The sequence below is a fragment of the Streptomyces yamdrokensis genome (assembly GCF_053890455.1).
In genome coordinates this window covers 4,384,179-4,439,083 of the sequence record NZ_CM132679.1, presented here as the reverse complement: position 1 = coordinate 4,439,083, position 54,905 = coordinate 4,384,179, and the positions used below count along the sequence as shown (strand labels likewise).

Annotated in this window: 52 protein-coding genes and 4 pseudogenes (2 of these 56 cut by a window edge); 28 read left to right on the top strand and 28 right to left on the bottom strand. The window is 71.7% G+C overall.

The features are described from left to right. The 3 genes in view from mqnP to ACWZEH_RS19770 are tightly spaced (each overlapping or abutting the next) and all read right to left on the bottom strand, a layout consistent with a single transcriptional unit that may run on beyond the window. Positions 1 to 877: the 5' portion of a menaquinone biosynthesis prenyltransferase MqnP gene (gene mqnP, locus ACWZEH_RS19780; protein WP_456192490.1), read on the bottom strand. It extends 47 nt beyond the left edge of the window; 877 of the gene's 924 nt are visible here — the first part of the coding sequence; its start codon is at positions 875 to 877; its stop codon lies off the left edge, out of view. Beyond that, positions 874 to 1,398: a hypothetical protein gene (locus tag ACWZEH_RS19775; RefSeq protein ID WP_456192489.1), complete on the bottom strand. Its 525-nt coding sequence runs from the start codon at positions 1,396 to 1,398 to the stop codon at positions 874 to 876. Before ACWZEH_RS19775 ends, mqnP begins: the two co-directional genes overlap by 4 nt. Continuing rightward, positions 1,395 to 2,846 carry a menaquinone biosynthesis decarboxylase gene (locus ACWZEH_RS19770; RefSeq protein ID WP_456192488.1) on the bottom strand — a complete coding sequence of 484 codons (1,452 nt, stop codon included), beginning with the start codon at positions 2,844 to 2,846 and terminating at the stop codon, positions 1,395 to 1,397. The genes ACWZEH_RS19775 and ACWZEH_RS19770 overlap by 4 nt, the downstream gene beginning before the upstream one ends. Positions 2,847 to 2,939: 93 nt before the next feature. Here ACWZEH_RS19770 and ACWZEH_RS19765 point away from each other — a divergent pair, with 93 nt between their 5' ends. Beyond that, positions 2,940 to 3,344 carry a PLD nuclease N-terminal domain-containing protein gene (locus ACWZEH_RS19765; RefSeq protein ID WP_456192487.1) on the top strand — a complete coding sequence of 135 codons (405 nt, stop codon included), beginning with the start codon at positions 2,940 to 2,942 and terminating at the stop codon, positions 3,342 to 3,344. A gap of 147 nt (positions 3,345 to 3,491) precedes the next feature. On the opposite strand, the pseudogene ACWZEH_RS19760 reads toward ACWZEH_RS19765, so the two are convergent. Further along, positions 3,492 to 3,941, bottom strand: a pseudogene (locus tag ACWZEH_RS19760) (hypothetical protein); the annotation flags it as partial. A 76-nt stretch (positions 3,942 to 4,017) separates the two neighbouring features. Between ACWZEH_RS19760 and ACWZEH_RS19755 the strand changes: the two are divergent. Continuing rightward, complete coding sequence (locus ACWZEH_RS19755; protein ID WP_456192486.1) at positions 4,018 to 4,476, top strand: nucleoside deaminase; 459 nt, start codon at positions 4,018 to 4,020, stop codon at positions 4,474 to 4,476. 73 nt (positions 4,477 to 4,549) lie between these two features. On the opposite strand, the gene ccsB is transcribed toward ACWZEH_RS19755, so the two are convergent. The 7 genes from ccsB to hemL all read right to left on the bottom strand — a co-directional run bounded on the left by ccsB (position 4,550) and on the right by hemL (position 12,692). Further along, positions 4,550 to 5,701, bottom strand: coding sequence for a c-type cytochrome biogenesis protein CcsB (gene ccsB / locus ACWZEH_RS19750; protein WP_456192485.1), 1,152 nt, complete (start codon positions 5,699 to 5,701; stop codon positions 4,550 to 4,552). After that, a complete protein-coding gene (gene resB, locus ACWZEH_RS19745; protein ID WP_456192484.1) occupies positions 5,698 to 7,479 on the bottom strand; it encodes a cytochrome c biogenesis protein ResB in 1,782 nt (593 codons plus the stop codon). Before resB ends, ccsB begins: the two co-directional genes overlap by 4 nt. Positions 7,480 to 7,484: 5 nt before the next feature. Then, the gene (locus tag ACWZEH_RS19740; protein ID WP_456192483.1) at positions 7,485 to 8,279 is read right to left on the bottom strand and encodes a cytochrome c biogenesis CcdA family protein; all 795 of its coding nucleotides are present in this window, start codon (positions 8,277 to 8,279) and stop codon (positions 7,485 to 7,487) included. Between the two features lies 1 nt (position 8,280). Continuing rightward, the gene (locus ACWZEH_RS19735; protein ID WP_456192482.1) at positions 8,281 to 8,961 is read right to left on the bottom strand and encodes a TlpA family protein disulfide reductase; all 681 of its coding nucleotides are present in this window, start codon (positions 8,959 to 8,961) and stop codon (positions 8,281 to 8,283) included. A 66-nt stretch (positions 8,962 to 9,027) separates the two neighbouring features. After that, positions 9,028 to 10,404, bottom strand: a complete 1,377-nt coding sequence (locus ACWZEH_RS19730) for a polysaccharide deacetylase family protein (protein WP_456192481.1) — start codon at positions 10,402 to 10,404, stop codon at positions 9,028 to 9,030. A 219-nt stretch (positions 10,405 to 10,623) separates the two neighbouring features. Beyond that, positions 10,624 to 11,286 (bottom strand): histidine phosphatase family protein, encoded by a 663-nt coding sequence (locus ACWZEH_RS19725; protein WP_456199709.1) that lies wholly within the window; start codon positions 11,284 to 11,286, stop codon positions 10,624 to 10,626. Positions 11,287 to 11,375: 89 nt separating this feature from the next. Next, positions 11,376 to 12,692, bottom strand: coding sequence for a glutamate-1-semialdehyde 2,1-aminomutase (hemL, locus tag ACWZEH_RS19720; RefSeq protein ID WP_456192480.1), 1,317 nt, complete (start codon positions 12,690 to 12,692; stop codon positions 11,376 to 11,378). 449 nt (positions 12,693 to 13,141) lie between these two features. On the opposite strand from hemL, the gene ACWZEH_RS19715 reads away from it, so the two are divergent. Next, a complete protein-coding gene (locus ACWZEH_RS19715; RefSeq protein WP_456192479.1) occupies positions 13,142 to 13,756 on the top strand; it encodes a hypothetical protein in 615 nt (204 codons plus the stop codon). A 395-nt stretch (positions 13,757 to 14,151) separates the two neighbouring features. Here the strand turns inward: ACWZEH_RS19715 and map are convergent, their stop codons facing one another. Next, positions 14,152 to 14,922 carry a type I methionyl aminopeptidase gene (map, locus tag ACWZEH_RS19710; RefSeq protein WP_456192478.1) on the bottom strand — a complete coding sequence of 257 codons (771 nt, stop codon included), beginning with the start codon at positions 14,920 to 14,922 and terminating at the stop codon, positions 14,152 to 14,154. A gap of 64 nt (positions 14,923 to 14,986) precedes the next feature. Here map and ACWZEH_RS19705 point away from each other — a divergent pair, with 64 nt between their 5' ends. The 4 genes and pseudogenes from ACWZEH_RS19705 to ACWZEH_RS19690 all read left to right on the top strand — a co-directional run bounded on the left by ACWZEH_RS19705 (position 14,987) and on the right by ACWZEH_RS19690 (position 17,291). Beyond that, entirely contained in the window at positions 14,987 to 15,286 is a 300-nt protein-coding gene (locus ACWZEH_RS19705) for a helix-turn-helix domain-containing protein (RefSeq protein WP_456192477.1), read from the top strand. A gap of 44 nt (positions 15,287 to 15,330) precedes the next feature. Next, positions 15,331 to 15,561: pseudogene (locus ACWZEH_RS19700) on the top strand (response regulator transcription factor); the annotation flags it as partial. A gap of 226 nt (positions 15,562 to 15,787) precedes the next feature. After that, a complete protein-coding gene (locus tag ACWZEH_RS19695) occupies positions 15,788 to 16,765 on the top strand; it encodes a Rieske (2Fe-2S) protein (RefSeq protein WP_456192476.1) in 978 nt (325 codons plus the stop codon). Next, positions 16,749 to 17,291, top strand: coding sequence for a DUF1360 domain-containing protein (locus tag ACWZEH_RS19690; protein WP_456192475.1), 543 nt, complete (start codon positions 16,749 to 16,751; stop codon positions 17,289 to 17,291). The genes ACWZEH_RS19695 and ACWZEH_RS19690 overlap by 17 nt, the downstream gene beginning before the upstream one ends. A gap of 14 nt (positions 17,292 to 17,305) precedes the next feature. Here the strand turns inward: ACWZEH_RS19690 and ACWZEH_RS19685 are convergent, their stop codons facing one another. Continuing rightward, positions 17,306 to 17,827: a hypothetical protein gene (locus ACWZEH_RS19685; RefSeq protein WP_456199707.1), complete on the bottom strand. Its 522-nt coding sequence runs from the start codon at positions 17,825 to 17,827 to the stop codon at positions 17,306 to 17,308. A gap of 139 nt (positions 17,828 to 17,966) precedes the next feature. Here ACWZEH_RS19685 and ACWZEH_RS19680 point away from each other — a divergent pair, with 139 nt between their 5' ends. The 7 genes from ACWZEH_RS19680 (at position 17,967) to ACWZEH_RS19650 (ending at position 24,154) form a co-directional block, all read left to right on the top strand. Further along, a complete protein-coding gene (locus ACWZEH_RS19680; RefSeq protein WP_456192474.1) occupies positions 17,967 to 18,278 on the top strand; it encodes a hypothetical protein in 312 nt (103 codons plus the stop codon). After that, positions 18,275 to 19,036 (top strand): phosphodiesterase, encoded by a 762-nt coding sequence (locus ACWZEH_RS19675; RefSeq protein ID WP_456192473.1) that lies wholly within the window; start codon positions 18,275 to 18,277, stop codon positions 19,034 to 19,036. Before ACWZEH_RS19680 ends, ACWZEH_RS19675 begins: the two co-directional genes overlap by 4 nt. A 481-nt stretch (positions 19,037 to 19,517) precedes the next feature. Beyond that, the gene (locus tag ACWZEH_RS19670; protein WP_456192472.1) at positions 19,518 to 20,717 is read left to right on the top strand and encodes a hypothetical protein; all 1,200 of its coding nucleotides are present in this window, start codon (positions 19,518 to 19,520) and stop codon (positions 20,715 to 20,717) included. Positions 20,718 to 20,729: 12 nt separating this feature from the next. Then, complete coding sequence (locus ACWZEH_RS19665; protein WP_456192471.1) at positions 20,730 to 21,320, top strand: hemerythrin domain-containing protein; 591 nt, start codon at positions 20,730 to 20,732, stop codon at positions 21,318 to 21,320. A 285-nt stretch (positions 21,321 to 21,605) separates the two neighbouring features. Then, a complete protein-coding gene (locus ACWZEH_RS19660) occupies positions 21,606 to 21,998 on the top strand; it encodes a DUF2243 domain-containing protein (protein ID WP_456199705.1) in 393 nt (130 codons plus the stop codon). Next, entirely contained in the window at positions 21,995 to 22,822 is an 828-nt protein-coding gene (locus ACWZEH_RS19655) for a cytochrome c oxidase assembly protein (RefSeq protein ID WP_456192470.1), read from the top strand. The genes ACWZEH_RS19660 and ACWZEH_RS19655 overlap by 4 nt, the downstream gene beginning before the upstream one ends. A gap of 234 nt (positions 22,823 to 23,056) precedes the next feature. Beyond that, positions 23,057 to 24,154: a carboxylate-amine ligase gene (locus ACWZEH_RS19650; protein ID WP_456192469.1), complete on the top strand. Its 1,098-nt coding sequence runs from the start codon at positions 23,057 to 23,059 to the stop codon at positions 24,152 to 24,154. 106 nt (positions 24,155 to 24,260) lie between these two features. Here ACWZEH_RS19650 and ACWZEH_RS19645 read toward each other — a convergent pair whose 3' ends face one another. Then, a complete protein-coding gene (locus ACWZEH_RS19645) occupies positions 24,261 to 24,947 on the bottom strand; it encodes a hemerythrin domain-containing protein (protein WP_456192468.1) in 687 nt (228 codons plus the stop codon). A 437-nt stretch (positions 24,948 to 25,384) separates the two neighbouring features. Between ACWZEH_RS19645 and ACWZEH_RS19640 the strand changes: the two genes are divergently transcribed. After that, positions 25,385 to 26,599, top strand: a complete 1,215-nt coding sequence (locus ACWZEH_RS19640; protein WP_456192467.1) for a PP2C family protein-serine/threonine phosphatase — start codon at positions 25,385 to 25,387, stop codon at positions 26,597 to 26,599. 11 nt (positions 26,600 to 26,610) lie between these two features. After that, positions 26,611 to 27,210 (top strand): helix-turn-helix domain-containing protein, encoded by a 600-nt coding sequence (locus ACWZEH_RS19635; RefSeq protein WP_456192466.1) that lies wholly within the window; start codon positions 26,611 to 26,613, stop codon positions 27,208 to 27,210. A gap of 24 nt (positions 27,211 to 27,234) precedes the next feature. Here ACWZEH_RS19635 and ACWZEH_RS19630 read toward each other — a convergent pair whose 3' ends face one another. From ACWZEH_RS19630 to ACWZEH_RS19610, 5 genes are all read right to left on the bottom strand, one after another. Next, positions 27,235 to 28,959: a sigma-70 family RNA polymerase sigma factor gene (locus ACWZEH_RS19630; RefSeq protein WP_456199703.1), complete on the bottom strand. Its 1,725-nt coding sequence runs from the start codon at positions 28,957 to 28,959 to the stop codon at positions 27,235 to 27,237. 300 nt (positions 28,960 to 29,259) lie between these two features. Next, positions 29,260 to 30,672, bottom strand: a complete 1,413-nt coding sequence (locus ACWZEH_RS19625) for a HAMP domain-containing sensor histidine kinase (RefSeq protein ID WP_456199701.1) — start codon at positions 30,670 to 30,672, stop codon at positions 29,260 to 29,262. Positions 30,673 to 30,768: 96 nt separating this feature from the next. Continuing rightward, entirely contained in the window at positions 30,769 to 31,533 is a 765-nt protein-coding gene (locus ACWZEH_RS19620; RefSeq protein ID WP_456199699.1) for a response regulator transcription factor, read from the bottom strand. A 194-nt stretch (positions 31,534 to 31,727) separates the two neighbouring features. Next, positions 31,728 to 32,414, bottom strand: coding sequence for a CE1759 family FMN reductase (locus tag ACWZEH_RS19615; protein WP_456192465.1), 687 nt, complete (start codon positions 32,412 to 32,414; stop codon positions 31,728 to 31,730). Continuing rightward, positions 32,411 to 33,496: an LLM class flavin-dependent oxidoreductase gene (locus tag ACWZEH_RS19610; protein WP_456192464.1), complete on the bottom strand. Its 1,086-nt coding sequence runs from the start codon at positions 33,494 to 33,496 to the stop codon at positions 32,411 to 32,413. Before ACWZEH_RS19610 ends, ACWZEH_RS19615 begins: the two co-directional genes overlap by 4 nt. Positions 33,497 to 33,591: 95 nt before the next feature. On the opposite strand from ACWZEH_RS19610, the gene ACWZEH_RS19605 reads away from it, so the two are divergent. Both ACWZEH_RS19605 and ACWZEH_RS19600 read left to right on the top strand, forming a co-directional pair. Beyond that, positions 33,592 to 33,927 carry a YnfA family protein gene (locus ACWZEH_RS19605; RefSeq protein WP_055573912.1) on the top strand — a complete coding sequence of 112 codons (336 nt, stop codon included), beginning with the start codon at positions 33,592 to 33,594 and terminating at the stop codon, positions 33,925 to 33,927. Between the two features lie 128 nt (positions 33,928 to 34,055). Continuing rightward, the gene (locus ACWZEH_RS19600; protein WP_456192463.1) at positions 34,056 to 34,832 is read left to right on the top strand and encodes an SDR family NAD(P)-dependent oxidoreductase; all 777 of its coding nucleotides are present in this window, start codon (positions 34,056 to 34,058) and stop codon (positions 34,830 to 34,832) included. Between the two features lie 43 nt (positions 34,833 to 34,875). Here ACWZEH_RS19600 and ACWZEH_RS19595 read toward each other — a convergent pair whose 3' ends face one another. Further along, positions 34,876 to 36,069, bottom strand: a complete 1,194-nt coding sequence (locus ACWZEH_RS19595) for an RtcB family protein (protein ID WP_456192462.1) — start codon at positions 36,067 to 36,069, stop codon at positions 34,876 to 34,878. Positions 36,070 to 36,283: 214 nt separating this feature from the next. Between ACWZEH_RS19595 and ACWZEH_RS19590 the strand changes: the two genes are divergently transcribed. From ACWZEH_RS19590 to ACWZEH_RS19580, 3 genes are all read left to right on the top strand, one after another. Further along, positions 36,284 to 37,186: a DUF3558 domain-containing protein gene (locus ACWZEH_RS19590; protein WP_456192461.1), complete on the top strand. Its 903-nt coding sequence runs from the start codon at positions 36,284 to 36,286 to the stop codon at positions 37,184 to 37,186. A 119-nt stretch (positions 37,187 to 37,305) separates the two neighbouring features. Continuing rightward, positions 37,306 to 38,163: a DUF3558 family protein gene (locus tag ACWZEH_RS19585; protein WP_456192460.1), complete on the top strand. Its 858-nt coding sequence runs from the start codon at positions 37,306 to 37,308 to the stop codon at positions 38,161 to 38,163. A gap of 128 nt (positions 38,164 to 38,291) precedes the next feature. Then, entirely contained in the window at positions 38,292 to 39,755 is a 1,464-nt protein-coding gene (locus tag ACWZEH_RS19580; RefSeq protein WP_456192459.1) for a DUF2637 domain-containing protein, read from the top strand. A 108-nt stretch (positions 39,756 to 39,863) separates the two neighbouring features. Here ACWZEH_RS19580 and lysS read toward each other — a convergent pair whose 3' ends face one another. Beyond that, positions 39,864 to 41,606 (bottom strand): lysine--tRNA ligase, encoded by a 1,743-nt coding sequence (lysS, locus tag ACWZEH_RS19575; protein ID WP_456192458.1) that lies wholly within the window; start codon positions 41,604 to 41,606, stop codon positions 39,864 to 39,866. Between the two features lie 152 nt (positions 41,607 to 41,758). Here lysS and argS point away from each other — a divergent pair, with 152 nt between their 5' ends. Then, a complete protein-coding gene (gene argS / locus ACWZEH_RS19570; RefSeq protein WP_456192457.1) occupies positions 41,759 to 43,534 on the top strand; it encodes an arginine--tRNA ligase in 1,776 nt (591 codons plus the stop codon). 91 nt (positions 43,535 to 43,625) lie between these two features. Here argS and ACWZEH_RS19565 read toward each other — a convergent pair whose 3' ends face one another. Continuing rightward, complete coding sequence (locus tag ACWZEH_RS19565; RefSeq protein WP_456192456.1) at positions 43,626 to 44,087, bottom strand: peptidoglycan-binding domain-containing protein; 462 nt, start codon at positions 44,085 to 44,087, stop codon at positions 43,626 to 43,628. Positions 44,088 to 44,367: 280 nt separating this feature from the next. Between ACWZEH_RS19565 and ACWZEH_RS19560 the strand changes: the two genes are divergently transcribed. Together ACWZEH_RS19560 and ACWZEH_RS19555 are read left to right on the top strand one after the other, a co-directional pair. Further along, complete coding sequence (locus ACWZEH_RS19560) at positions 44,368 to 45,198, top strand: peptidoglycan-binding protein (protein ID WP_456192455.1); 831 nt, start codon at positions 44,368 to 44,370, stop codon at positions 45,196 to 45,198. Beyond that, positions 45,195 to 46,085 carry a helix-turn-helix domain-containing protein gene (locus ACWZEH_RS19555; RefSeq protein ID WP_456192454.1) on the top strand — a complete coding sequence of 297 codons (891 nt, stop codon included), beginning with the start codon at positions 45,195 to 45,197 and terminating at the stop codon, positions 46,083 to 46,085. The genes ACWZEH_RS19560 and ACWZEH_RS19555 overlap by 4 nt, the downstream gene beginning before the upstream one ends. 24 nt (positions 46,086 to 46,109) lie before the next feature. Here the strand turns inward: ACWZEH_RS19555 and ACWZEH_RS19550 are convergent, their stop codons facing one another. Then, on the bottom strand, positions 46,110 to 47,249 hold the full coding sequence (locus ACWZEH_RS19550) for a glutathione-independent formaldehyde dehydrogenase (RefSeq protein ID WP_456192453.1): 1,140 nt from the start codon (positions 47,247 to 47,249) through the stop codon (positions 46,110 to 46,112). A gap of 188 nt (positions 47,250 to 47,437) precedes the next feature. Here ACWZEH_RS19550 and ACWZEH_RS19545 point away from each other — a divergent pair, with 188 nt between their 5' ends. After that, positions 47,438 to 47,629, top strand: coding sequence for a hypothetical protein (locus ACWZEH_RS19545; protein ID WP_168487486.1), 192 nt, complete (start codon positions 47,438 to 47,440; stop codon positions 47,627 to 47,629). Between the two features lie 67 nt (positions 47,630 to 47,696). On the opposite strand, the gene hemB is transcribed toward ACWZEH_RS19545, so the two are convergent. After that, entirely contained in the window at positions 47,697 to 48,689 is a 993-nt protein-coding gene (gene hemB / locus ACWZEH_RS19540; protein WP_456192452.1) for a porphobilinogen synthase, read from the bottom strand. Positions 48,690 to 48,802: 113 nt separating this feature from the next. Further along, complete coding sequence (locus tag ACWZEH_RS19535) at positions 48,803 to 49,327, bottom strand: lamin tail domain-containing protein (RefSeq protein WP_456192451.1); 525 nt, start codon at positions 49,325 to 49,327, stop codon at positions 48,803 to 48,805. Positions 49,328 to 49,983: 656 nt separating this feature from the next. Between ACWZEH_RS19535 and helR the strand changes: the two genes are divergently transcribed. Next, on the top strand, positions 49,984 to 52,170 hold the full coding sequence (gene helR, locus ACWZEH_RS19530) for an RNA polymerase recycling motor ATPase HelR (RefSeq protein ID WP_456192450.1): 2,187 nt from the start codon (positions 49,984 to 49,986) through the stop codon (positions 52,168 to 52,170). 22 nt (positions 52,171 to 52,192) lie between these two features. Here the strand turns inward: helR and ACWZEH_RS19525 are convergent, their stop codons facing one another. Further along, positions 52,193 to 53,095: a helix-turn-helix domain-containing protein gene (locus tag ACWZEH_RS19525; RefSeq protein ID WP_456192449.1), complete on the bottom strand. Its 903-nt coding sequence runs from the start codon at positions 53,093 to 53,095 to the stop codon at positions 52,193 to 52,195. A gap of 462 nt (positions 53,096 to 53,557) precedes the next feature. On the opposite strand from ACWZEH_RS19525, the pseudogene ACWZEH_RS19520 reads away from it, so the two are divergent. Further along, positions 53,558 to 53,758, top strand: a pseudogene (locus ACWZEH_RS19520) (SMI1/KNR4 family protein); the annotation flags it as partial. A 27-nt stretch (positions 53,759 to 53,785) separates the two neighbouring features. Here the strand turns inward: ACWZEH_RS19520 and ACWZEH_RS19515 are convergent. Both ACWZEH_RS19515 and ACWZEH_RS19510 read right to left on the bottom strand, forming a co-directional pair. After that, a complete protein-coding gene (locus ACWZEH_RS19515; protein ID WP_456192448.1) occupies positions 53,786 to 54,214 on the bottom strand; it encodes an ATP-binding protein in 429 nt (142 codons plus the stop codon). A gap of 160 nt (positions 54,215 to 54,374) precedes the next feature. Further along, entirely contained in the window at positions 54,375 to 54,659 is a 285-nt protein-coding gene (locus ACWZEH_RS19510) for a hypothetical protein (RefSeq protein WP_456192447.1), read from the bottom strand. A 147-nt stretch (positions 54,660 to 54,806) separates the two neighbouring features. Between ACWZEH_RS19510 and ACWZEH_RS19505 the strand changes: the two are divergent. After that, positions 54,807 to 54,905, top strand: a pseudogene (locus tag ACWZEH_RS19505) (helix-turn-helix domain-containing protein) (it continues 728 nt past the right edge of the window).

Sequence of the window (54,905 nt, the reverse complement as noted above, 5' to 3'; positions counted from 1 at the left end):
ACAGCGCGATGCCGATGAAGCCGTTGACGCTGAAGAAGGCACGGTTCAGACGGGTCAGGTCGTCCGGGCGGACGATGGTGTGCTCGTAGACGAAGGCCGCCGCGACGATCAGGAGACCGAGCCAGAAGAACGCGCCGGCGCCGGTGAGGAGCGCGTACCAGACGAACAGGGCCGTCGTCACGGCGTGGCAGGCGCGGGCACCCCATATGGCGGCCGGAATGCCGAAGCGGGCCGGGACCGACTTCACGCCGACCTCGCGGTCGGTCTCCACGTCCTGGCAGGCGTAGATGAGGTCGAAGCCGCCGATCCAGACGCCGACCGCGAGACCGAGGACGACCGCGTCCCAGGACCAGGAACCGGTGACGGCCAGCCATCCGCCGACCGGGCCCATGGCCTGGGCGAGTCCGAGGATGGCCTGCGGGAAGTCGGTGAACCGCTTGCCGTACGGATAGACCACCATCGGGATCACCGCGACCGGCGCGAGGGCCAGGCAGAGCGGGTTGAGCAGGGCGGCCGCGCCCAGGAACACCACCAGGGCGATGATCGCGCCGGTCCACGCGTGCCGGACCGACACCGCGCCGGTGACCAGTTCGCGGTGGGCGGTGCGCGGGTTGCGGGCGTCGATCTCGCGGTCGATGATCCGGTTGGCGGCCATCGCGAAGGTGCGCAGGCCGACCATGGCGACCGTGACCAGGAGCAGCCGGCCCCAGTGGATGTTCCGGTCCCACTCGTACATCGCGGTGAGGGCGGCGATGTAGGCGAAGGGCAGCGCGAACACGGAGTGCTCGATCATCACCAGGCGCAGGAAGGCCTTCACCCTGCCGGCCGGCCGCGGTGCCGCGCCCGGGTTCACGATCCCGTCGGCGGTGGTCATCATGCGAGGCTCCCGAGGAACGCGTCGAGGTCGGCCAGCAGTGCGGCGACGGGCAGCGGGCCCGTCTCCACGGTCAGCGGCGTTCCGGCGTCGTCGCCGGACGGGTCCTCGGGCGGGGTGACGCGCGCGAGGAAGACATACGCGTCCGTGCCTGCGTCCCCTCCCGCACCCGTACCCGCGCCCGGGTCCGCCGGGCGGGCGTCCAGCCGCAGCAGCGAGCCGCCGTCGACCGTGAACGGCCCGCCCGCCGCGGCGGTGAGCTCGGCGCGCAGCCGTTCGGCGAAGTCGACGGGTTCCGCATCGCGCACCCCGGGCAGCTCGAAGCCGCCGCCCTCGCCGTCGTGCTCGACCAGGACCGCCCAGGTGTCACCGGCGCCCGCGAACTCCTGAGGCGTGACGCCCGCCTGCTCTGCGGCCTGCCGGACTCCGGGGTCGGCCGGGTCCAGCTCGGGGCGTACGAGGGCCACGTAGTCGGTGTCGGTGCCGATGAAGAGGGCCGGGCCGCCCACGGGGACGGGGCTCACAGTCCGTACTCCTTCCAGCGGCGGTCGACCAGCGCGGCCGTGTCCGGGTCGGACTCGACCATGTCGGGCCAGCCGCCGTCGCGCGTGTACCCCTCCTCGGGCCACTTCTTCGTCGCGTCGATGCCCGCCTTGCCACCCCAGAACTGCTGGTAGGACGAGTGGTCGAGATGGTCGACCGGACCTTCGACGACGCTGAGGTCACGGGCGTAGTCGGTGTTGCCGAGGGCCCGCCAGGCGACCTCGTGCAGGTCGTGGACGTCGCAGTCGGAGTCGACGACCACGATCAGCTTGGTCAGCGACATCATGTGGGCGCCCCAGACGGCGTGCATCACCTTCTGCGCGTGCTTGGGGTACTTCTTGTCGATCGAGATGATCGCGCAGTTGTGGAAGCCGCCGGCCTCGGGGAGGTGGTAGTCCACGATGTCCGGGACGATGATCTTGAGGAGGGGGAGGAAGAAACGCTCGGTGGCGCGGCCCAGCGGCCCGTCCTCGGTCGGCGGGCGGCCGACGACGATCGACTGGAGCAGCGGGCGCCTGCGCATCGTGACGCAGTCGATCGTCAGAGCGGGGAACGGCTCCTGCGGGGTGTAGAACCCGGTGTGGTCGCCGAACGGGCCCTCGGGAAGCGTCTCGCCCGGCTCCAGCCAGCCCTCGACGACGACCTCGGCGTGCGCCGGGACCTGGAGCGGGACCGTCTTGCAGTCGACCATCTCGATCCGCTTGCCCTGCAGGAACCCGGCGAAGAGGTACTCGTCGATGTCGCCGGGGAGCGGCGCGGTGGAGGCGTACGTCACGGCGGGCGGACAGCCGAAGGCGATGGCGACCGGGAGCCGCTCACCGCGGCGGGCGGCCACCTGGTAGTGGTTCCGGCTGTCCTTGTGGATCTGCCAGTGCATGCCGATGGTGCGCTTGTCGTGGCGCTGGAGCCGGTACAGGCCGAGGTTGCGGATGCCCGTTTCGGGGTCCTTGGTGTGGGTGAGGCCCAGGTTGAAGAAGGAGCCGCCGTCCTTGGGCCAGGTGAACAGGGCGGGAAGCCGGTCGAGGTCCACGTCGTCGCCCCGCAGGACGACCTCCTGCACCGGGGCGTCCTTCACCTTCCTCGGCGGTACGTGGGTCATCGAGCCGAGCTTGCCGAACGCCTCGCGCACGCCCACGAAACCGTTGGGCAGTTCGGGCTTGAGGAGGCCGCCGATCTTCTCGCTGATCTCGGCGTACGACTTCAGGCCGAGCGCCTTCAGCAGGCGGCGGTCGGTGCCGTACACGTTCATCGCGAGGGGCATGCTCGAACCGCGCACGTTCTCGAAGAGCAGGGCGGGACCGCCGGCCTTCTGCACCCGGTCGACGATCTCACCGACCTCGAGGTGCGGGTCGACCTCGGCCTTGACGCGCTTGAGGTCTCCCTCGCGGTCCAGGGCCCTCAGCAGGGAGCGAAGATCGTCGTAAGCCATGGGGCCAAGTATCCCCGAGCGGCTACCCTTGCCAGGTACCTGGGGGCTGTGGCTGTGCCGACGTCCCCGACGACCCCTTCTCTGGAGAGGCCCATGCTCCGGGTGCTGATGTTCCTCGTCCCCCTCGCACTGAGCGTCTACGCGTTCATCGACTGCATCAGCACGAAGGACGAGGACATTCGTCACATGCCCAAGCCGCTGTGGGCGATCCTCGTGCTGGTGTTCCCGCTCGTCGGCTCGATCTCGTGGATCATCGCCGGCAAGAAGCGGCACCCCGCGGGCGCGGGCGGCGGCGCCCTCGGTTCCGCGTGGGGCCGGGGCGGCAGCCGGCAGCGGTGGGTGGCGCCGGACGACAACCCCGACTTCCTGAAGTCCCTCGGCGAGGAGCGGGACGGGCCCGGGGAGAAGGACACCGACCCGGACCCGGGCGAGGAAAAGGGCAGGGACAAGGGCACGGGCAAGGACAGGGAACGCGACGAGAAGCCCGAGACGGACTGAGGGACTGTGCGGGGCCGGCCTCCGCCCGGTCGGGTCACCCGCGTCCGGCCGCATGGCCGCTACACCGGCGGTGGCCCGCCCGGTCCCCTGTCGAAGGGGCGGGCCCACGGCGCAGGGGCGGGCCGGTCCGAACCCGAAGGGCCGGGATCACTCGCCCCCGAAAATCTCCTCCGCCTCGGACACGGTGACGGCCCGGGTGAGCCATGCGCGGAGAACCTCGTGGTCGAGGCAGCTTGTGACGCGCGTGCGCACGGCGTCGGCCACCTCGAGACCGCGCTGCTCGAGAACGAGCAGGACATCCTCGGCCCGGCCTTGTAGACGGCCTTCCTCAAAACCTTGTGCACGCCCTTCGTCCCGGATTTCTTCGGAGACGTAGGACTTGCAGAAGGAGAGGTCCACGGCCACCGGATTCCTCCAGAGGTGCTTGGCCGGGCGGTTGTCCAGCCCCTGTGCGGTGAATTCGACGAGGGGATCCGCGATGTCTTCGGGGGTCTCCCGCAACGCTGTGGAGAGCGCCTTCAGTACCTCGTTCACGGCCGTATCGGCGGCGTGTGTGAAGGGGTGGGGGGCGGAGAGTGAGGTGCGGTTTCGGTCCGCCGATCCGGCTCCGGCCCGTCGCCCGGTCGGCGGTCACCGGCCAGGAGGACCGAGCGTGTCCGGGGAGACTGGGGGGATGGAGCCGATCGATACGGAAACGGCCCGGGCCTGGCTCGCGACCGCCGTCGCGGAGGCCCGGGCCGGTCTCGCCGAGGGCGGGGTCCCCGTGGGCGCCGCGCTGTACGGCGCCGACGGGACCCTGCTCGGCCGGGGCCGCAACCGCCGCGTGCAGGACGACGACCCCTCGGTGCACGCGGAGACGGCCGCCTTCCGGGCGGCGGGGCGGCAGCGCTCGTACCGCGGGACGACGATGGTGACGACCTTGTCGCCGTGCTGGTACTGCTCCGGCCTGGTCCGGCAGTTCGGCATCTCCCGGGTGGTGGTCGGCGAGGCGGCCACGTTCCACGGCGGGCACGACTGGCCGGCCGGACACGGCGTACGGATCGTGCTGCTGGACGATCCCGAGTGCGCCGCGATGATGCGGGACTTCGTCGCACGGTGCCCCGAGGTGTGGAACGAGGACATCGGGACGTGACGAAGGCCGGTTCCCGTGCCCGGTGACCGGGTGACGGGAACCGGCCTTCGCGGGCGGTTCCTCGGGGTGCCGCTCAGAAGCCGACGGCGGTGAGGGCGCCCAGGCCGACGTCGGCGTAGGAGTGCTTGCCGGAGACGAAGATGTTCACGCCGTAGTAGTTGAACAGCCAGCAGCCGAAGGCGAGCAGGGCCAGGTAGGCGGCCTTGCGGCCCTTCCAGCCGGCGGTGGCGCGGGCGTGCAGGTAGCAGGCGTAGGCGACCCAGGTGATGAAGGACCAGGTCTCCTTGGGGTCCCAGCCCCAGTAGCGGCCCCAGGCGTCGCCGGCCCAGATGGCGCCCGCGATGATCGTGAACGTCCACAGCGGGAAGACGGCCGCGTTGACGCGGTAGGAGAACTTGTCGAGCGAGGCGGAGGCGGGCAGCCGCTCCATGACGGAGGTGGCGAAGCTGCCGGGCTTGCCGCCGCGCGCGAGCTTGCTCTCGTAGGAGTCCTTGAAGAGGTACAGGACCGTGCCGACCGCACCGACGTAGAAGACCGCGCCGCACAGGATCGCGGTGGAGACGTGGATGTAGAGCCAGTACGAGTCGAGCGCGGGGACCAGCTGGTCGCTCTCGGTGTACAGGACGGTGACGGCCAGGCCGAGGTCGAGGAGGACCGTCGTGGTCAGGAACAGGCCGAGCCAGCGCACGTTCTTCCTCAGCGCCAGCAGCAGGACGTACACGCCGACGGCGACCGTGGTGAAGGTGATGTTGAACTCGTACATGTTGCCCCACGGCGCCCGCTGCACGGACAGCGCCCGGGTGAGCACACCACCGAACTCGACCAGGAAGGCGAGCACCGTGAGGGAGACGGCGATCCGCCCGTAGAGGTCGCCCTGCGCGTCCCCGCCGTGCGCCCCCGGCCCGTCGGGCACGTCCCGCGCGCCGGCCGCCGCCCGTACGACGACCTTGGGCCGCTCCAGTACGGCGGTGCCGCCCCCCTGCTTCACGGTGACGGCGGGGGCGGCCTTCTTCGCCGCCTGCGCGCGGGGGGTGAGCGCGGCGGCGGTGCGGGCGACCCTGCTGCGGCTGCCGAAGATCCATTCGGCGATGTACGCGAAGAAGGCCAGGGTGTAGACCGCCATCGCGGAGTAGATCAGGACGTTGCTGATCTCCGCGAGGTTCTCGTTCTGCGCGGCGGCCAGGCTCGTGGCGGTGACCAGATCGGTTGCGGCGTCGAGAGTCACGGCTTCTCAGCCCCTTCGGCAGGTACGGCTTGAGGATCGGGAGTGTCGGGCGAGTGCGGTGCATCGGGTGCACCAGGTGATTCGGCGGACGGCTCCGGGTCCGGGGCGCCCGGGGCCCGGTCGTAGAGGATTCCGGCGAGGTCGCCGAGTTCCTCGGGCACGGTGGCGGACTCGCTGCGGCCGAGCCCGGCCATCTCGACGACGGTGACGCCGTCGGGGCCCTCGACCGCGCGCACCCACACCCGGCGCCGCTGGATGAACAGGGAGCCGGTCAGGCCGGCGATCGCGACGAGGGCACCGCCGAGGGCCCAGCCGCCGCCCGGCTCCTGGACCATCTGGAAGCCGGCCCATTCCCTGATCTCGTTCTCGAAGGTGACCGTGCCCGCACCGTCCGGGAGGGTCATGGTCTCGCCGGGCGTCAGCATCTTCTTGAACAGCTCGCCGTCGGAGTCCTTGAACTCCTTCATCTTGGTCTTGTCCATCTGGTACACGCTCTGCGGAATGCCGGAATCGGCCTTCAGATCGCCGTGGTAGGCGGACAGCGCGAGCACCGGATAGTCCAGGGCCGGGAACTGGGAGAGCATCGTGCCGCTTTGGGAACCGCCGAAGGTGGGCACGAAGAAGGCGTTGAAGCCGAGCTGTTCCTTCTCGCCCTCGGCGTTGCGGTAGCCGTCGAGGACCTTGACCACTCCGGAGGAGGTGACGTTGGAGTCGAGCGGCAGCAGGGGCACCGCGTCCTTGAAGACGACCTTCCCGTCACCGTCGCGGACGGTGACCACGGGCGCGTAGCCGTGGCTGACGAGGTAGACCTTGGAGTCGCCGATCCGCAGCGGCTCGTTGACCTTGACGGTGGTCGTCCTCTCCTCGCCGTAGGCGCCCTCGCTGTAGACGAGCTCGGTCTCGTAGGTGCGCGGCGTCCCCTTGTTGGGGCCGCTGCGCTCGTAGGTACCGGTGAAGGACTTCACGTCGAAGCTGAACGGCTCCAGGTCGGCGACGTCGAAGAGGTTGCCGGACTTGAAGTCGTCGTACTGGGAGAGCGTGTTGGCGAAGCCGTTGCCCTCGACGATCAGCTTGTTGCCCTCGGACTTGAACAACTGGCCCCAGGCGAAGGCGGTCAGCATCACGATCAGGGCGAGGTGGAAGGCGAGGTTGCCGGCCTCGCGCAGATAGCCCTTCTCGGCGGCGACGGCGTCACCGGCGAGGTGGGCGCGGAAGCGGCGCTTCCGCAGCAGGGCGAGCGCGGCCTCGCGGACCTGCCCGGGGTCGGCCCCGGTCCGCCAGGTGGTGTACGCGGGCAGCCGGGTCAGGCGCTTGGGGGCGCCCGGCGGGCGGCCGCGCAGCTGGCCCACGAACTGCCAGGTGCGGGGCACGATGCAGCCGATGAGGGAGACGAACAGCAGGATGTAGATCGCCGAGAACCACACCGAGCTGTAGACGTTGAACAGGCCGACCTTGTCGTAGACCGGCGCGAGGAACTCGTGCTGCTCGCGGAAGTCGGCGACCCGGGTCTCGTCGACGCCGGTCTGCGGGATCAGCGAGCCGGGGATCGCGGCGAGCGACAGCAGCAGGAGCAGCAGCAGCGCGACCCGCATGGAGGTGAGCTGCCGCCAGAACCAGCGGGCCCAGCCGATGACGCCCAGGGCGGGCAGGTTCGGCAGGTCCTCCCTGGGCGCGGTGGACAGCTGGGAGCCGGCCGCGCCGAGGTCCTGGTCCTGGTCGCGGGCGTCCTGGTCCCGCTGGTGGGCCTGGTCCCGTCCGGTCTTGGAAGTCGTGCTCATCGCCGTCAGATCCCCACAGTGAAGCCGTTGGACCAGGTCTGCATCTCCACCACGAGGCTGTCCCACACGCCGGTGAGCAGCAGCACTCCGGTCAGGATCATCATCGTGCCGCCGGCCCGCATGACCCAGACGTAGTGCCGCTTGACCCACCCGAAGGCACCGAGCGCCTTGCGGAAGGCCACGGCCGCGAGGACGAAGGGCAGGCCCAGTCCCAGACAGTACGCGACGGTCAGTACGGCGCCGCGTCCGGCGCTCTCCTGCTGTGCGGAGAGCGTCAGTACGGAGGCGAGGGTGGGGCCGATGCAGGGCGTCCAGCCGATGCCGAACAGGGCACCGAGGACGGGCGCGCCGGCCAGCCCGGCCGCCGGCCGCTTGTGGAAGCGGAACTCGCGCTGGGTCAGCCAGGGCATCATCCCCATGAAGAAGACGCCCATCAGGATCATGAGGACGCCGAGCACCTTGGTGAGGACGTCCGACTGTTCCTGCAGCGTCTGCCCGAAGAAGCCGAAGAAGGCTCCGCCCGAGACGAACACGACGGTGAAGCCGAGGACGAACAGCGAGGCGCCGGCGACCATCCGGCCGCGCCGGGCCTCGGCCAGGTCGGTGCCGGACACTCCGGTGACGTAGGAGAGGTAGCCGGGGACCAGCGGCAGGACGCAGGGCGAGAAGAAGGAGACGAGGCCGCCGAGCAGGGCGATGGGCAGCGCCACCAGCAGGGCGCCGTTGAGCACCGTGCCGTTGTAGCCCGTCCCGGCGGCGAGGGAGCCCGCGTCGGCCGCGAGCGTGGTGAGGACGGTCACGTCACTTCTCCGCGACGACCGGCTCGAGCATCTTCAGCAGCCGTTCCTCGCTGAGCGCGGTGAGCGATCGGGCGGCGACCTTCCCGTCCCGGTCCAGGATCAGGGTGGAGGGGATCGCCTGCGGGTTGAGGGTGCCCTTCTCGAAGCGGAGCATCAGCTTGCCCGTGGGGTCGTACAGGCTCGGGTAGGTGATGCCGAAGTCCTTCTCGAAGGCGCGCGCCGCCCCGGTGCTGGTGTCGCGGGTGTTGATGCCGACGAACTGCACGCCCTGGCCGGCGTAGTCCTCGGACACCTTGGCGAAGTACTTGGCCTCCGCGCGGCACGGGTTGCACCAGGAGCCCCACACGTTGAGGACGACGACCTCGCCCCGGAAGTCGGCGACGTCGAGGTGTTCGCCCTCGATCGTCCTGCCGGACAGGTCGGGCGCGGCGACGCGCTCGCCCCTGGCGACGGTGGAGATGCCGTCGGTGCCGGTGACGAAGTTGGTGTTGCCGCCCCCGCCGGAGGTTCCGCCGGAACCGCACGCGGAGAGCAGCAGGGCCGCCACCGCGGTTCCGGCTGCCAGGACGGCACGGCGGCGCGCGCGGGCGCGCGGGGCGTGCGCGCGGGCTGCGTGAACTCGGGTGGCACGGACACCGGTGGCGCGGTTCGAGCGCTGGGAGGCGCGGCTGGCGGCACTCATGTGAAAAGTTTCGCATGCCCGTTCCGGGGATCTTGGGCACCCCCCTTGCGGACGGAAACCCGCATATCAGGCGCCGCTCGCGACCCCCGCGCCCGCCCCGGCCCCCGCGCCCGTGGCGCCGCCCGAGCCACCGGAGCCCTCCGAGCCGCCGGAGCCGCCGGAACCGCCCGAGCCGCCCGAGCCGCCCGAGCCGCCCAGGAAACCCTTCCAGCCACCGGCCGGTTCCTGCCCGACCCCCAGCGTGCGCAGCCGCTCCAGCACCTCGGGCTTCTGCACGTCCAGCCAGTCGGTGAACTGCCGGAAGGAGACCATGCGCACGTCGCCGCCCTTCTCCTTCTCCCTGGCGATGTGCTTGACGACACCCTCGACGGCGTCCATGTAGATGCCGCCGTTCCACTCCTCGAAGTGGTTGCCCACGAAGAAGGGTGCCCGGTTGGTCTCGTACGCCCGCTTGAAGCCCGATATGTACGCCCGGGTCGCCTGTTCCCGCCAGGCGGGGTGGTTGCTCGCGGGCGCGTTGGTGGAGTTGACGGACTGGTTGGCGAGGATGTTGTAGTCCATCGACAGGACCTCGAAGGACCGGCCCGGGAACGGGATCTGCTGCAGGGGCAGGTCCCACATCCCCCGGCGCTTCGACGGCCAGACCTGGAGACCGCCGGGCGAGGAGGCGTCGTAGCGCCAGCCCAGGTCGCGGGCGGTGGTGAGCAGGTTGTCCTGGCCGAGCAGACAGGGCGTACGGCCGCCGACGAGTTCCTTGTCGTAGTCGAACGGCAGGGACGGCAGGTCCGTCCAGCCGGAGTTGGTGCGCCACTCCTTGACGAACGACTTCGCCTGGTCGATCTCGCTGCGCCACTGCTGCGGGGTCCAGGTGCCGACGCTGCCGGAGCCGGCGCAGAAGTGGCCGTTGAAGTGGGTGCCGATCTCGTGGCCCTCGAGCCAGGCGCGGTGGACGTTCCTCAGCGTGTCCTTGATGTGGCCGTCGGTCAGGTAGCCGATGTCGGAGGCACCGCGCGGGTTGTTGGGCGGGTCGTACAGCCGCTTCTTCGACTCGGGCAGCAGGTAGATGCCGGAGAGGAAGAACGTCATGTGGGCGTCGTGCCGCTCGGCGAGGTCCAGGAAGCGCGGGAAGAGCCCGTTGCCGACCTCGCCGGCCCCGTCCCAGGAGAAGACGACGAACTGCGGCGGCGCCTGACCCGGCTCCAGCGGCACCGGCCGGGAGGGCTGGTGGGGCTGCTTGCCGGTGAAGGCGGTGGAACCGTCGCCGATCGGCCGGACGGCCTTCGTCGGCTCGGACTCCCCGGGGCGGTCACCGTCCTTCGGTCCACCCGTACGCCTCGAATCGCCCGAGCCGCTGCCACTGCCGCTGCCGCAGCCGGCCAGCGAGACCGCCGCGACGGCTCCTGTCCCGAGCCCGAGCATTCCCCTGCGGGTGAGCGCGCGCATGACATCCCCGATCGTCGCGTCCTCTGGTGGTCACTCACTCAGAGGACGCGACGGGAACGGAAGTTCCCTGCCTCGTACGAAGGTTCGGCAACGAACGTCACGAGGGGGTGCCGGGCACCGGGTAAGCCGGGGCGAGCGGGGGCCGGCGCGTCCCGCCGCAGGGCGGAGGAGAGGGCGTCGACGCGGCGGGGCCCCGGGCGCGGGCCCCGCCGGTCAGGCCTACGCGCCGAAGGCCTTGCCCTGCGGGGTGCCGTCCTTCCCCTTCACCGGTTTGGCGCCGGCGAGGAGGTGGGCGGGGACGAGATCGCGGGCCGGCTCGCTGTAGCCGACGGAGACGATCCTGTCGCCCAGGTAGGTGAAGGTGGTCAGCGAGGCGAGCGTGCACTGCCGCTTGCGCGGGTCGTGCCACAGCCGCCGCTTCTCGATGTGGGAGCGCACGATCCAGATCGGCAGCTGGTGGCTGACCAGCACCGCCTCGTGGCCGCGCGCCGCGTCCTTGGCCGCGTCGAGCGCGCCCATCATGCGCACGACCTGCTCGGCGTACGGCTCACCCCAGGACGGCCTGAACGGGTTGACGAGGTGCTTCCAGTTCCCGGGGCGGCGCAGGGCGCCGTCGCCGACGCCGAAGGTCTTGCCCTGGAAGACGTTCCCGGCCTCGAGGAGCCGGTCGTCGGTGGCGATGTCCAGGCCGTGCGCCTTGGCGATCGGCTGTGCCGTCTCCTGGGCCCGCTCCAGCGGGGAGGCGCCGACGTGGACGATGTCGCGGGAGGCGAGGTGCTCGCCGACCCGGTCGGCCATGCGCCGGCCCAGTTCGGAGAGCTGGTAGCCGGGGAGCCGGCCGTAGAGGACGCCGTCCGGGTTGTGGACCTCGCCGTGCCGCATGAGATGGACGACGGTGACGTCCCCGTTCTTCTTCCCCGCGCCGGTGCCGTCGCTCCCGCCGCCGTTCGTGCTGTTGCCCGTGCCGTCGCTCATGCCGTCGCCTCCGCTGCCGCTCGGGCCGCCGCGGGGAGGGCGTCGGCGATCCGCTGGACGGCCCGGTCGTCGTGCGCGGTGGACACGAACCAGGACTCGAAGGACGAGGGCGGCAGATAGACGCCGTTCTCGAGGAGGGAGTGGAAGAAGGCGGTGAAGCGGAACGACTCCTGCGCCTTGGCGTCCTCGTAGTTCCCGACCGGCCGGTCGGTGAAGAAGACGGAGAACATGTTGGAGGCGTTCTGCAGCGTGTGCGCGACGCCCTCCTTGGCCAGCGCCTCGGTGACGAGGGACTGGATCCGCGCGGAGACGGCGTCCACCTTGTCGTACGCGGCGTCGTCGAGCAGCCGCAGCTGGGCGAGCCCGGCGGCGGTGGCGACGGGGTTCCCGGAGAGGGTGCCGGCCTGGTAGACGGGTCCGGCGGGGGCGAGGTGCGCCATGACGTCGGCCCGCCCGCCGAAGGCCGCGGCCGGGAAGCCGCCGCCCATCACCTTGCCGAAGGTCATCAGGTCGGGCCGTACGCCGTCGACGCCGAACCACCCGGCGCGGCTGGTACGGAAACCGGTCATCACCTCGTCGGAGATGTACAGCGCGCCGTTCGCGGCGCAGGCGTCCTTGAGTCCCTGGTTGAACCCGGGCAGCGGCGGTACGACGCCCATGTTGCCCGGGGACGCCTCGGTGATCACGCAGGCGATCTCACCGGGGTGCGCGGCGAAGGCGGCGCGCACGGCCTCGAGGTCGTTGTAGGGCAGGACGATCGTGTCGCCGGCCTGGGCGCCGGTGACACCGGGGGTGTCCGGCAGGGCGAAGGTGGCGACGCCCGACCCGGCGGCGGCGAGCAGCGCGTCGACGTGCCCGTGGTAGCAGCCGGCGAACTTGATCACCTTGGCGCGCCGAGTGAAACCGCGGGCGAGCCGGATGGCCGACATGGTGGCCTCGGTGCCGCTGGAGACGAGCCGGACCTGTTCCAGCGGCTCGATCCGGGCGACCATCTCCTCGGCGAGCGCGACCTCGCCCTCACCGGGCGTCCCGAAGGAGGTACCGCGCGCGACGGCGTCCTGCACCGCGGCGATCACCTCGGGGTGCGCGTGCCCGAGGATCATCGGCCCCCAGGAGCAGACGAGGTCGACGTACTCCCGCCCGTCGGCGTCGGTCAGGTACGGACCGGTGCCGGACACCATGAACCGGGGCGTGCCGCCGACCGCCCGGAAGGCACGCACCGGCGAATTCACGCCACCGGGTGTGACGGCCGCGGCACGATCGAACAGCGCCTGCGAGGCTTGGGCTTCGTATGGGTATGGCAGTTCGCTCATGACCTGCGACTTCTCCGACCTCTCCGACATCTCGGACTCGGGCTGCGAGTGACCTGTTCAGGGTAGGCCAGGCGCGGGCGGGGGGCCGGGGGCCGGGGCCCACCGGGACCCGCGGCGGTCCCGGTGAGTAATCCCGCCCCACCGGCCCGTACCACCTGTCCGTACGACCACTTCGCACGCCTGTTCAGCACGGTCGCCCCGCGCGGCCGTTCACGGGATCGGGTATCCGGCCACCCGCAGCGGCATCCGGTTCCGAATCGCCCGTGATCTGCGAAACTGGCGTGGGAGTGCACACAGCTCACCGGCCCGGGGCGGCCGGACGCTGGGAAGGACCCGCGGGCAGATGCGACACCGTACGTTTCGGCGGGCGGCCGTGGGGGAGGTCACTGACACGATGATCGGGTTGCGCGGCGGGGCCACGCGGCCTAGAAAAGCAGTCGGGTGGAGATATGCATCGCGGTGGCGGACTGGGCGAGGGGACTGACGACCTCGGCCCTCGGCGTTCCCGGCGGGGAAAGCACCGGCGCGAGGCGGAAGAGGTGGACGAGGCCCGTCGGGCACACGGTGCTCCCGGCGAGGCCGAGTCGATCGGCCCGTCGAGCGCGGGGAGCAGGAATGGTGGGCGAGTGGGGGTGACCTACAAGTATTTCGGCGCGCCGGACGGCGCCACCGCCGCCCGGGTCCCGATCTCGATGCGCCCCGAGGAACTCGGCGGTGACGAGCTCGGCATGAACGGCATGTTCACCAAGATCAAGCCGGAGACGATGGCCGCCATGGTCCTCACCGGCATCGAAGGTGTCCCCCTGCACAAGGTGCCGCCGCTGGAACTGGTCGTCCTGCACCCCGACTACGCGGTCGTGAAACTTCCGATGACCGTCGTCGACCCCCTCCGCGGCGTAGGCGAGGAAGCGGTGGGCGCGGCCGCCTTCATCTGGTCCACGGTCCCGGACCGCGGCGGCCCCCGCGACGCCTTCAACGTCTACCGGCTGCTGCACGAGTGGCAGGACTTCTCGCACCGGCTGCACGAGGCGGGGCACCAGGCGTACTGCCTGGTGTGGCCCTGAACCGGGGTTTTGCAGGATTCGGGCGGGACTTTCGGGTCCCGCCCTCGTCATGTGCCGGGAGGGGCCGTCAGGCGGCCGGGGCACGTTGGGGTTCGCTGGGGGCACTGATGTGCCCTGGGCGGTGGGCGGGTCGCCGTCGTCTTCCGCTTCGTCTTCCGCTTCCGTGCAGGCGTCGCCGCTCGCCTTGCGGGTCCGGGTCTCGGGGGCAGCCCGGTCGTCCACTGGCAGCCGGCCCGGACACCTCCGGCGCCTCGGCGGGCGGGGAGGCGGCAACGGGGCCGCACGTTCCCACAGGTCATCGGACACCGGATCGTCCGACACCCGCAGAACCCTGCCGTCCCCCCACCCGACCGCCAAGCCCCACGAGCCGACTCGTTCCGAAATGATCAAAATGATCAATTGGGTGACGTGAGGACTTCGGCTCCGGACTCGGTGATCGCGATCGTGTGCTCACTGTGTGCCGTCCGGCAGCCTGTCGCGCTGCGGAGCGTCCATCCGTCGGCATCCGTGACGAGTCGAGCGGTGTCCGCCATCACCCACGGTTCCAGGGCGAGTAGCAGTCCGCGACGCAGTTTGTACCCACGGCCGGGCCGTCCGGTGTTCGGAACATGTGGGTCCTGGTGCATCGTCGATCCGATGCCATGACCTCCGAACTCCGTGTTGATCAAGTAGCCCGCCTCGCCGAGGACCGTACCGATGGCATGGGAGAGGTCGCCGATGCGAGCCCCGGGCCCGGCGGCGGCGATCCCTGCGGCCAGCGCACGTTCGGTCGTTTCGATCATCGCGACGCTCTCCGGGGGCTTGGTGTCGCCGACGAGGAAACTGATGGCGGCGTCCGCGGCGACTCCGTCTTTGGAGACGGCGAGGTCGAGTGTCAGCAGATCTCCGTCGGCGAGCGTGTAGTCATGGGGCAGCCCGTGGAGCACGGCGTCGTTGACGGCCGTGCAGATGTAGTGGCCGAACGGGCCGCGTCCGAAGGAGGGCGCGTAGTCGACGTAGCAGGACTGCGCTCCCGCCTCGGCAATCATCTTCTCGGCCCACCGGTCGATGTCGAGCAGGTTCGTGCCGACGGTGGTGCGGCCCTTCAGCGTGTGCAGGATGTCCGCGACCAGGGCGCCTGAGTCCTTTGCTCGGGCCAGCAGGGTGGGGTTCAGGATTTCGATCATGCGACGCTCTTCTCATGCGGCCAATAACTATCCCGGTCAAACTATACCGGTCTAGAATCGGGGCATGGTCAGGTTGCCGCTCACCCCCGCAGAAGTCGCACGCGGTCAGCGCCTCGGCGCCCTCCTGCGTCGGGCCCGGGGAGAACGTTCGATGCTCGAGATCGCGCTCGACGCCCGCGTCTCACCAGAGACACTCAGGAAGATCGAGTCGGGCCGCGTGGCCACCCCCGCCTTCCCGACCATCGCGGCGATCGCCGATACCCTCGGCCTCTCCCTCGATGCGGTGTGGGCCGAGATCAGTCAGCCCGATTACGGCGTTGGACCGGCGACTGGTCACAGCGCACACGAACAGCTGACCGCCTAATCGGCGGTGCACCCATGGACAGAGGACGGTTCTGCGTCACCCAGCAGCCGCCCGCCCACCCCGGCAGCGGGCTGGAGGAGCTGACCAGCCGCGAACGCGGGGCGGTCGCCCCGGCCGCACAGGGCCTGTCCAACGACAAGATCGCCGATCGCCCGGTCATCAGCCCGTCGACCGCCGAGACCCGCATCAACCGGGCCATGGCCGAGCTCCATGCCCGCGACCAGCTCGTGGTCCTCGCCTACGAATCCGGCCTGGTAACCCCGCGCGCTTCCTGACCCCCGCGCGCCGTCGACCGGACCAGTGCGCTACGGAGCCTCATCGCCCAGGACCTCACGGCCTCTTGCGGAAGCTACGGGACCGCCGAGGCCGTGGGCAAGGACCGACTCTGCGTCCTCCCGGGCGGCCGGGGCGCCGAGGCGGCCGTCCGCCCGCCCGGCTCCGTGGCCGGCAAAGGGGCCGGAGCGGCTGTTTGTTCCTCGTCCGTGGGGGGACCCTGCGCCCATGGACAAGAAGCCAGGTCGCCGCCGTATGGGGCAGAACCGGATGCTGTGGCTGCTGGACGCCCTGGAGCGTGATCCCAGGGCGGACGCGGTGATCGACGAGCTGACCAGGAGAGTGCGGGCCCTGCCGCTCGGCCGCGCGCGGGACGGGCTGCACGGCAGGTGGCTCGGCCATCCCGTGCACCCCTTGATGGTCCAGGTGCCGATCGGCACCTGGACGTCCGCCGCGGTACTCGACCTGTGGCCCGGCCGTTCCCGGGAGGCCGGACTCCTGGTGGGTGTCGGACTGGCGGCGGCCGGCCCCGCCGCGCTGACGGGCGCGGTCGACTGGTCCGAGCTGCGTCGTCAGCAGACGCGGGTGGGGCTGGTGCACGCCGTGGCCAACGCGGCGGCCGTGGGTCTGTACGGCGCCTCCCTCCTCTGCCGCCTCACCGGGCGGGCCGGAGCGGGCCGGGCGTACGGCTTCCTCGGGCTGACCGCGGTCGGTGTGGGAGGCATGCTGGGCGGCCACATGGCCTACCGGCAGGCTTCCGGTGCCAACCACGCCGAGGAGGTGCCGCACGTCGTCAGGGAGGGCTGGCACCGGATCGGTACCGTCGACGAGTTCCCCGCCGGCCGGCCCGTGCGGCGCACCGTGGACGACGTGCCGGTCCTGGTGGTGCGCGAACCCGGCGGAACCCTCCACGCGCTGGCCGAGCGGTGCAGTCATCTGGCGGGGCCGCTGTCCGAGGGCACGGTCGCCGACGGGTGTGTCCGGTGTCCCTGGCACGGCAGCGTCTTCCGGCTCTCGGACGGCTGGAACGTCCGCGGCCCCGCGACCGCGCCCCAGCCCGCCTTCGACACCCGGATCGTCGACGGGCACGTGGAGGTCGGCCTGCGCCGGGAGGACGGGACGGAGAGGCCGGCCGGCCGCGGAGCGGACGAGGCGTCGACGGGGACGGGGACGGAAGAGGACAGGGGCCATGGGCACAGCGACTGACGGCCGCTTCGCAGCCCGTCTGGGGCGGCGGCTGCGACGCACCGAACGCGCCTACGCCGCGGGGGAAGAGCGTCCGCTGCGCGGCTATCTGGCTGCCATGGCGGCTTTCGGCGCGTACACGGCAGCCTGGGGGACGGTGGTGAGGATGCGGGGGCGTCCGCTGCCGGACCGGCCCGTGCCCTGGGACGTGGCGCTGACCGCGGTGGCGACGTTCCGGCTGAGCCGGCTGCTGAGCAAGGCGTCGGTGACCAGTCCGCTGAGAGCTCCCTTCACCACCTTCCACGGCCCACAGGGGCCGGCAGAACTGCACGAGGAAGCGCGGTCCGAGGGTGGCAGGGCCACGGTCGGCGAGCTGGTGACCTGCCCGTTCTGCATGAGCGTCTGGGTGTCCTCGACCCTCACCGCCGGGCAGCTGCTCTGGCCGCGCGCCACCCGCACCACCATGGGGGCACTCACCGCGCTGGCCGGTGCGGACGCGTTGCAGTTGGTGTACAGCGCGTTGGTGGAGAAGACGACCGGTGAGTGATCAGCCTTTCGCGGTCACCGTCCCCGGGGCAGTGGGCCCACGCCGGCGTGGCGGCCGGGGCGCATCGCGGCGTGGCGCTGCCCGGGGCCGGGACCCGACCGGGCAGCCAGGGCGTCGGCGCCGGCGCCGGTGGCGAAGGCGTACACCGTCTTGTGGAGCAGGTCGACGACGAGTTCGCGGCGCGGCCAGGTCTGGGGCGGGGCGCCGACGCCGGTGGCGTTCTCCAGGATCTGGTCGGTGGTGATCCGGACGACGGCGAACTTCGCCGACGACCAGGGCCCGCGGAGCCCGGCGTGCGACATCACCGACCGCAGGACGCCGAGGAGGGCACCCTGCCCCACGTGCATGGCCAGGTTCACCGGCACGGGTTGACGGCCGGGGTGCTCCCGCATGCCGGTCAGGCGTTCCAGGGTCCGGGCGGGCACATGGGAGTCACGACGGCCGGTCAGCCGTTGCTCGGCCTTCTCGCCCAGCGTCATCACCAGCACCCCGGCCGTGCCGGCGACCAGTCCCTGCCACAGCGCGCGCTTCATCATGCCGCGGCGGGTACCCACGCCTCCCCGGCTCACCTGCCCCGGTTCCTCCGGGCCGCCCGGGCCGTCACCGTTTCGTTTCGGCGGCCACGGAAACCCGGCGCCGGACGGTGGCGATCGGACACCGGAGCGGAGGGCGTCCATGAAGAAGCTGTGGTGGACAATTCCGGTCGTCGCGGCCGGGGCGGTGGCCGTGCGACGGTCCCGGCCGGCGCACCGGGCCGACGACCGGGCGGGTGATCGCCGGCTCACCGTGCGCGGCGCCCGGACGCACGGGCAGCGCTACCTTCCGATGCTCCTGGAGCGGATGGCCGCGGGCGAGATCGAGACGGCCCGCCTCGCGACCCACCCGCTCCCGCTCGACCGGGCGCCCACGGTGTACGACCTGTTCAAGCACAGGACCGACGGCCGCGTCCGTGCCGTCATCCGTCCGGAGTCCCGAGGGGCCGCATGACCGTCGTCCGGACCGCTTACCTGGTGACCGACCGTCTGGCCCGGTGGCGCTCGGCACCGGCCTTCCACCCTCACGGGGTGCTGTGCTCGGGAACGCTGGCCGTGACCGGCCGCGCGGACGCCGGATGGGGTGTGCCGTGGCTGGACCGGCCCGGCTCCTACCGGGCGACGGTGCGCTGGTCCCGTGCGCTCGGCCTGCCCCGACGGCTGCCGGACGGCCTGGGCCTGGCCGTCCGGGTCGAGGATGCCGACGGTCCGGGCAACACACTCGACGTGCTGTTCGCCTCCAGCCGTTCCGGCCGGTTCGGCCGCCATCTGCCCCTTCTGCGGCCCGACGCCCTGACCGGGCCGTACTCCACCCTGCTGTCCTACCGGGTGGGTGAGCGGGAACGGGTGCTGGCGGCCTTCCCCGTCCCCGGCCCGGGCGGCCGTCCGGACGACACCATGCCGGCACTGTGGCAGGAGGTCGCCCGCCGGCCCGTCCGCTTCGACCTGCGCGCGGCCGCCCCCGACGAGCCCTGGTGCACGTTCGCCTCACTGTCCCTGGAAGCGGTACACACCGCTCCGGCCACCCGCACCGTGTCCTACGACCCCTACGCCCACAGCCTGCCCGGACTGCGTCCCACCGGACGACTGCGCCGGCTCCGCGACGCCGCGTACGCCGGCTCCCGCCACGGACGAACCGCCGGTGAGCGCGACGGCCGGCCGGCGGGTCCCCCGGTGGCGGATGCGGGCCGGTCCCGGCCCGGCTCGACGTAGGTGTGCCCGGGGGCCACGCCCCGGGCTCGCGCCCCCGGCTGCACCACTGGCCGCCATCAGAGCACCATCAGGGCGCCATGGGCTCGGGAGCCCGCGGCGGACACCTGTCCCGAGGGCGCGTTCAGGACACATGAGGCCGGGAAGCGGCGTGGACCAGTGAGTACCACGGAGGAAAATCCTCCCTGGTCAGCACAGGTTCCTCCGAGAAACCCCAGGTCAGTGGGATGCCGCCGTCAGCCGCTCCACGACACGAGTGGCGGGACTTCGGCCACCGCCTGTACGGGGCGGGGACACGCTACGCCGACGAGTACGGCATCCGCCTGCCTGGTTGACCCGTCAGGAGGAACCACCCTGCCTGCGGGTGTGAGCGGTGGCCCGAAAGCGCCCATGGTGAACAGACTGGGGAGCAGGTCTGCACCCGTCGCCCGAAGCGGGATACCCCGGCGACGCGCGCCCCCCCTCGCCCCCAGGAGGCACCCCCATGACGTTCAATCCGCTGGAGCAGCGGGGTATCCCGCTCGACCGCCAACTGCGCAGTTGGCGTGAGCTGGACGTGGAGCCGATCGATCCGGACCACTGCGACCCGTACACCCGCTGCCGGATCATCACGATGAACGGCATCGAGGTGGAGGCGATCATGTTCAGCCACCACCTCGCCCGCCACACGGTCGACCCGGAGATCAAGCGGCAGCTGGCGCGGGTGCGCTACATCGAGGCGCAGCAGCAGAGGGTGGTCAACTGGCTCCTTCCGGGCGTGTCGTCGGTGCTGGAGACGACGATCGCCTACGAGCAGGTCGCGGTGGACCTGACGGCGTGGGTGGCGCGGATGGAGCCGGATCCGTACCTGAAGCAGGCCTACCAGTTCGGTGTGCTGGAGGACTTCGACCACCTGTACCGGTACGCGAACCTGTACGAGATGATCGAGCACCGCAAGGCGGAGTCGATCGTCGACGGCCTGACCGAGGTCATGCCCGGCCGGCCCACCAGGTTCCAGCACCGCGACCCGGTCGACAACGTCCGCGACCCGTACGCCAAGGACGAGACAAACCCGCTGTCGAAGCTGCACGCGCTGACGATCATGTCGACGGAGCAGCAGACCATGAACTTCTACATGAACACCGGCCCCACCTACATGGAGCCGATCGCCCGCCAGCTGTACCAGGAGATCGGGCTGATCGAGGAGGAGCACGTCACGCACTACGAGTCCCTCGTGGACCCCGGTGAGACGTGGTGGGAGCAGCTCGTCAACCACGAGTACAACGAGTGCTACCTGTACTACTCCTTCATGGAGCAGGAGAGCGACCCGAAGGTGAAGGCCATCTGGGAGCTGCACCTGAACATGGAGCTGGAGCACCTGCACGCCGCCTGTGACCTGATGCGCCGGCACGACGGCCGTGATCCCGCCTCGGTGCTGGCCCCGGAGCTGCCCAACGTGCTGACCTTCGAGCCGAACAAGGACTACGTCCGGGAGCTGCTGGACACCCAGATCGACCTGACCACGCTCGGGGCCGGCTACGTGCGCGAGGCGCACGAGCGGTTCGAGCAGATGCAGGAGCGGATCCACGGCGGGGAGGCGCCGCCGAGCGACCGGGTCATCACGGAGCACGACGAGATGTTCGGCCGCGAGTACCGGCTCCAGTCCGAGGGCGAGCACCCCGACCCCGCTCAGCGCGAGAAGTAGGGGGGAGCCGAGATGTCCGAGCTGCACACCCCGCACGCGGGGGACGACAGGGCCGAGGACGACGACGTGGTCGCGTTGCTGATGCGTCAGCACGGCGACATCCGCAACCTCTTCGACGAGGTCGAGGCCACCACCGGCGAAGAACGCCGCGACGCCTTCCGCCGCCTGGTGCGCCTGCTGGCCGTGCACGAGACCGCCGAGGAGGAGGTCGTCCACCCCTTCGCCCGGCACGGCTTCCCCGGCGGCGAGCAGGTCGTCGAGGACCGCCTCGCCGAGGAGAGGGCGGCCAAGGAGACCCTCGCGGCCCTCGACGGGATGGACACCGACGACCCCACGTTCATGCCCCGGCTCCTGGCACTGCGCCAGGACGTCCAGGAGCACGCGCGGGCCGAGGAGCGCTACGAGTTCACCCACATCCGCCGCAGCACCGACACCACCGGCCTCGCCTCGATGGCCAAGGCCATCAAGGCCGCCGAGGCCATGGCACCCACCCGGCCCCACCCGGGCGTCGAATCGGGCGCTGCCAACATGGCCCTCGGGCCCGTCGCCGCCCTCATGGACCGCACCAAGGACGCCGTGCGCAAAGCCATGGGCAGGAACTGAACCCACGAAGGCGCCCTCGTCCCGTGCCCGGGCCGGCCGGAGTCGGCCCGGGCACGGGACGAGGGCGCCGGGTCACGACGTCCGGTCCCCGGGGGCAGGCTGCCGGCCCTCGCGCGGGCCGTCGCCCGGCGCTCCGCGGGGGTGGACGGCGAGCGGCAGCCGCCCCGTTCGGAAAGGCGGACGCACACCGTGAGGACCCGTGAACACCGGGCGGACCCAGGAAGCACGGGACGGCCCGAGCCCCGGCGCTCGCTGCTCGTGTGCGCCTTGATCGGCGCGGCCGTCATGGCGGCCGTGGACGAGATCGTCTTCCACCAGATCCTGCACTGGCACCACTTCTACGACCGCTCCACCTCCGGCGTGGGACTGGTCTCCGACGGTCTGCTGCACACCGCGGAGCTGCTGGCGCTGGTCGCCGGCTTCTTCCTCCTCGCGGACCTGCGGCGCCGCCGGGCCCTGGCGCCCGCACACGCCTGGGGCGGGTTCTTCCTGGGACTCGGTGCCTTCCAGGTCTTCGACGGCGTCGTCGACCACAAACTGCTGCGCCTGCACCAGATCCGCTACGGCGTCGACCTCACCCCGTACGACTGGGCGTGGAACCTGGCGGGCCTCGCCCTGCTCCTGGCCGGCCTGGGCGTCCTCGTCCGTGCCGGGCGACGGGGACGTCGGTCGTCGTGACGGCCGGCCCGCTTCCGGCCGTCACGACGACGGCCGTCCTCGTGTGCGGCCCGCTCTGCGTGGGGTACGTCCTGGCCGCCGCCGCGCTGAGGCGTCGTGGCGACGCCTGGCCGTGGCGACGGGACTGCGCCTTCGTCGCCGGGGGCGTGGCGCTGGTCTGGGGGCTGTGCGGGTGGCTGCCGGGCGGGCCGTTCACCGCCCACGCGGTCCGTCACCTGCTCGTGGCCATGGCGGGCCCCGTCCTGTTCGTGGTCGCACGTCCCCTCACCCTCGCCCTGCGCGTGCTGCCTCCGGGTGCCCTCCGCCGAGGGCTGTTGCGCGCGGCGCACTCGGTCCTCGCCACGTGGTCGCTGTTTCCTCCGGTGGCCGCGGCCGTCGACGTCGGCGGGCTGTGGGTGCTCCACCGCACCGGTCTGCTGTCCGCCGCGCACCACCGTCCCGTCCTGAGCGGTGTCCTCGATCTGCACGCGCTGGTCGCGGGCCTGCTCTTCTCCTTCGCCGTCTGCCAGCGCGACCCCGTCCGCCGTCGGTGGAGCCTGTCCCTGCGGGCGACGACGCTGCTCGCCGCGGGGACGGCCCACGCCGTCCTCGCCAAAAGTCTCCATGCCACCGGACCGCCGGGCACCTCCTTCGAGACGCACGACCTGCGCCTCGGCGCGCAGGTCATGTACTACGGCGGGGACGCGGTCGAAGTCGTCCTCGCGCTGGCCCTCGCCGCCGAGTGGTACGCGGCCACCGGCCGGCGCCGGGCCCGGCGTGCGGCCCGGTCCGAGCGCGGTCGCGTGCCGACCGGGAGCACCGGGCGGGCGGGGCCGGCTTCCTGACCCGCCGGCGCCCGCACACGGCGTTCACCGCTCCCGGACCCGGGGCCGGGCCGGGTCGCGGGGCGCCCATGGCGGACGCGGGCTGGCCGCACCAGGTTTGAACAGGCCCGCCAGTGGCATCTCACGAGCATCGCTGGGCAGACGGCGTTAGGTCCGGGTGCCCAGCGGTGGCGTCCGGTCCGGAACGCCTCCACGACCGTGGAGGCGCCGTGCGACAGCGACGAAAGGCCGGTCATGACCACCACCATCGGTGTGGAAGAGGAGTACATGCTGGTGGAACCGGTCACCGGCCGGTTGGCTCCACGTGCGGAGAAGGTGCGGGCCGCGGCCGGCGTGAAGCCGTTCGTCACCGCTCGGGAGATCCAGTCGGAGCTGTTGCAGGCGCAGATCGAAGTGGCCACCCCGGTGTGCGGCACGCTGGAGGAGGTCGGCGGACATCTGCTGCGTCTGCGGCACGCCGTGGCCGGGGCCGCGGAGGCACACGGCTGCCGGATCGTGGCGAGCGGCACGCCGCCGCTGCGCGAGGCACTGCCGGTGCCCGTCACCGACCAGGCCCGCTACCGGGCCCTCCAGCAGCAGGCCCCGCAGCTGGTGGCCGAGCAACTGGTCAACGGCATGCACGTCCACGTCTCCGTCCCCGGCCGGGACGTCGGCGTCCAGGTACTGAACCGGATCCGCGTCTGGCTGCCGCTCCTGACCGCCATGTCGGCGAACTCCCCCCTGTGGGAGGGCAACGACACCGGCTTCGCCAGCTGGCGCACCGTCGTCTTCGGCCGCTGGCCGGTCAGTGGCGTCCCGCCGCGCTTCGCCGACGACACGGATTACGACGCACGGGTACGCCGTCTGCTGACGGCCGGGGTGATCGGCGACACCGGCCAGCTGTACTGGCAGGCACGTCTGTCCGAGGACTACCCCACCGTCGAGATCCGCTGCCTCGACGTCCAGCTGCGCACGGACGACGCGGTGATGTTCGCCGGGCTGCTGCGCGCCCTGGTCGACACCGCCCTGCGCGAGACGGCCGACGGCGTCGAGGAACCGGATCCCGCTCCGGAACTGGTGGACGCGGCGATGTGGCAGGCCGCGCGCTACGGACTGAACGGTGAGCTGATCGATTCGCGCGGCCGGCGCCGGCGGGCGGGGGACGCCGTGTACGGACTTCTGGAGCATGTCGGCCCCGCCCTGGAGGAGACCGGCGACAGCCGCGAGGTGACCTCACTGGTCCACCGGCTGCTGCAGCAGGGCACGGGAGCGGACCGTCAGCGCCAGACGCTGGCCGAGAGCGGCCCCGACGCCCTCACGGCCATGATCATCGAGGCCAGCGGCATGCCCTGACCACCGGGAGCGGCGGCGACGGCGGTCGGTGGCACGGCGCCGGACAGCATGGGCGGGGTGACGGGACAGACCTCCGTCGGATGTCAGGCGTGCGCCGGACGACGTGTCAGGCGTGCGCCGGACGACGGGCGGCACGGACCGCCAGTGCGACGGCGCCCGCGGCCACCGCGGCTCCGGAGACCACCAGGGAGGCGCGGCGGGCGGCGGGGCCGCTGCCCGGCGTGAGGTCGCGCAGCCGGTCGAGGACGCTGAGGGGGACGCCTCGCAGGGCGTTGCCCGGCGGGCGCCGGGGGACTCCGGGATGGGGGCGGGTCGGGGCGGTTGCCCGTACCGCTTCCCACACGGCGCCGATGCGCCGCAACCGGCGATCGCCGAACGCGGCCCGCAGATGGGGCAGCAGCTCGTCCTCCTCATCACGGATGTCCTGGCGGATGAGCGTGAACGCCTGCTGGATCCACTGGGCTCGCCGGGGGTCGTCGGGCGACTTCTCGACCTGTGCGATCAGGTCGTTGATCGCCTGGTGCTCCTCTTCCACCCGGCCGGTGAGTTCCTCACCGTGGGGAGTCAGACGGCGCAGGACCGGCCACAGGACGGTCTCCTCCGCGAAGGCATGGCTGAACACCAGCTGGACGATGTCCTGCCACAGGTCGTCCGGCTCGTCATCCGCGGCGCCGCCGGCCGGCCAGCGGTTCATCATCGCGTCGAGCCGCGCGTGGTCCCGGCGCTGGCGCATCAGAATGCTGCCGCCGCCTCCGAGCGCGGCGGCATCCTGATGGGTGATCGAGACGGTCATGGTCGCTCCTGCCCCGCGGTGGTGTGCTCTGCGCCCGGACCGGTGCCGTCCACCAGCGGGGGTTCGACCCGTCCCCCGTCCCCGTGGGAACCGCTCATGTCGACTCCTGGTCGGTGCGTGGAGTCCGGGTCCCCACGAGGGGCGGTGTCCATCACCTCACTCCGTCCTTTCTGCCTCCTCTGCCCACGAGACTCCCCGCCGCCCCCGCCGGTGCGGCCCACGGGCGGCCCTCGCCGCGGTGCCGTTCGTCGGCCGCCGTCAGGGCACCTTGTCCGGGGACGGCGGGCTCGACCGGGCATCCACCCTCCGTGGCCGCCGAGGGTGCGTATGCCGTCCGATGGCGGGTAGCCGCCACCGAAGCGCCTGCTCGCGCTCCACTGGATCGCGCCGCAGCGTACGGACGGCTCCCCCCGACCGGCTCGGCGAGAGGAGTGGTGATGGCCGACAGATCCTCGGCAGCGCTGATGAGGCTGATGCAGGCGAGTCACACGGCCACCCTCGAACAGCTTCCGGAGATGATCGCCGAGCACGCGGACGGGGCCGGCCTGCGGGACACGGCCCTCTTCGTCGTGGATCTCCGCGAGACCCTGCTGCGCCAGATCACCGGCAAGGGGGTGGACGCCGGAGACGGCGGGCAGGAATTCACCGTCACCGGAAGCCTGCCCGGCCTGGCCTACCAGCGCGTGGACCTGCTCACCGAACAGGGCGGGGCGGATGACGGTTCACGGCACCGGTGGTGGGTGGCCGTCACCGACGGTGTGGAGCGCCTGGGGGTGCTGCGGGCCGACACCGACACCGACGACGAGCCCGTCCGTCGGACGCTGCGCGACTGGGCGTCGATGACTGCCCTGCTGCTGCTGAGCAAGCGTTCCTTCAGCGACTCCTACGCTCGTCTGGTGCGCACCGAGCCGATGAACGTGGCGGCCGAGATGCAGTGGAACCTCACCCCGCCGCCCGCCTACGCCGGTCATGACGTCACCGTGGGCGCGGTGATGGAACCCGCCTATCAGATGGGCGGTGACGCCTTCGACTACGCCGTGGCCGGCAGCACCCTCCATCTGGGCGTTTTCGACGCCATGGGCCACGACACCACCGCCGGGATCACCGCCAACGTCGCCGTGGCCGCCTGCCGCAACGCCCGGCGCCAGGGCGCATCGCTGACCGAGACCAGCCGGCGGGTGGAGGAGACCCTCCTCGAACAGTTCGGCGGCAGGCGCTACGTCACCGGCATCCTGGCCGACCTCGACATGGAGACCGGCGTGCTGACGTGGGTCAACCGTGGCCACCACCTGCCCATCCTGCTGCGCGGCAACCGGTGGACCACGGAGCTGGCCTGCCGGCCGGCCGGACCCATGGGTGCCGATCTGGGGCTGCCGGTGACCGAGTGCAGAGAGCAGCTGGAGCCCGGTGACCGCCTGCTGCTGTACACCGACGGCATCGTCGAAGCCCGTGACGCCCGGGGCAGGGAGTTCGGACGGGACCGGTTCATCGAGTTCATCCTCCGCCAGCACTCGGGCCGGCACACCCTGCACGAGACGCTGCGCCGGCTCATGGCGGCGGTGCTGGACCATCATCACGGCACGCTCGACGACGACGCCACCGTGCTTCTCACGGAGTGGCGTGGCGGTCACCAGCAGGAGCTGATCCCGTGAGGTGCCTGATCGTGAGGTACCTGCTGACGACGGCCACGAGCGGGCCGCACGCCGGTGTCGGCGGCCGGTGGAGCCGTCGATCCGCTCGCGGAGGATGCCGGCGTGGCCGGCGTGCCGGCCTGGCGACCGAGACCGGTCTCACGGCGAGCACGCTCTCGCGCCTCGAGAACGGAAGGCTCCGCCCCACTCTGGAGCAACTGCTGCCGTCGGCCCGGGCGCACGGCGTCCCGCTCGACGACCTGGTCGCGGCGCCGCTCACCGGCGACCCGCGCATCCACCTACGGCCCGTGCAGCGGAACGGGTTGACGGTGGTGCCGCTGACCAGGCGAGCCGGAGGCGTCCAGGCCTACAAGGTGGTCCACCCGCCCGCCGGCCGGTCGCCCACGACGAACCTGCAGACCCACGAGGGACACGAGTGGTTCTACGTCCTCAACGGGCACGTCCGGTTCGTGCTCGGCGAGCAGGATCTCCGGCTCGGCCCCGGCGAGGCCGCCGAGTTCGACACCCGCGTGCCGCACTGGATCGGCAGCGCCGACAGCAGGCCCGCGGAACTGCTCACCCTGTTCGGCCCTCAGGGCGAGCGCGCCCACCTGTCGCCGTCCGCGCACTGAGCACGCGGTCGTCGGGGAACCCGGTCAGCGGCCGAACACCTGGGTCCACGTCCAGTCGCTCGTGACCACGCCCACGCCCATCGTCGTGAGGGAGCAGTTGAGGATGTTCGCGCGGTGGCCCTCGGAGTTCATCCACGACTCCATGACGCTCTCGGCGGAGCTCTGGCCGCGGGCGATGTTCTCGGCCCCCGGGCTCGGGTGGCCCTGCGCGGTGACCCGGTCGACGAAACTGCTGCCGTTCTGACCGGTGTGGGAGAAGTAGTCGTTGGCGGACATGTCCTCGCTGTGCAGCTGGGCCGCCTTGTTCAGGCGGTCGTCGAGCGTCACCGGTGAGCAGCCCGCCCTGGACCGCTCGGTGTTGGTGAGGGACAGGACCTCGGCGGCGTTGCCGCCTCCCGGAGCGGCCGCGGGCGCGGACCCGGTGGTCGGTGCCGCCTGAGGGCGCGTCGTCGTCCTCTCGGGCTGCGCGGGGGCCGGGGCGGCGGACTTCGTACGGGACGTGCCGGCGCTCGGCGTGGGCGAGGACTTCGGCCCCCGCGACGCGTCCGGCGGGGCGGAGGCCGAGGACGAAGCGGAAGCGGAGGGCGGGGCCGGGGTGGAGGGTTTCGGCGACGAGGGATCCGATGCCGTGGCTTTCGGGGCGCCCGCCGAGGCCGACTGCACCTTGTCCGCTTCGCCGTCCGGCGTCAGGAGGGCCCACCCGGATATCGCACCGCCGGTGACCAGCAGCGCCGCGACCACGGCCGTGATGTTCCGGCTCCGCCGCCTTTGTGCGCGGCTCTGCGCGCGGCTGCCCGTGGGGCCGCCGGGCCGGCGGCCCGCACCGCGGTCCGTACGGCGCCGGCCCACCTCCACCGTCCCGAGGGCCCCGGCCTGGGAGCCGTCGGGCGCCGGGCCGCCCGTGCCCCCGTACGACTCCGTCGGCGCGTCCCCGTACGCCCCCGGTGCCTCTCCCGGCCCCGCCGCCGCGTGGCCCGCGAAGGACATCGGCGCCGCCTTCGCCGGCCCGGCGCCGAGAGCGGCGAGCAGGCCCGCCGCCACCGGCACCAGACCCAGCCCGACCAGCAGGCCCTCCGCCGGGACCAGCCCCGACTGGAAGCCCGCGCAGACCGTGCAGTCCCGGGCGTGGCGGGCGATGCGCTTGCGCCACAGGGCCGAGGGGACGCCGTCCCAGGCCGCGGTGATGTCGTCCAGCAGGACGCAGCGCGGCTGCGCGGACAACGCCCGTACCACCAGCCGGGCCGTCTCCAGCTGCGCCTTCATCCGCTGCACGCGCACCGCGGTGTGCTGCGGCGGCAGCTCCAGGGCGGCGGCGACCTCCGCCCGGGTCAGCTCGCCCGCCGCCTCCAGCCACCACAGCGACAGCAGCGCCTGGTCGTCGGGGTCCAGCCAGCGGGTGGCCTCTGCGGCCTCGCGCCGCTGGCCCTCCAGGCCGAGCCGCAGGATCGTCAGGTCCACGAAGTCGGCACCGGGATCGGCGACGTCGTGCGCGTCGTGCAGGCCCGAACAGACCTGCCCCGAAAGGCTGTTGTTCTCGCTGCGCCAGTGGTGGCGTATCTGGTTCATGGTGATGGCGACCAGCCAGGAGCGGAAGCGCCCGGGGTCCTTCAGCGAGCCGAGGGAGCCGAGGGCGCGGAGCATGGTCTCCTGCACCACGTCCTCGACGTCGGGGTGCCCGTTCACAGCACGGCCCACGATGTTGTAGACCAACGGGAGGTAGGCGGCGACGAGTTCGTCCTGGGCCCGCATGTCGCCGCGCCGTGCCGCCTCGACCGTCTCCCCGCCGGGTTCGCTGCTCGATGACACGCTCGTCCACGCTCCTTCTCGGTCCTGGCCCGTACTGCCCTGTCACAGGAGGAGAGCCGTCACCGGGGGCCGGATAACAAAAAGCGCGGGAGTCGTTCCGTACGCACGAGCCGTACGCACGAGTCCCCACGTACGTACGTGCGTTCGGTCACCGCGGGGCGAGTGTGGCACAGGGCTCCGCGCGTGGCTGTGAGCGCCGTCACCGTCCGCCGCGCGGGCACACAGGCGGAGGCGGGGACCCGGTCACCGGCCCGGTTCGCCGGCGTCGGGATGCGGCAGCGGGCCGCCGCCCACGGTGAAGCCGATCACCGTGCCGCCGCCGGGCCGGCGGACGGCGTACGGGGCGCCCCCGTGGGCCAGGGCCACCTCGCGGACGATGGAGAGGCCGAGACCCGAACCGGGGAGGGAGCGGGCGTCGGCGGCGCGGAAGAAGCGGTCGAAGACGCGGATCAGGTCGCCCGCGGCGATGCCGGGCCCCCGGTCGCGGACCTCCACCCGTACCGTGCCCGGCCGCGCGGGCCCCGCGACGGTGATGTCGATGGGCGCCGTGCCGTCCCGGTCGAACTTGACGGCGTTCTCGACCAGGTTGGACACCGCCCTCGTCAGCATCCCGGGCCGTCCGTCGGTCGTGGTGTCGCCGCTCGCGTGGACGGTGATCTCGCGGCCGCCCCGGCGCCGGGCCAGTTCGGCCACGTCCCGGGCGATGACGGCGAGGTCGACCCGGCACGGCGGTTCGGTGTCGGACTGGCCCGCGGCGAGCTCGACGAGTTCGTTGACCAGGTCGGTCAGCTCACGGGCCTCCTGCGTGAGGTCGGCGACGAGTTCCTCACGGGCGTCGGGCAGGAGCTCATCGATACGGCGCAGCAGGGAGATATTGGTCCGCAGCGAGGTGAGCGGCGTACGCAGTTCGTGGCCCGCGTCCTGGACGAGCCGGCGCTGGTCGTCCTCGGACTGGGCGAGCCGGCCGAGCATCCGGTCGAAGGCGCGGCCGAGCCGCCCCACCTCGTCGTGACCGGCGACGGGCACCTGGATGCCGAGCCTGCGGGTGCGGGCGACGTCCTCGGCGGCGGTGGTGAGGACGACCAGGCGGCGGGTGATCCGCCGGGCCAGCCACCAGCCGAACAGACCGGCCGCGACCACCACCGCCACCATCAGGACGAGCGTGCGCCGCTGGAGGGTCCGCAACAGGTCCTCGATGTCGCTGAACTCCTGCGCGACCTGCACCGCGCCCCGGCCGTCGCCCAGCGCGACGGTCGCGACGCGGTAGACGTCGTCGCCGACGTCGACGTCCGCGTGCACGGCCACCCGCCCGGCGACGGCGGCGCCCGCGACCGCGCGGTCCGCGGCGACCACCGGCAGCCCCGGGTCGCCCGGGTCGACGATCCGGCCGTCCGGCCCGAGGACCTGGACGTCCGTCCGGGCGGGCCGTACCAGGTCGTGGCCGGGGGCGGCGGAGGAGAAGTCGACCGGCGACATCCGGTTCGCCCGGACCGCGCCCCTCAGGTCCTCCACGACCTCGTCGAACACCATCTGCTGGTCCACCCGCAGCAGCCGGGCTGCGGCGCTGTACGACAGGAGGCCCACCAGGACGGTGATCGTGGCCGTCACCGCGGCGAACGCCACCGCGAACTTGGTGCCGAGCGACAGCAGCCGCAGCCGGCGCCGCCCGGCCGGAGTGCGCGAGGTGCGTGGGGTGCGCCAGGTGCGCGGGGTGCGCGAGGTACCCGGGGCATCGGAGGTGCCGCGTGCCACTCAGTCCTCCCGCAGCACGTAACCCACCCCGCGCACCGTGTGGATCAGCTGCGGCGCGCCGGGCTCGTCGAGTTTGCGGCGCAGGTAGCCGACGTAGACGGCGAGGTTCTTGGAACCGGGGCCGAAGTCGTAGCCCCAGATGCGGTCGTAGATGGTGGAGTGGTCGAGGACGACGCCCGCGTTGCGCAGCAGCAGTTCCAGCAGCTCGAACTCGGTGCGGGTCAGCTCCAGCTCCCGCCGGCCCCGCCAGGCCCGGCGCGCCCGCGGGTCCATGCGCAGCCCGGCCGCCTCGACGAAGCGCCCCGCCGCGGGGGCGTCCGGCCGCCCGCCCGGTACCTCGGGTGCCCCCGGCGGCGTACCGGGGGAGCGCGTCTCCTCGGCCGGCGGCCCGACGGGTACGGGCGCGACGGGCGGCACCCGGCGCAGCAGGGCGCGCAGCCGGGCGAAGACCTCCTCGACGTCGAACGGCTTGACGACGTAGTCGTCGGCGCCCGCGTCCAGCCCCTCGATCCGGTCGGCGGTCTCCACCAGCGCCGTCAGTATCAGTACGGGGGTGCGGTCGCCCTCGGCGCGCAGCACCCGGCACACCTGGAGCCCGTCGAGGCCGGGCATCATCACGTCGAGCACGAGGACGTCGGGCCGGCTGCGGTGGACCTGCGCCAGCGCCTCGACTCCGTCGGCGACCGCGGTGACCCGGTAACCCTCCAGGGTCAGGGCGCGCTCGAGGGCGTTGCGGATGGCACGGTCGTCCTCGGCGAGCAGCACGGTGGGGGTGTGGGGCGCGGTAGGGGGCACGGGGCCAGTCTGCCAAGCACCGCCGCGCCCCGGCGAACGGCCGGCGGCCCGCCGACCGCCTTCCCGCTTCTTGCCGCGGTCCGGCTTCCCGCCCCGGTCCGTGGAAGACCGCCGGGAGTTTCGTGCCGGGCGCGCCGGGCACGTTCGGTGCCCCCGCGCCGCGCTCAGCCCGCCGACCGCAGCGCGGCCAGCTGCTCCTCGAACGGCACCACGTTGCGCGCGTCGAACGTGTCACCGGCCGCGCCCCCGTGCGGGGCACCGATCGCGCCGTCGCCCGTACCACCGCCCGTACCGCTGTCCCCGCCACCGTCCGTACCGCCGGAGGCGGCCGACAGCGCGCCCGTCAGTGCGGCCAGCTCACCTCCCGCCCGCTCGATCCGGGCGTCCAGGCCCTTGTCGCCCCAGTCCTGGGACGCGGCGTACACCCCCGTGGGGACGACGACCGCGCGCAGGTGGGCGAAGAGGGGCCGCAGGGCGTGCTCCAGCACCAGCGAGTGCCGGGGCGTGCCCCCGGTCGCGGCGATCAGCACCGGCTTGCCGGCCAGCGCCCGGCGGTCCCGTACGCCGAGCACGTCGAAGAACGACTTGAACAGCCCGCTGTACGACGCCGAGAACACCGGCGTGACCACGATCAGCCCGTCCGCCCCGGTCACCGCGTCCATCGCGTCGGCGAGCGCCGGCGCGGGGAAGCCGCTGGTGAAGTTGTGGGCGATGTCGACCGCGAGGTCCCGCAGCTCGATCACCCGCGCGTCCTTCGGGGCCTGCCCGGTGGCCGCGGCGGCCAGCCGTTCCCCGAGCAGCCGGGTGGACGACGGCATGCTCAGCCCGGCCGACACGACGACGACGCTCATACCGTGCTCACCTTCCGGCCGGCCAGCAGCGCGGAGTGGGTCGGCGCGTCGGGCACGTCGGCCGGACGGCCCTTCGCGAACTCCTCGCGCAGCACCGGCACCACTTCCCCGCCGAGCAGGTCGAGCTGCTCGAGCACGGTCTTCAGCGGCAGCCCCGCGTGGTCCATGAGGAACAGCTGGCGCTGGTAGTCGCCCGCGTAGTCACGGAAGGACAGCGTCTTCTCGATGACCTCCTGCGGGGAGCCCACGGTCAGCGGGGTCTGCCGGGTGAACTCCTCCAGCGAGGGCCCGTGCCCGTAGACGGGGGCGACGTCGAAGTACGGACGGAACTCGCGCACCGCGTCCTGCGAGTTCTTCCGCATGAACACCTGGCCGCCGAGGCCGACGACGGCCTGCTCGGGCGTTCCGTGCCCGTAGTGCGCGTACCGGGCGCGGTACAGCTCGATCATCCGCTTGGTGTGGTCGGCGGGCCAGAAGATGTTGTTGTGGAAGAAGCCGTCGCCGTAGTAGGCCGCCTGCTCGGCGATCTCGGGCGAGCGGATCGACCCGTGCCAGACGAACGGCGGTACGTCGTCCAGCGGGCGGGGCGTGGAGGTGAAGCCCTGCAGCGGGGTGCGGAACCTGCCCTCCCAGTCGACGACGTCCTCGCGCCACAGGCGGCGCAGCAGGGCGTAGTTCTCGATGGCGAGGTTGATGCCCTCGCGGATGTCCTGGCCGAACCAGGGGTAGACCGGCCCGGTGTTGCCGCGCCCCATCATCACGTCCACCCGGCCGTCGGCCAGGTGCTGGAGCATGGCGAAGTCCTCGGCGATCTTCACCGGGTCGTTGGTGGTGATGAGGGTGGTCGAGGTGGAGAGGACCAGCCTCTCCGTGCGCGCGGCGATGTAGCCGAGCATGGTCGTCGGCGAGGACGGCACGAACGGCGGGTTGTGGTGCTCGCCGGTGGCGAACACGTCCAGGCCCACTTCTTCGGCCTTCAGCGCGATGGCGACCATGGCCTTGATCCGCTCGCGCTCGGTGGGGGTACGCCCCGTCGTGGGGTCGGGCGTGACGTCGCCGACGCTGAAGATCCCGAACTGCATGACCGCTCACCCTCCAGATTGTTCATGGTTCAACTACATCGGTGAACGGGTCCCCCGCCCCCGTTATTCCGAAATCCGCGTGCGAAGCTGCCCGCATGCTGATCGCCCGCTCCGCCGCGCTGTTCGTCCTCGCCGCGATCCTGGAGATCGGGGGCGCCTGGCTGGTCTGGCAGGGCGTACGGGACAACCGCGGCTGGATGTGGGCGGCCGGCGGTGTCCTCGCCCTCGGCGCCTACGGCTTCGTCGCGACCTTCCAGCCCGACGCGCACTTCGGCCGCGTCCTCGCCGCGTACGGGGGGATCTTCGTCGCCGGTTCGCTCCTGTGGGGCGCGGTCGCCGACGGTTACCGCCCGGACCGCTGGGACATCGCGGGCGCGCTGATCTGCCTGGCCGGGATGGCCGTGATCATGTGGGCCCCGCGCAACGGCTGACCGGCCGGGCGGACGAGAGGCCCGACCGCGGCCGGCCGGGGCCGGACCCCGGGCGGGCGAAAGGGCCCGGGCGCCCGCGCATATCCTGGCCGGGCCCGGTACCGCAGCCACCCGCACGGAGGAGCCCCATGGCCGCCGCAACACCGTCCGCAGCGTCGCGCATCGCCGTCGTCACCGGCGCGAGCAGCGGGATCGGGGCCGCCACGGCACGCGGCCTCGCCGAGGCCGGTTACCGCGTCGTCCTCACCGCCCGCCGCAAGGACCGGATCGAGGCGCTCGCCGAGGAGCTGAACGCGGCGGGCCACGCGGCGACCGCGTACCCGCTCGACGTCACCGACCGCGCGGCCGTCGACGAGTTCGCCACCGCGTTCAGGAGCGTCGGCGTCCTGGTCAACAACGCCGGCGGGGCGCTGGGCGCCGACCCGGTCGCGACCGGCGACCCCGAGGACTGGCGCCGGATGTACGAGACGAACGTCATCGGCACCCTGCACCTCACCCAGGCCCTGCTGCCCAAGCTGGAGGCGAGCGGTGACGGCACGGTCGTCGTCGTGTCCTCGACGGCCGGGCACGCCACCTACGAGGGCGGCGCCGGCTATGCCGCCGCCAAGCACGGCGCCCACGTCCTCACCGAGACCCTGCGCCTCGAGATCGTCGGCCGGCCCGTCCGCGTCATCGAGATCGCGCCCGGCATGGTGAGGACCGACGAGTTCGCCCTCACCCGCTTCGGCGGCGACGAGGCGAAGGCCGCCAAGGTGTACGAGGGCGTCGCCGAGCCCCTCACCGCGGCGGACGTCGCCGACACCATCACCTGGGCGGTGACCCGCCCGAGCCACGTCAACATCGACCTGCTGGTCGTCCGCCCCCGCGCCCAGGCGTCGAACAGCAAGGTCCACCGGGAGCACTGACGGTCGGGTCCGGCCGGACCCGACCGGACCCGACCGGACCCGCTCAGCCCTTCACGCAGACGACCTGCTTCAGCTTCGCGACGACCTCCACGAGGTCCCGCTGCTGGTCGATGACCTGCTCGATCGGCTTGTACGCGCCCGGGATCTCGTCCACGACACCGGAGTCCTTGCGGCACTCCACGCCCCGCGTCTGCTCCTCCAGGTCCTTGGTCGAGAAACGCCGCTTCGCCGCGTTGCGGCTCATGCGGCGGCCGGCCCCGTGGGACGCCGAGTTGAAGGAGGCGGCGTTCCCGAGGCCCTTGACGATGTACGAACCCGTGCCCATGGAGCCCGGGATGATCCCGAACTCGCCGGAGCCCGCGCGGATCGCCCCCTTGCGGGTGACGAGCAGGTCCATGCCGTCGTAGCGCTCCTCGGCCACGTAGTTGTGGTGCGCGCTGATCTCCGTCTCGAAGGTCGGCTTCGCCTTCTTGAACTCCTTGCGGACGACGTCCTTCAGCAACGCCATCATGATCGAACGGTTCCGCTTCGCGTACTCCTGCGCCCAGAACAGGTCGTTCCGGTACGCCGCCATCTGCGGGGTGTCCGCCACGAAGACGGCGAGGTCACGGTCGACCAGGCCCTGGTTGTGCGGAAGCTCCCGAGCCACGCCGATGTGGTGCTCGGCGAGTTCCTTGCCGATGTTCCGGGAACCGGAGTGCAGCATCAGCCAGACCGAACCGGTCGTGTCCGTGCAGATTTCGACGAAATGATTGCCGCCGCCGAGCGTTCCCATCTGCTTTCCGGCCCTCTCGTGGCGGAACTTGACCGCTTCCGCCACGCCGTCGAAGCGTCCCCAGAAGTCGTCCCAGCCGCCGGTCGCGAAACCGTGCAGGCGGCCCGGGTCCACGGGGGTGTCGTGCATCCCGCGCCCGACCGGGATCACCTGCTCGACCTTCGAGCGCAGCCGGGACAGGTCGCCCGGCAGGTCGTTCGCCGTCAGGGACGTCCTGACCGCCGACATTCCGCAGCCGATGTCGACCCCCACCGCCGCCGGGCACACCGCGCCCCGCATCGCGATGACCGACCCGACCGTCGCACCCTTGCCGTAGTGCACGTCCGGCATCACGGCGAGGCCCTTGATCCAGGGCAGGGTCGCCACGTTCCGCAACTGCTGGAGGGCGACCTCCTCCACCGACGCCGGGTCCGTCCACATGCGGATCGGCACCTTCGCGCCCGGCATTTCCACGTACGACATGTTTTCCTCATTCCCCCGAAAAGCAACAGAAGTGTGAAAGCGCAAAAACCGATGCCAGGGTCGACGAAAGGGACTTCGGACCGGCGTTCACGGCGGTACGTGCGATACACATTGTCTGCCGGGGGTGCCCCCGTGCGGCAAACGATTAACCAGCGGGGACACTGGTAGACCCGGCGGGCCGAGGCCCGCGCCCACCGTCGAGAGGAGCCCGGCCGTGCAGCGGAGGGCCTACGTACCCGGCGTCGCCGCGCTCCTCGCGGCCCTGCTGGCCGGATGCACCGGCAGTTCGGGCGACGGGAGCCAGTCGGACAACTCCAACCCGGGCAGCGCCGGTACGGCGTCGCAGGCGGCCCAGCCCGGCAGGTACGCCACGCTTCCGGAGCCCTGCGGCGCGGTCGGCGCCGAGACGCTCGGCCAACTCCTGCCCGGCATCGGGGAGATGGCCGACGAGGCCCAGCGGACGAAGGCGTACGAGGGCGAGCCGACGCTCACCTACGACACCGACCGCAAGGTGGGCTGCGGCTGGAAGGTGGAGTCGGCCGACGCGACCAACCGTCTGGTGATCGACTTCGAGCGGGTCGTCTCCTACGACAACGCCGTCAGCGACGACAGCCAGGCCGGGGAGCTCTTCGCGACGAAGCAGGAGGCGGCCGACCTTCCGGAGCCGACGGCCACCGGGTCCGGTTCCGCGGGCACGGACGACGACGGCGCCGTCGAGGAGGGCGGCGCGTCCGCCGGCCCGGACGCGTCCGGGTCCCCTTCGACCGACGCCTCCGACTCCCCCGATCCCTCCGGTTCTTCCGACTCCGGCTCCCCGTCGTCCACCGGGACGTCCGAGACCTCCGGCTCCCCGTCGCCGGCCGTCCCGCCCGCCGACCTCCAGCCCCGTCTCCTGAACGGGTTCGGCGACGAGGCCTTCATCGACGACGAGCTGAGCAGCTCCGGATCGACCGTCAAACAGCTCACGGTGACTGTGGCGTTCCGCACGTCCAACGTGATCGTGACGATCGAGTACACGGAGCAGCCGACGACCGCCGGCGCCGTCCCGGACAGCGAGGAAATGCAGGACAGGGCGCGGAAACTGGCGTCCCTGCTGGCCGATTCGCTGGGTGGCTGAGCCTCGCGCATACCTCCTTCACGGCCCTGCGCAGAGCATCCGAAGGAAGACCGCACGGATGACTCACCGCGTACCGTGACCCCTCGGCCCCCGTTTTGACCGCAGGGAACACCAGCGTCATGAGTGAAGGAACCATGCAACGACGAGCACAGCGAGCGAAGCGCCTCCACCGCGTCCTTGCCGGCGCGACGGCCGTCCCGGCGATGCTGATCGTCGCGGGCTGCTCCTCGGACTCCGGCTCCGACGACGGCAAGGACAAGGCCGCCGACAGCTCGGCGTCGGCGTCCGCGAGCCCGTCCCCGACGGTGCGGGCGGCGGTGTACAAGGACCTGCCGGACGCGTGCGACGTCCTGTCCGGGAAGACCCTGGACGACCTCGTCCCGAAGGCCAAGTCGGGCAAGGAGAGCCAGTCCGACGACATCTCGACGCGGGCCGGCTGCTCCTGGGACAGTCTCGCCAACAACGGTGTGGACGGTTCGCAGTTCCGCTGGCTGAGCGTGTCGATGCTGCGTTTCGAGTCGGACACCACGCGTGGCGCGGGCGACGAACTGGCCAAGGAGTACTACGACAAGCAGGTCGAGGACGTCCAGGCCGCCGAGGGGGCCAAGGGCACGAAGGCGGAGCCGGTCACGGGCACCGGCGACGAGGCGACGGCCGTGCGCTACGACCTGAAGAAGAAGGAAGGCACCTTCAAGCAGCAGACGGTCGTGACCCGCGTCGAGAACGTGGTCATCACCCTCGACTACAACGGGGCGGGTCTCGCCGGCGACAAGACGCCGAGCGCCGACGACCTGATGAAGGACGCGCAGAAGGCGGCGAAGGAAGCGGTGACGACCGTGACCGGATCCAAGGACGGCAAGGACGGCAAGGACGGCAAGGACGGCAAGGACGAGGGCGGGTCCGGCTCCGGCTCCGGGTCCGGCGGGAGCGCTTCGCCGTCGGAGCCGGCGTCCTCCCCGGCGCCGTCCGGGGACTGAGGCCGGGCGGCCACGGCGACGTGCGCGAAGACGCGTGGTGAAGCTCCGATACGGAACCGGCCACTCGTCCTCCGCACACATGTGCCACTCTGTTGCCCGCAACAACGCGCTTGAGGAGGGGAGTACGGGTGGCAGCGCCCATTCAGCTGACACGGACGCACCGGATTCTCATCGGCGTGGTCGTCGCCGGAGCCGTGGTCATCGCCGGCATCGGCTTCGCGGGGTCGTACGCGGCCGTCCGCGAACTGGCCCTGCAGAAGGGTTTCGGCAACTTCAGCTACGTGTTCCCGATCGGTATCGACGCGGGCATCTGCGTCCTGCTGGCCCTGGATCTGCTGCTGACCTGGATCCGCATCCCCTTCCCTCTGCTGCGTCAGACGGCGTGGCTGCTGACGGCGGCGACGATCGCCTTCAACGGCGCGGCGGCCTGGCCGGATCCGCTCGGCGTGGGTATGCACAGTGTGATCCCCATCCTGTTCGTGGTGTCCGTGGAGGCGGCCCGGCACGCGGTCGGCCGGATCGCCGACATCACCGCGGACAAGCACATGGAGGGCGTGCGCCTCACCCGGTGGCTGCTCTCGCCGATACCCACGTTCCTGCTGTGGCGGCGGATGAAGCTGTGGGAACTGCGTTCCTACGACCAGGTCATCAAGCTGGAGCAGGAACGTCTCGTCTACCAGGCCCGCATGCGCTCCCGCTTCGGCCGGGGCTGGCGCCGCAAGGCCCCGGTGGAGTCCCTGATGCCGCTGCGCCTGGCCAAGTTCGGCGTCCCCCTCGCGGAGACGGCACCGGCGGGTCTGGCGGCGGCCGGCATCGAACCGGCGCTGATCCCGCCGGCCCCCGAGCACCGGGCCGGCGTGGACGGTCCGGCCGCCGGGGCACCGGCGCTCTCCCTGCGGAAGGCGGCACCCTCCGCCGAGCAGCGCCCCGAGCTGACGGGCGGCCCCGGCGACCGCGGCCACCACGACGCCTTCGATGACGAGGGCGACGGCGGCGCGTACGACGAGGCCCACCGCGACGCACAGGCCCCCCAGGCCTTCCGCGACCCTCGCGATGCCCGCGCCGCCCGCCGTCCCCGGGACGTACCGGACGCGGAGGCCGTGCCCCCGTACGAGCAGCAGCAGCCCGACCCGGACCAGAACCTGTGGCTGCAGGCCCGGGACCCGCAGTCCGTCGAGTACCACGGCGGCTACGACCCCACCTACGATCCCGCCGACGACCCGCAGTACGCCGCGTGGGTGGCGGAGCAGGAGCGGGCCGACCAGTACCGCGGGCAGTTCGAGGAGGCACCCCCGGTGCGGGAGCCGTCCCCGGAGGACACCGGCACCTTTCCCATCCCGGTGGGCCCCGGCCGCACCCGTGAGCTGGGCGAGGGCGGCGGCACTCCGGAGCCCCCGGCCCCGGACGACGACGGCTACTACCAGGTCTTCAAGCAGTCGATAAGCGGCAGCGGCTACCCGACTCCGCGCGAGTTCGGCGACAACGTCCGGGCGACGTACGGCCACTCCCTGCTGGACGCCGAGGCCAAGCGGATGGTCCTCGACTTCCAGAACCGCCACTCCGCCGAGCTGGAGGAAGACCACATCGCGTGACCCGCACCGCGCGGAGGTACGCATGTGTATCGCATACGAGAAATCGCGTACGAGGAGGGGCGCCCGGTGTTCGCCGGGCGCCCCTCCTCGTACGCGTCGATAACTCGCTCAGTCCCCGAGCAGCCGCCGCACCCGCTCCTGCCCCACCGCGAGCAGCAGGGTGGGCAGGCGCGGGCCCGTGTCCCGCCCGACCAGCAGGTGGTAGAGCAGCGCGAAGAACGACCGCTGCGCGGTCTTGATCTCCGCGGGCAGTTCCTTGGGCGTGGCGTCGGCGGGGAAGCCCGCCTGGACCTTGGGGACGCCGTAGACGTGGTGGGTGAGCCCGTCCAGGGACCAGTGGTCGGCGAGTCCGTCGAGCAGCAGCCGCAGGGACTGGCGGCCCTGTTCGTCGAGGGACTTCAGCAGCGCCTCGTCCGGCTCCGTACGCACGATGGTGCGCTGGTCGGCCGGGACGTGGAGGGTGATCCACGCCTCGGCCTTGTCGTAGCGGGGCCGGGCCTCGTCGAGCGAGGCGAGCGGGTGGGCGGGGTCGAAGTCGCTGAGGATGCGCAGCGCCTGGTCCGTGTGCCCGCCGGTGATGTCGGCGACGGAGGCCAGGGTGCGGTACGGCAGCGGCCGGGGCGTGGTGGGCAGCGCGCCGCCCGCCGTGCCCACCGCGCGGGAGTGCGCGGCGATGTCGCCGGGCAGGGCGGTGCCCTCGGAGACCTTGGCGTCGAGCCGGTCCCACTCGTCGTAGAGGCGCTGGATCTCCTGGTCGAAGGCGACCTTGAAGGACTGGTTGGGGCGGCGGCGGGCGTACAGCCAGCGCAGCAGCTGGGGTTCCATGATCTTCAGCGCGTCGGCGGGCGTGGGCACGCCGCCGCGTGAGGACGACATCTTGGCCATGCCGCTGATGCCGACGAAGGCGTACATGGGGCCGATCGGCTGCTTGCCGCCGAAGATGCCGACGATCTGCCCGCCGACCTGGAACGACGACCCGGGCGAGGAGTGGTCGACCCCGCTCGGCTCGAAGATCACGCCCTCGTACGCCCAGCGCATCGGCCAGTCGACCTTCCAGACCAGCTTGCCGCGGTTGAACTCGCTCAGCCGGACCGTCTCGGAGAAGCCGCAGGCGGTGCAGGCGTAGGTCAGCTCGGTGCTGTCGTCGTCGTAGACGGTGACGGTGGTGAGGTCCTTCTCGCAGTTGCCGCAGTACGGCTTGTACGGGAAGTAGCCGGCGGAGCCGTCGGAGCCGTCGTCCTCGGCGGCGGCTCCGGAGCCCTCCGCCGCCTCCAGCTCGGCCTCGTCGACCGCCTTCTGCTGCTGCTTCTTCGCCGGGGCCTTCCTGGTGCGGTACTGGTCGAGGATCGCGTCGATGTCGCCGCGGTGCCGGATGGCGTGCAGGATCTGCTCGCGGTAGGCACCGGAGGTGTACTGCTCCGTCTGGCTGATGCCGTCGAACTCCACGCCCAGCTCGGCGAGCGAGGCGACCATGGCGGCCCTGAAGTGCTCGGCCCAGCTCGGGTGCGGGGAGCCCTTGGGGGCCGGGACCGAGGTGAGCGGCTTGCCGATGTGCTCGGCCCACGTCTCGTCGACGCCCTCGACACCGGCCGGGACCTTGCGGTACCGGTCGTAGTCGTCCCAGGAGATCAGGTGCCGGACCTGGTGGCCGCGGCGGCGGATCTCGTCGGCGACCAGGTGCGGGGTCATGACCTCGCGGAGGTTGCCCAGGTGGATGGGGCCCGACGGGGACAGCCCGGACGCGACGACCACAGGTTTGCCCGGGGCCCGACGCTCCGACTCCTCGATGACCTCGTCCGCGAAACGGGAGACCCAGTCGGTGGTCTCGGTGCTCTGAGCCACGATCGGCACGTCCTTCTTTCTGCTCGGGCAGCCGGTACGGTCGCACGGCTGACCTTTCCATTCTCCCAGCCCGGACCGCATCCGCGAAAACCGCTTTTCACCGCGTGGGATACTCGGTTTCCGTAGTACTCCCACAACCCGAGCAGAACGGCAGCCACTCCATGGCCTCGGTCACGTCCCTCAGCGACTCCGTCCAGCAGCATCTCGCGTCCGCGCTCTCGGCCACCCGGCCCGAGGCCGCCGGCGCGGACCCGCTGCTGCGCCGAAGCGACCGGGCGGACTACCAGGCCAACGGCATCCTGGCGCTGGCCAAGAAGGCGAAGGCGAACCCGCGGGAGCTGGCCGCCGAGGTCGTCGCGCACGTCGTCACCGGTGACGAGCTGATCAAGGACGTCGAGGTCTCCGGACCCGGCTTCCTCAACATCACGATCGCGGACCGGGCGATCACCGCGAACCTCGCCGCGCGGTACGCGGACCCCGAGCGCCTCGGCGTGCCGGTGGCCGCGGACCCCGGCACCACGGTGATCGACTACGCCCAGCCGAACGTGGCGAAGGAGATGCACGTCGGCCACCTGCGGTCCGCCGTGATCGGTGACTCCGTCGTCCAGCTCCTGGAGTTCACCGGGGAGAACGTGGTGCGCCGCCACCACATCGGCGACTGGGGAACCCAGTTCGGCATGCTCATCCAGTACCTGGACGAGCACCCGCACGAGTTGGACCACAAGGACGCCGAGAACCTCCGGGCGTCCGGTGAGGAGGCGATGTCCAACCTGGACCGCCTCTACAAGACCGCGCGGAAGCTGTTCGACTCCGACGAGGAGTTCAAGACGCGCTCCCGGCGCCGGGTGGTCGACCTCCAGGCGGGCGATCCGCGGACGCTCGCCATCTGGCAGAAGTTCGTCGACGAGTCGAAGATCTACTTCTTCTCCGTCTTCGACAAGCTGGACATGGAGATCCAGGACGCGGACATCGTCGGCGAGTCCGGTTACAACGACATGCTCGCCGAGACCTGCCGCCTGCTGGAGGAGTCGGGCGTCGCCGTCCGCTCCGAGGGCGCGCTGTGCGTGTTCTTCGAGGACGTCCTGGGCCCGGACGGCAAGCAGGTCCCGCTGATCGTGCAGAAGTCGGACGGCGGCTACGGCTACGCCGCGACCGACCTGTCGGCGATCCGCGACCGTGTCTTCCACCTGAAGGCCGACACCCTGCTGTACGTGGTGGACGCCCGGCAGGCGCTGCACTTCAGGATGGTCTTCGAGACCGCGCGCCGGGCCGGCTGGCTCGGCGACGAAGTGAAGGCGCTCCAGCTGGCGTTCGGCACGGTCCTCGGCAAGGACGGCAAGCCGTTCAAGACCCGTGAGGGCGAGACGGTGAAGCTGGTCGACCTGCTGGACGAGGCGATCGACCGCGCCTCGGCGGTGGTCCGGGAGAAGGCCCAGGACCTGTCCGAGGAGGAGATCGCCGAGCGGGGCACCCAGGTGGGTGTCGGCGCGGTGAAGTACGCGGACCTGTCGACGTCGGCGAACCGGGACTACAAGTTCGACCTCGACCAGATGGTCTCGCTGAACGGCGACACGTCGGTGTACCTCCAGTACGCCTACGCCCGTATCCAGTCGATCCTGCGCAAGGCCCCCGAAGGCGTACGTCCGTCCGCGCACCCGGAGTCGGCGCTGCACGAGGCCGAGCGGGCGCTGGGCCTGCACGTGGACGCGTTCGCGGAGACGGTGGCGGACGCGGCCCGCGAGTACGCCCCGCACAAGCTGGCCGCGTACCTGTACCAACTGGCGTCCCTGTACACGTCGTTCTACGACAAGTGCCCGGTGCTGAAGGCCGAGTCGCCCCACCAGGTGGCCAACCGCCTGTTCCTGTGCGACATCACGGCCCGCACGCTGCACCGGGGCATGGCCCTGCTGGGCATCCGGACGCCCGAGCGGCTCTGAGCGCCGCCGACCGCACGATCGCGCGCACGAGACCGCGGCCCGTCCTCTCCCCCGATGGGAGGACGGGCCGCGGCAGTCGGCGCCGTGGTGCTTAGTACGTGTTGACGCACCAGTTGGCGAAGGTCTTGAACGCCGCCTGGGTTCCAGAGCCGGCGATTCCGTCGATCGCGCCGGTGTAGCCCCAGCCGTTGTTCTTCAGGAAGCGTTGCAGCGCCGAGATCGTGCCGCTGCCGACGATCCCGTCGATCGCCCCGGTGTAGCCGTGGTTCGCCTTGAGGTGGCGCTGGAAGGCCTTCCAGCTGTTGGTGCCGAGCTGCCCGTCGACCGAGTCGGTGTAGCTCCAGTGCGCCCGCAGCCAGCGCTGGACGCCCTTGGCCTGGGTGGAGTTCAGACCGAGGTTGACCACCGCGAGCGGAGCGACCGCCTCGGCACTCGCCACGGCCTTGGTGTCCTGCGCCGGTGCCGCGAAGCTGGTGCCCGCGGTGGCCAGGCCACCGGCGGCGATCCCCACGGCCGTGGTGACGCTGACGAGCGCCTTCGTCATGGCTCGCATTCGTTTCCCCCTTCGAATGGGCGGCGCCGACCGGAGCGGCCGGCTCGACAACGAGACTGCCGGGCCGGTGCCGGGCCCGGCCATGGTTGCCTCAGAAGTGACGACGGCACGGGACGCTCCCTCCCGCGGCCTGCGGGGATGCGCTCAGCCGGGAAGGTGTCGCGGGACGGGCGGTGGCCGAATCGATGCGGGTGCGGGAACCGCGTCTCCGGGCACACCGTTGATGCTGTTGCACAATGCGACGGGGGACCTGAACCGAGCACACGCGTGTGGGGGGAACATGTCGCGCTGGAAGGCCCTGCCCACTGAACTCGACCCGAGCGTACGCAACTTGGTAGTGCGATTACGGTGGCTGAAGGACCACGGCGGGCTGAGTCTGCGACAGCTCGCGGCGAAGACCGGATACAGCGCTTCGTCGTGGGAGCGCTACCTCGGCGGCAGATCGCTGCCGCCGAGAGAGGCCGTGGAGGCACTCGCCTCGATCAACGGCGAGGAGCCGGCCCGGCTGCTCGCCGCGTGGGAGGTCGCCGCGGAGGCCTGGAGCGAACGCACGGCGACGGTGCCTCCGGCTTCGACCGCGGACACGGCTACGGCTACGGCTACGGCGGCGGAACCGATCAGGACCGTACCCGCGGAACCCGTCGGACCGGTCGCCGGCACCACGGCTGAGCCGGCGCGCGGGAGGGCCTTCCAGGTCGCGGTCGCCGCAGGTGTGACGGCCGTCCTGCTGGCCGCGTCGGCGTCGGCGGTCCTGGTCGGCCGGATGGGCTCGGACAGCGGCGCCGCGACGTCGCCCACGTCGTCGACCGCACCGGTGTCGATGTCGTCGCCGTCGGCCGCGCCCGCGTACACCTGCCGGGTGGAGCGGACCGACGGCCTCTGGTACGCGGGGCAGAGCGACACGAGGGACGAGCTCCTGGCGAACGGCTACGCCGGACCGGAGGTGGCCGAGGCGCAGTGCCTGCTGGAACACGCGGGTTACGCACCGGGAGACATCGACGGCATCTACGGCCCGTTGACCGAGCGCGCCGTCAAACGCCTGCAACGGGACGCCGATCTGGTCGTGGACGGCATCGTCGGCCCGCACACCTGGGGAGCCTTACGAGGATGAGGTCACCGGAGCGCGCCCGGCTGACCGCCGCTCTGCGGGGCCTCAAGGAACGCGCGGGCCTGAGCCTGACCGGGCTGGAGGAACGTACGCCGTTCAGCAAGTCCTCCTGGGGCCGCTATCTCAAGGGCGAGACGCTGCCGCCCCGGGAGGCCGTGCGGGAGCTGTGCCGGCTGGCGGGGGAGCCGGCCGCGCGCTGCCTGGCCCTGTGGGAGCTCGCGGAGTCGGAGAGCAGCGGCCGGGCGGTCCAGACCCGTGCCGCGGCGCCGGCCGCACCACCGGGACCCGGCCCGGCACCGCCCGCACCCCCGGCGCCCGTTCCGGCCGCCCCGCCGCGCCCGGCGGACGGACCGGAGCCCCGCAGAAGTCCCTGGCACATCGCGTCCGTCATGGCGGCCGTGCTGGCGGTGGCCGCCGGAGGCGTGACCGCCACCGTCCTCCTCCTGCCGTCGGACCGGGCACCCGACGAAGCCCGGGCACCGCTCACGGCCGGAACAGGAACCGGCACGGGAACCGCGCCCGGGACCGCCCCTCCCCCGCCCCGCTGCCAGGGGGCCGCCTGTGAGGGCAGGGACCCGGTGAACATGCTCTGCGGCTTCCCCCCGGACACCCTCCTCGAGCACCGCACCGCCTCCGGCGCCCACCTGCAGGTGCGGTACAGCTCCGAGTGCGGGACGAGCTGGGGCCGTATCTGGGGGACCCGGGTGGGCGACCGCATCGAGCTGACCGCGGCCGGCCCGACCCGCTCCGCCGAGATCACGGACGCCCTGGACGCGAAGGCGTACGTCTACACGCCCATGACGAGAACCCGCCCGGGCACCGTCGTACGAGCCTGCTTCCGCACCGCGGCGAACCCGGAACGGGAGTGCTTCGAGGCCACGGTCGACTGATCGCGAGTCCGAAGGCCCGAAGGGTCAGGGGTGCAGCACGACCTTCGTGTAGCCCTCGATCCGCTTGTCGAACTTGTCGTAGGCCGACGGCGCCTGGTCGATGCCCAGTTCGTGGGAGACGACGAAGCTGGGCTTCGCCCTGCCCTCGATGATCATGTCGCGCAGTTGCCGGTTGTAGCGTTTCACGTTGCACTGGCCGGTCCCCACCCGCAGGCCCTTCTCGAAGAGCTTGCCGATCGCGACGAGGAGCATGCCCTGCTTGGCCTGCTCGTCCGGTGCTCCCGGGTCGGCCGGGACGTAGAGTCCGGGCACGCCGAGCGCTCCGGTCGGCCTGACCGTGCCGACGAGCGAGTTGAGCACGGTCGCCGGTTCCTCGTGCGTCTCCCCCTGGGACGTCGCCGTCGCCTGGTAGCCGACGGCGTCCACGCCCTTGTCCGTGCCGACGCCCCCGGTCTGGTCCTTGATCTGCTCGACCGGGTCGCCCTCGGAGAAGTCGACCGGCACCGCGCCGATCTCCTCGGCCTTCTGCAGCCGCTCGGGTACCCGGTCCACGACGAACACCTTCTTCGCGCCGCGCAGCAGCGCCGAGTAGGCGGCCATCAGCCCGACCGGGCCCGCCCCGTACACCGCGACGCTCTCACCGGGACTGACCTGGGCGAGTTCACAGCCGTGGTAGCCGGTGGGAAAGATGTCGGCGAGCAGGATGAAATCGCTCTCGTACTCCTTTCCCTGAGGCAGTTTCAGGCAATTGAAGTCTGCGTAGGGAACGCGCAGGTATTCGGCCTGACCGCCCTGCCAGGGCCCCATGGAGACATAACCGTAGGCGCCGCCGGCGAAGCCGGGATTGACGGTCGTGCAGTATCCGGTGAACCCCGCGGCGCAGTTGGTGCAGAACCCGCAGGCGACGTTGAAGGGCATGACCACGCGGTCGCCCTCCTCGATCGCGGTGACGCCCTGGCCGACCTCCTCGACGATTCCCATGTTCTCGTGACCGAAGACGATGCCGGGCTCGGCACCGGTCCGGCCCTCGTACATGTGCAGGTCGGAGCCGCATATCGCGGTGGAGGTGATCCGTACGATCACGTCGTTCGGGTGCTGGATGCGGGGCTTCTCCACATCTTCGACCTCGACACTGAACGGCCCCTTGTAAACGACGGCTTTCATGATCGCGCCCTTCGTTCGACAATGCACGTCCGATCACGCGCTCGCCCCGATTCATTCGCGTGACCTATTCCTCATGGTTCTTCGGTCCGCACCATCAGGCAAGTCGGTAATCTCGCCATGAACGCAGTGCGGTGCGTTGTGGTGCAATGCTCCGTGCCGCATCGGCACATCATGAGGGTGAGCGAGAAGTGTCAGCACAACGACTGGGGACCCTGCTGGTCTCCGTTCCGGGCCTGTCCGGCACCACCTATCCGCCGGGGACGACCGTGACCGTCCGTGGCCGGGGCGCGACCGTCGACGCATTCGTCAACGGCGACTGGCTCCCTCTGTCCTGGTGGGAGTTCTCCGACGGCCTCCGCGAGGACATCGCCGACCGCTGACACCACCGGCCGGTCGCCCCCGCCCCGCCCGGCGGGGGCGGGGCGGGGCGCTGAAGCGTTGGCGGGGTCAGCGCAGGGTGCGGGCCACCTCGACCGCCCAGTAGGTGAGGATGTTCTGCGCGCCGGCCCGCTTGATACCGGTGAGCGACTCGAGGACGGCCCGGTCGCGGTCGATCCAGCCCTTCTCGGCGGCGGCCTCGATCATCGCGTACTCGCCGGAGATCTGGTACGCGGCGACGGGCACGTCCACGGCGTCGGCGACCCTGGCGAGGATGTCGAGGTAGGGGCCGGCCGGCTTGACCATCACCATGTCGGCGCCCTCGGCGAGGTCGAGGGCCAGCTCGCGCAGGGACTCACGGGCGTTGGCCGGGTCCTGCTGATACGTCTTGCGGTCGCCCTTGAGCGACGAGCCGACGGCCTCGCGGAAGGGACCGTAGAAGGCGGAGGCGTACTTCGCGGTGTAGGCGAGGATCGCGACGTCCTCGCGGCCGATCTGGTCGAGGGCGTCACGGATGACGCCGATCTGCCCGTCCATCATCCCGCTGGGCCCGACGACGTGGGCGCCCGCGTCGGCCTGGACCTGCGCCATCTCGGCGTACCGCTCGAGGGTGGCGTCGTTGTCGACGCGGCCCCGGTCGTCCAGGACTCCGCAGTGCCCGTGGTCCGTCGTCTCGTCGAGGCACAGGTCGGACATGACGAGCAGGTCGTCCCCGACCTCGGCCCGTACGTCCCGCAGGGCGACCTGGAGAATCCCGTCCGGATCGGTGCCGGGGGTGCCGAGGGCGTCCTTCTTGGACTCCTCGGGCACGCCGAACAGCATGATCCCGGAGATCCCGGCCGCCACGGCCTCAGCGGCCGCCTTCTTGAGGCTGTCGCGGGTGTGCTGCACCACACCCGGCATCGCCTCGATCGGCACCGGTTCACCGACCCCCTCGCGCACGAAGGCGGGCAGGATGAGGTCGGCGGGGTGCAGCCGGGTCTCGGCGACCATCCGGCGCATGGCGGGGGTGGTCCGCAGACGCCGGGGCCGGGTGCCGGGAAAAGATCCGTACGTCGTCATACCACCCACGCTACGCCCGCCGGCCGCCTGCCTTTACCGACGGCCGGTCGGCCCGGGGAACGCCGGAGGGCGTGTCACGGCCGGCCGCCGTGACACGCCCTCGGGACGGTGAATCAGCGCTGGCGGTGGCCGCGGTCGTTGCCACGCTCGTTACCGCGGTCATTGCCGCGGTCATTGCCGCGGAAACGACCCCAGCTCTCGGTGTCGACGACCGCGCCACGGCGGTTCGACAGGGTGGCCCGGTCGGAGCGGTTGTCCCAGATGTGCTCGCGGCGGTCCTGGTAGACGTCACGGCGGGTGTCACGGCCGAGTCCCGTGTGCACCTTGACCGTCGAGCGGCCGTTCAACCGCAGGTGGCGGAAGGTGTACCTGTCCCCCTCGCTGTTGCGCAGGGTCCAGCCCTTCAGGTCGACGCTCTGGCGGGACCGGTTGGTGATGTTCACCCACTCGCCGTTCAGCGAACGGTTGCTGCGGGTGTCCGGGCCGGGAGCGTTGTACTGGACGGCGCTGATGACGACCTGCCGACGGTCGGGGGCCCTGTCCTGGTCGGCGGACGCCGGCAGGGCGGCGGCCGCCACGACGGAACCGGTCACCAGGGCGACAGCGGTCAGACGGCGAGCTGCGGAAGAAGCAGACACGTGGTCCCCTTCGCGTTCGTGCGCCGGCCCACCCCGCGTACGGACGGGCGGCGCTCTCCGAGTGGTACGTCCCGGCTGGTGCCGAGGTCCCACACTCTGCCGCCGTAACGGTTTCTTTCGTAGGAAGTTCCCCCACTACGGACGTAATGCGGACATGTCCGCAACACTCGGTTGCCAGATGCACACATATCATTCGAATACGGAGTTCGAATCGATGCATCATGCATCGACCCCTGGCCCGTCCGGGTCCGTCGTGGTTCGGCCGAGGTCGCGCCCTGGTGCGCCACCACGCACGCCACCCTGGCGTTCGCCCGAAAGTGGGTAACAGGCCCGGCGGGGCACGGGGGCACGGGGGGCGGAGGCCTTCCCTTCACCGGGTTCCGGGCTGCGGCCCGGTGCCGAAGAACGCACCTCGTCCGGCGACGTCGAGTGAGCGCTGAAGGACGTGAGCACAGGAGGCACGCCCGGGGCGCCACGCCATGGCGAGGAGGGCTTGCCCGCCCACGGTGGCGACCGGGGCGGCGGCGAGGGCCGGCGAGGAAGCGCTGGGGGAATACGAAAAGGCAAGGAGGCGAACCCACTCCCTGCCACTCTCAACGTATAGCGCACCGGGGGGCTTGCGGCAAGGCCCCCGCCATGGCGCAGAATCGCTCCTCGTGAAGCCGACTAACCACCCGCCCATCAGCCCTGCCGGCGTGTTCGACCTCCCCGGGCGTCTTGCGGCCAAGGCCGACCCGAAGCTGATCGCCGGCGACGAGGCGCACTTCGCGGCCATCGCGGAGAGCCTCGAGGAGGCGATCGCCGAGCTGTCCGACCGCCGCGCCGCCACCCTCAGGGCGCCCGGCGGCGTCGGCCGGGAGGCGATGGACCGGGACCTGGAGGTGCACCGGCTGACCGCCCGCCTGCGCGCCCTGCGCCGCTTCGGTCTGGACCTGTGCCTGGGACACATCGTGAGCGCCGACGACCCCGAGCCGGTGTACATCGGACGGCTCGGCCTCACCGACAGCACGGGCCGCCGCCTGCTGCTCGACTGGCGCTCCCCCGCCGCCGAGCCGTTCTTCGCGGCGACGCACGCCGACCCGATGGGTCTTGCGAGCCGCCGCAGGTACCGCTGGACCGGCGGCCGGATCAGCGACTACTGGGACGAGGTGTTCACCGCCGACGGCCTCGAGGACCACGCCGCCGCGCTCGACGACCACTCCGCCTTCGTCGCCAGTCTGGGCGGCGACCGGTCGGACCGGATGCGGGACGTGCTCGGCACCATCCAGGCCGACCAGGACGCCATCATCCGCGCGGGCTCGCGCGGCGCCCTGGTCGTCGACGGCGGCCCGGGTACGGGCAAGACCGTCGTCGCCCTGCACCGCTCCGCGTACCTGCTCTACTCCGACCCCCGCCTCGGCCACCGTCGCGGCGGCGTGCTGTTCGTCGGCCCGCACCAGCCGTACCTGGCGTACGTCGCCGACGTCCTGCCCAGCCTCGGCGAGGAGGGCGTGCAGACCTGCACGCTGCGCGACCTCGTCCCCGAGGGGCCCGCGGCAGCCGTCGAGAGCGACCCGGAGGTGGCCCGCCTGAAGGCGTCCGCGGACATGGTGGGGGCGATCGAGACGGCCGTACGGTTCTACGAGGACCCGCCCGCCCAGGGCATGGCGGTGACCACCCCCTGGTCGACCGTCCCGCTGACCGCCGACGACTGGGCGGAGGCCTTCCAGGCCCCGGAGCCCGGCACCCCGCACAACGAGGCACGTGAGCACATCTGGGGCGAGCTGGTCACGATCCTCCGGGACAAGCACGGCGGCGATGCCCCGCCGGACCGCCTCTTCCAGCGGGCCCTGCGCGGCAACCACGAACTGGTCGCCGCCCTCAACAACGCCTGGCCGCTCCTCGAACCCACCGACGTCGTCTCCGACCTGTGGTCGGTCCCCGCGTACCTGCGCATGTGCGCCCCCTGGCTCGGCCCCGACGAGGTCGGGCGCCTGCGGCGCGAGGGTGAGGACGCCCAGGCCTGGACGGTGTCCGACCTGCCGCTCCTCGACGCGGCCCGGCAGCGGCTCGGCGACCCGAAGTCGTCCCTGCGCAAGCGCCGCCACGACGCCTCGATCGCCGCCCAGCGCGAGCGCATGGCCGGCGTCATCGACAACGTCATCGCCTCCGACGACGACGGCGAGGGTGCGGTGACCATGCTGCACGGTCAGGACCTGCGGGACAGCCTGATCGACGAGAGCGCCCTGCCCACCCCCGAACCGGACGCGCTCGCGGGCCCGTTCGCGCACGTCGTCGTGGACGAGGCCCAGGAACTCACCGACGCCCAGTGGCAGATGCTGCTCCAGCGCTGCCCGTCCCGGAGCTTCACCATCGTCGGGGACCGCGCCCAGGCCAGGCACGGCTTCACGGAGTCGTGGCAGGAACGGCTCCGGCGCATCGGCCTCGACCGGATCGACGTCGCCTCCCTGAACATCAACTACCGCACGCCGCAGGAGGTGATGACGGAAGCCGAGCCGGTCATCCGGGCCGCCCTCCCCGACGCCAACGTCCCGGCCTCCATCCGCGCGGGCGGCGTCCCCGTCGTCCACGGCCCCGTCTCCGACCTCGACTCGGTCCTCGACACCTGGCTCGCCGCCCACGAGGACGGCAACGGAATCGCCTGCGTCATCGGCGACCCCACGTTCCGAGGCACCTCCCGCATCCGCTCCCTGACCCCGGAACTCGCCAAGGGCCTCGAATTCGACCTGGTCGTCCTCGTGGACCCGGACAACTTCGGCAAGGGCATCGAGGGAGCGGTCGACCGCTACGTGGCGATGACCCGGGCGACCCAGCAACTGGTCGTCCTCACCTCTGCCTCGTAGGGCTGTACGGGGAGGCACACGTTCAGGCCGCGCATGCGCCCTCGCTCATTGCCATCGGACCGGACCGGCAATCGCGGCAGCGGCCAGGTTCCGGGGCGCGGAAGACTCGTCCGCAGCCGTCGCAGTCCTGGAAGGGGGGTGGGCGGTGAGCGCCGATCGTGCTCGACGCCGTGCCCGGCGTGGGTGTGGGGACAGCGGGAAGGGGCGGGGGCAGCAGTTCGCGGAGGCGGTAGGCGATCACCCCGGCCGGGTGTTTCATGACGGCGGGGAGGTCCGCGGTCAGCGTGCGGTGGACGGCGGCGGCGGTGGCGTCTCGTTCGAACCAGTCGACGACACCCGGGGCCAGTCTGTTCACGTCCCGGAGGGGCAGGGCAAGGCGTTCGTCGGTGCGGCGCAGACCCGCGAGGAGGTCGACCGCCTTCTCGTACAGCGGATCGTCACGGCGAGCCGCATCACGCGGCGGGTCCGCGGATGCGTGGGCGTCCGCGGGCTCGGTCGGGGTGACCGGGGTGACCGGGGTGACCGGTTCGGCAGTGGCTTGGTCGTCCTCCTGGGACGTTTCCCGTACGTCAGCACCGGTCGCGGCGTCGCGGGTGCGGGTACGGGGCACCGCCGTACGCCCTGCTACCCGGACGGGGGTGGGGACGGGTGACACCGCCGCCTGGGCGGGGAGCGGCGCGTGATGGGCGTACGTACGCGTCACCAGGCGGCCCTCCGCCGTGTGCTCGCGGGCCCGCTCCAGGTAGCCGTGCGCCTCCAGCTCCCGCAACGCGAAGGCGATCCGGTCCCGCCCCTCGGGGAAACGCTCGGCGAGACTGCGGATGTCGACCGAGGTGCCCTCGGGCACCGAGAAGATGTGGGTCGCCAGTCCGATCGCGGTCAGTGACAACTCTCGGTGCTGGGCGAGGTGGTTGCCCACGACCACGTACTGACCGGATTGGTACGTGCGTACGTGGGTGACACCAGAGGGCGTGGCACTTCGCCGAACACCCTGATTCGGGCGCGGGGCGGCATTAGGCTTCATCTCAGCCATGGGGAAGAGGCTCGCTTCCTTCATTGGTCAGGCCCTCGCCCTGGGAGTGATAGTCCCGGCGGGGGCCGACGTATGTGCGGGGTCGTGGGAGCGGCGAGTCACCTCGCCCTCGAGGCGAAACTGCCCGCCCGAACCACCGGCGCGCCAGCCACTTCGGCCGGTTTCACCCACCCGAGTGACCTACGCGAGGTTTGGTTTGGTTGGTTGGTTTTTTCCCTGGGTTCTTTGGGCTTTTACCGCCCGCAGCCCCGGCCCGCGAACCGCCGCAGCCTGCGTTTCCCGGCGCCGGTGGGCCGCCTGCCCGGCACGCCGACGCGAAGGCCGAACGTCAGTGCGGGCGGTTACGGTACGCCCGTGAACGAGATGCCCGGTGACGACCGCCGCCTGCCACCCGCCCTCGCCGACCTGGCCCGCGTCGAGGTCGACTACGCCGACGGCGACGGGATCGACTTGGAGCCCTACGACGCCTTCGACACGGCCGAGGAAACCACCGACTGGCTACGCCAATGGACCGGAAACCCCGTGGAGCTGGACCGTGTTGGAGCGCGTCCCTTCAGGCCCGCGCGGTGACGGGCCCCCGGGTCACCGGCCGAGGTCCAGTTCCGCCCACACGGTCTTGCACGGTACCGGACCTGTTCGTACGCCCCATCGGTCGGCCAGTTCCTCGACCAGGAGCAGGCCGTACCCGGACTCTGTGGGACCCGCCCCGGCGGATGCTCGTGCCTGCGTGGGCAGTCGATCGCCCCGGGGGTCGGTGACCTCGATACGAAGGGTGGCGGGCGCTGTGACGGTGAGGCCGAGCCGGAAGCCCCGGCCGGGGACACGGCCGTGCACGGCGGCGTTCGCGGCGAGTTCGGCGACGATCAGCCGGACCGGGTCCAGCGGCAGCCCCCAGGCGTCCAGTTGCCCGGCGGCGAGCAGGCGGGCGAGACGGGCGCCCCGGCGGGTGGCGGACAGCGGCACGGTGAACTGGTGCAGCGGGGCACGCGGTGCGACGGTTTCCTGATTCACATCACTCAGCGTGTTCAGTCACGGGCCTGCTGTGAAGGAGAGCGACCCGTGCCGCCGGCGGCTGTCCGTGGTGTGCCCGGTCCCGTCCGGGCTGCCCGGAGTGGCGGGGCGGCGGGCGGCGGGTGGCGGGAGGCGGCGGGTGGCGCGGGATCCTCGCCCTTCAGGGCGGCGGCAGAGGCAGGCAGGGCATCCGCGGGTGCCGCAGGTGCTGCCCGCCGTCGTGGACGCACAGGGTGAAGGTCTCCGGTTCCGGCCGTCCCGCCGCGTCGTGGACGTCGATGACCCGCTCGACGCCCTCCCACAGCCTGATCGGACCGCCCTCCCGCACCCGCCAGCCGCCGTCGCCGTCAGGGGCCAGTGTGGCTCGGGGGTGAGCGTCGTCATGGATGTCCCTTCTCTCTCCGCGATACGGCGTTTCCCGATTCGCGCCACTCAGTGTGCTCATACATGTGCACACTGCGAACACGGGCAGTTCGTACGGCCGGTCGCTGTACGCCGGGTGTCCGGTTTCTGTCCGGCCTGCCCGGGGTGACCGGGTGCGGGCGGCCGGAGTTGGTCCGGGGAAGGGTGCGCGCGACGGGAGGCGGCGGACATGAGCGAGTGGGCAGCAGGACCGGACGACGAAGAGGCCGGGGCCGTGATGCGTACGGTCACACGGCAGCTGTGGCGGGAGGCGGCCGGCCTCACGCAG

Coding starts and splice junctions, on each gene's coding strand:
- resB (WP_456192484.1), bottom strand. CDS start 7,479: ATGAGCACGACTTCCAAGACCGGACGGGACCAGGCCCACCAGCGGGAC.
- ACWZEH_RS19660 (WP_456199705.1), top strand. CDS start 21,606: ATGGCGGCCGTGGACGAGATCGTCTTCCACCAGATCCTGCACTGGCAC.
- ACWZEH_RS19615 (WP_456192465.1), bottom strand. CDS start 32,414: ATGAGCGTCGTCGTCGTGTCGGCCGGGCTGAGCATGCCGTCGTCCACC.
- ACWZEH_RS19755 (WP_456192486.1), top strand. CDS start 4,018: ATGGAGCCGATCGATACGGAAACGGCCCGGGCCTGGCTCGCGACCGCC.
- argS (WP_456192457.1), top strand. CDS start 41,759: ATGGCCTCGGTCACGTCCCTCAGCGACTCCGTCCAGCAGCATCTCGCG.
- ACWZEH_RS19565 (WP_456192456.1), bottom strand. CDS start 44,087: ATGCGAGCCATGACGAAGGCGCTCGTCAGCGTCACCACGGCCGTGGGG.
- ACWZEH_RS19645 (WP_456192468.1), bottom strand. CDS start 24,947: ATGACCGTCTCGATCACCCATCAGGATGCCGCCGCGCTCGGAGGCGGC.
- ACWZEH_RS19600 (WP_456192463.1), top strand. CDS start 34,056: ATGGCCGCCGCAACACCGTCCGCAGCGTCGCGCATCGCCGTCGTCACC.
- ACWZEH_RS19555 (WP_456192454.1), top strand. CDS start 45,195: ATGAGGTCACCGGAGCGCGCCCGGCTGACCGCCGCTCTGCGGGGCCTC.
- ACWZEH_RS19705 (WP_456192477.1), top strand. CDS start 14,987: ATGGTCAGGTTGCCGCTCACCCCCGCAGAAGTCGCACGCGGTCAGCGC.
- ACWZEH_RS19650 (WP_456192469.1), top strand. CDS start 23,057: ATGACCACCACCATCGGTGTGGAAGAGGAGTACATGCTGGTGGAACCG.
- ACWZEH_RS19715 (WP_456192479.1), top strand. CDS start 13,142: ATGCATCGCGGTGGCGGACTGGGCGAGGGGACTGACGACCTCGGCCCT.
- hemB (WP_456192452.1), bottom strand. CDS start 48,689: ATGACGACGTACGGATCTTTTCCCGGCACCCGGCCCCGGCGTCTGCGG.
- ACWZEH_RS19765 (WP_456192487.1), top strand. CDS start 2,940: ATGCTCCGGGTGCTGATGTTCCTCGTCCCCCTCGCACTGAGCGTCTAC.
- ACWZEH_RS19595 (WP_456192462.1), bottom strand. CDS start 36,069: ATGTCGTACGTGGAAATGCCGGGCGCGAAGGTGCCGATCCGCATGTGG.
- ACWZEH_RS19605 (WP_055573912.1), top strand. CDS start 33,592: ATGCTGATCGCCCGCTCCGCCGCGCTGTTCGTCCTCGCCGCGATCCTG.
- ACWZEH_RS19675 (WP_456192473.1), top strand. CDS start 18,275: ATGACCGTCGTCCGGACCGCTTACCTGGTGACCGACCGTCTGGCCCGG.
- ACWZEH_RS19665 (WP_456192471.1), top strand. CDS start 20,730: ATGTCCGAGCTGCACACCCCGCACGCGGGGGACGACAGGGCCGAGGAC.
- ACWZEH_RS19770 (WP_456192488.1), bottom strand. CDS start 2,846: ATGGCTTACGACGATCTTCGCTCCCTGCTGAGGGCCCTGGACCGCGAG.
- ACWZEH_RS19640 (WP_456192467.1), top strand. CDS start 25,385: ATGGCCGACAGATCCTCGGCAGCGCTGATGAGGCTGATGCAGGCGAGT.
- ACWZEH_RS19730 (WP_456192481.1), bottom strand. CDS start 10,404: ATGCGCGCGCTCACCCGCAGGGGAATGCTCGGGCTCGGGACAGGAGCC.
- ACWZEH_RS19735 (WP_456192482.1), bottom strand. CDS start 8,961: ATGAGTGCCGCCAGCCGCGCCTCCCAGCGCTCGAACCGCGCCACCGGT.
- ACWZEH_RS19610 (WP_456192464.1), bottom strand. CDS start 33,496: ATGCAGTTCGGGATCTTCAGCGTCGGCGACGTCACGCCCGACCCCACG.
- ACWZEH_RS19510 (WP_456192447.1), bottom strand. CDS start 54,659: ATGAGCACACTGAGTGGCGCGAATCGGGAAACGCCGTATCGCGGAGAG.
- ACWZEH_RS19695 (WP_456192476.1), top strand. CDS start 15,788: ATGGACAAGAAGCCAGGTCGCCGCCGTATGGGGCAGAACCGGATGCTG.
- ACWZEH_RS19560 (WP_456192455.1), top strand. CDS start 44,368: ATGTCGCGCTGGAAGGCCCTGCCCACTGAACTCGACCCGAGCGTACGC.
- ACWZEH_RS19670 (WP_456192472.1), top strand. CDS start 19,518: ATGACGTTCAATCCGCTGGAGCAGCGGGGTATCCCGCTCGACCGCCAA.
- ACWZEH_RS19680 (WP_456192474.1), top strand. CDS start 17,967: ATGAAGAAGCTGTGGTGGACAATTCCGGTCGTCGCGGCCGGGGCGGTG.
- ACWZEH_RS19630 (WP_456199703.1), bottom strand. CDS start 28,959: ATGCGGGCCCAGGACGAACTCGTCGCCGCCTACCTCCCGTTGGTCTAC.
- ACWZEH_RS19690 (WP_456192475.1), top strand. CDS start 16,749: ATGGGCACAGCGACTGACGGCCGCTTCGCAGCCCGTCTGGGGCGGCGG.
- hemL (WP_456192480.1), bottom strand. CDS start 12,692: ATGAGCGAACTGCCATACCCATACGAAGCCCAAGCCTCGCAGGCGCTG.
- map (WP_456192478.1), bottom strand. CDS start 14,922: ATGATCGAAATCCTGAACCCCACCCTGCTGGCCCGAGCAAAGGACTCA.
- ACWZEH_RS19685 (WP_456199707.1), bottom strand. CDS start 17,827: ATGATGAAGCGCGCGCTGTGGCAGGGACTGGTCGCCGGCACGGCCGGG.
- ACWZEH_RS19550 (WP_456192453.1), bottom strand. CDS start 47,249: ATGAAAGCCGTCGTTTACAAGGGGCCGTTCAGTGTCGAGGTCGAAGAT.
- ACWZEH_RS19585 (WP_456192460.1), top strand. CDS start 37,306: ATGAGTGAAGGAACCATGCAACGACGAGCACAGCGAGCGAAGCGCCTC.
- ACWZEH_RS19725 (WP_456199709.1), bottom strand. CDS start 11,286: ATGCGGCACGGCGAGGTCCACAACCCGGACGGCGTCCTCTACGGCCGG.